At 60.2% G+C, this 56,937-nt stretch carries 56 protein-coding genes and 1 riboswitch (1 of these 57 only partly in view); of the genes, 20 read left to right on the top strand and 36 right to left on the bottom strand.

Annotation, left to right across the window (positions count from 1 at the left end):
- The 3 genes from LC334_RS11335 to hrpB form a co-directional block, all read right to left on the bottom strand.
- A protein-coding gene (locus tag LC334_RS11335) for an inorganic phosphate transporter (RefSeq protein ID WP_085800771.1) crosses the window boundary here: on the bottom strand, window positions 1–1,247 show its 5' portion. Its footprint begins 235 nt before the window's first position; 1,247 of the gene's 1,482 nt are visible here — the first part of the coding sequence; its start codon is at window positions 1,245–1,247; its stop codon lies beyond the left edge, outside the window.
- Window positions 1,248–1,334: 87 nt separating this feature from the next.
- Window positions 1,335–1,793, bottom strand: a complete 459-nt coding sequence (locus LC334_RS11330) for an NUDIX hydrolase (protein WP_085800660.1) — start codon at window positions 1,791–1,793, stop codon at window positions 1,335–1,337.
- A 73-nt stretch (window positions 1,794–1,866) separates the two neighbouring features.
- Window positions 1,867–4,320: an ATP-dependent helicase HrpB gene (gene hrpB, locus LC334_RS11325; protein WP_085800659.1), complete on the bottom strand. Its 2,454-nt coding sequence runs from the start codon at window positions 4,318–4,320 to the stop codon at window positions 1,867–1,869.
- 118 nt (window positions 4,321–4,438) lie between these two features.
- Here hrpB and meaB point away from each other — a divergent pair, with 118 nt between their 5' ends.
- From meaB to LC334_RS11275, 10 genes are all read left to right on the top strand, one after another.
- The gene (gene meaB, locus LC334_RS11320) at window positions 4,439–5,413 is read left to right on the top strand and encodes a methylmalonyl Co-A mutase-associated GTPase MeaB (RefSeq protein ID WP_085800658.1); all 975 of its coding nucleotides are present in this window, start codon (window positions 4,439–4,441) and stop codon (window positions 5,411–5,413) included.
- 44 nt (window positions 5,414–5,457) lie between these two features.
- Window positions 5,458–6,327 carry a tRNA 2-thiocytidine(32) synthetase TtcA gene (ttcA, locus tag LC334_RS11315; RefSeq protein ID WP_085800657.1) on the top strand — a complete coding sequence of 290 codons (870 nt, stop codon included), beginning with the start codon at window positions 5,458–5,460 and terminating at the stop codon, window positions 6,325–6,327.
- A gap of 183 nt (window positions 6,328–6,510) precedes the next feature.
- Window positions 6,511–7,929, top strand: a complete 1,419-nt coding sequence (locus tag LC334_RS11310) for a putative bifunctional diguanylate cyclase/phosphodiesterase (protein WP_223412959.1) — start codon at window positions 6,511–6,513, stop codon at window positions 7,927–7,929.
- A gap of 153 nt (window positions 7,930–8,082) precedes the next feature.
- Window positions 8,083–9,885, top strand: a complete 1,803-nt coding sequence (gene yidC / locus LC334_RS11305; protein ID WP_085800655.1) for a membrane protein insertase YidC — start codon at window positions 8,083–8,085, stop codon at window positions 9,883–9,885.
- Window positions 9,885–10,628, top strand: coding sequence for an MOSC domain-containing protein (locus LC334_RS11300; RefSeq protein ID WP_085800654.1), 744 nt, complete (start codon window positions 9,885–9,887; stop codon window positions 10,626–10,628). Before yidC ends, LC334_RS11300 begins: the two co-directional genes overlap by 1 nt.
- A complete protein-coding gene (yihA, locus tag LC334_RS11295) occupies window positions 10,628–11,278 on the top strand; it encodes a ribosome biogenesis GTP-binding protein YihA/YsxC (RefSeq protein WP_085800653.1) in 651 nt (216 codons plus the stop codon). Before LC334_RS11300 ends, yihA begins: the two co-directional genes overlap by 1 nt.
- Window positions 11,279–11,395: 117 nt before the next feature.
- Complete coding sequence (argB, locus tag LC334_RS11290) at window positions 11,396–12,259, top strand: acetylglutamate kinase (protein WP_085800652.1); 864 nt, start codon at window positions 11,396–11,398, stop codon at window positions 12,257–12,259.
- A gap of 36 nt (window positions 12,260–12,295) precedes the next feature.
- Entirely contained in the window at window positions 12,296–13,087 is a 792-nt protein-coding gene (locus LC334_RS11285; protein ID WP_085800651.1) for a sterol desaturase family protein, read from the top strand.
- Window positions 13,084–13,725, top strand: coding sequence for a ferredoxin (locus LC334_RS11280; RefSeq protein WP_085800650.1), 642 nt, complete (start codon window positions 13,084–13,086; stop codon window positions 13,723–13,725). The genes LC334_RS11285 and LC334_RS11280 overlap by 4 nt, the downstream gene beginning before the upstream one ends.
- Window positions 13,722–14,219 carry a SixA phosphatase family protein gene (locus LC334_RS11275; protein WP_085800649.1) on the top strand — a complete coding sequence of 166 codons (498 nt, stop codon included), beginning with the start codon at window positions 13,722–13,724 and terminating at the stop codon, window positions 14,217–14,219. The genes LC334_RS11280 and LC334_RS11275 overlap by 4 nt, the downstream gene beginning before the upstream one ends.
- A gap of 172 nt (window positions 14,220–14,391) precedes the next feature.
- Here LC334_RS11275 and metK read toward each other — a convergent pair whose 3' ends face one another.
- The 9 genes from metK to miaB all read right to left on the bottom strand — a co-directional run bounded on the left by metK (window position 14,392) and on the right by miaB (window position 22,871).
- Window positions 14,392–15,558, bottom strand: coding sequence for a methionine adenosyltransferase (gene metK / locus LC334_RS11270; protein WP_085800648.1), 1,167 nt, complete (start codon window positions 15,556–15,558; stop codon window positions 14,392–14,394).
- Window positions 15,559–15,563: 5 nt separating this feature from the next.
- Window positions 15,564–15,611, bottom strand: a riboswitch (SAM-SAH riboswitch).
- Window positions 15,612–15,982: 371 nt separating this feature from the next.
- The gene (gene lnt / locus LC334_RS11265) at window positions 15,983–17,494 is read right to left on the bottom strand and encodes an apolipoprotein N-acyltransferase (RefSeq protein ID WP_085800647.1); all 1,512 of its coding nucleotides are present in this window, start codon (window positions 17,492–17,494) and stop codon (window positions 15,983–15,985) included.
- A 1-nt stretch (window position 17,495) separates the two neighbouring features.
- On the bottom strand, window positions 17,496–18,383 hold the full coding sequence (locus tag LC334_RS11260) for a hemolysin family protein (protein ID WP_085800646.1): 888 nt from the start codon (window positions 18,381–18,383) through the stop codon (window positions 17,496–17,498).
- 42 nt (window positions 18,384–18,425) lie between these two features.
- On the bottom strand, window positions 18,426–18,914 hold the full coding sequence (gene ybeY, locus LC334_RS11255) for an rRNA maturation RNase YbeY (RefSeq protein WP_085800645.1): 489 nt from the start codon (window positions 18,912–18,914) through the stop codon (window positions 18,426–18,428).
- A 17-nt stretch (window positions 18,915–18,931) separates the two neighbouring features.
- On the bottom strand, window positions 18,932–19,939 hold the full coding sequence (locus LC334_RS11250; RefSeq protein WP_085800644.1) for a PhoH family protein: 1,008 nt from the start codon (window positions 19,937–19,939) through the stop codon (window positions 18,932–18,934).
- 151 nt (window positions 19,940–20,090) lie between these two features.
- Window positions 20,091–20,405, bottom strand: a complete 315-nt coding sequence (locus LC334_RS11245; protein ID WP_085800643.1) for a hypothetical protein — start codon at window positions 20,403–20,405, stop codon at window positions 20,091–20,093.
- Between the two features lie 10 nt (window positions 20,406–20,415).
- Entirely contained in the window at window positions 20,416–20,991 is a 576-nt protein-coding gene (locus LC334_RS11240; RefSeq protein WP_085800642.1) for an OmpA family protein, read from the bottom strand.
- A gap of 308 nt (window positions 20,992–21,299) precedes the next feature.
- Entirely contained in the window at window positions 21,300–21,422 is a 123-nt protein-coding gene (locus LC334_RS23035; RefSeq protein ID WP_263286433.1) for a hypothetical protein, read from the bottom strand.
- 114 nt (window positions 21,423–21,536) lie between these two features.
- Complete coding sequence (gene miaB, locus LC334_RS11235; RefSeq protein WP_085800641.1) at window positions 21,537–22,871, bottom strand: tRNA (N6-isopentenyl adenosine(37)-C2)-methylthiotransferase MiaB; 1,335 nt, start codon at window positions 22,869–22,871, stop codon at window positions 21,537–21,539.
- Between the two features lie 109 nt (window positions 22,872–22,980).
- Here miaB and LC334_RS11230 point away from each other — a divergent pair, with 109 nt between their 5' ends.
- Window positions 22,981–23,850 carry a hypothetical protein gene (locus LC334_RS11230; protein ID WP_085800770.1) on the top strand — a complete coding sequence of 290 codons (870 nt, stop codon included), beginning with the start codon at window positions 22,981–22,983 and terminating at the stop codon, window positions 23,848–23,850.
- A 150-nt stretch (window positions 23,851–24,000) separates the two neighbouring features.
- Here the strand turns inward: LC334_RS11230 and LC334_RS11225 are convergent, their stop codons facing one another.
- The 4 genes from LC334_RS11225 to LC334_RS11210 all read right to left on the bottom strand — a co-directional run bounded on the left by LC334_RS11225 (window position 24,001) and on the right by LC334_RS11210 (window position 27,349).
- On the bottom strand, window positions 24,001–24,450 hold the full coding sequence (locus LC334_RS11225) for a hypothetical protein (protein WP_085800640.1): 450 nt from the start codon (window positions 24,448–24,450) through the stop codon (window positions 24,001–24,003).
- A 106-nt stretch (window positions 24,451–24,556) separates the two neighbouring features.
- On the bottom strand, window positions 24,557–25,240 hold the full coding sequence (rnc, locus tag LC334_RS11220) for a ribonuclease III (RefSeq protein WP_085800639.1): 684 nt from the start codon (window positions 25,238–25,240) through the stop codon (window positions 24,557–24,559).
- Window positions 25,237–26,073, bottom strand: coding sequence for a signal peptidase I (gene lepB, locus LC334_RS11215; protein ID WP_085800638.1), 837 nt, complete (start codon window positions 26,071–26,073; stop codon window positions 25,237–25,239). The genes rnc and lepB overlap by 4 nt, the downstream gene beginning before the upstream one ends.
- Window positions 26,074–26,293: 220 nt before the next feature.
- The gene (locus tag LC334_RS11210) at window positions 26,294–27,349 is read right to left on the bottom strand and encodes a GlxA family transcriptional regulator (protein WP_085800637.1); all 1,056 of its coding nucleotides are present in this window, start codon (window positions 27,347–27,349) and stop codon (window positions 26,294–26,296) included.
- Window positions 27,350–27,479: 130 nt separating this feature from the next.
- On the opposite strand from LC334_RS11210, the gene LC334_RS11205 reads away from it, so the two are divergent.
- The 3 genes from LC334_RS11205 to LC334_RS11195 are packed head-to-tail and all read left to right on the top strand — an operon-like array spanning window position 27,480 to window position 31,633.
- Window positions 27,480–28,370, top strand: a complete 891-nt coding sequence (locus tag LC334_RS11205) for a BKACE family enzyme (protein ID WP_085800636.1) — start codon at window positions 27,480–27,482, stop codon at window positions 28,368–28,370.
- Between the two features lie 15 nt (window positions 28,371–28,385).
- Window positions 28,386–29,546 (top strand): acyl-CoA dehydrogenase family protein, encoded by a 1,161-nt coding sequence (locus LC334_RS11200; protein WP_217809112.1) that lies wholly within the window; start codon window positions 28,386–28,388, stop codon window positions 29,544–29,546.
- 5 nt (window positions 29,547–29,551) lie between these two features.
- A complete protein-coding gene (locus LC334_RS11195) occupies window positions 29,552–31,633 on the top strand; it encodes an acetate--CoA ligase family protein (RefSeq protein WP_085800634.1) in 2,082 nt (693 codons plus the stop codon).
- A 320-nt stretch (window positions 31,634–31,953) separates the two neighbouring features.
- Here the strand turns inward: LC334_RS11195 and phnE are convergent, their stop codons facing one another.
- From phnE to LC334_RS11175, 4 genes are read right to left on the bottom strand one after another with little or no spacing between them, the layout of a single operon-like run.
- A complete protein-coding gene (gene phnE / locus LC334_RS11190; RefSeq protein WP_085800633.1) occupies window positions 31,954–32,712 on the bottom strand; it encodes a phosphonate ABC transporter, permease protein PhnE in 759 nt (252 codons plus the stop codon).
- Complete coding sequence (locus LC334_RS11185) at window positions 32,712–33,515, bottom strand: phosphonate ABC transporter ATP-binding protein (RefSeq protein WP_085800632.1); 804 nt, start codon at window positions 33,513–33,515, stop codon at window positions 32,712–32,714. Before LC334_RS11185 ends, phnE begins: the two co-directional genes overlap by 1 nt.
- Window positions 33,512–34,378, bottom strand: coding sequence for a phosphate/phosphite/phosphonate ABC transporter substrate-binding protein (locus tag LC334_RS11180; RefSeq protein WP_085800631.1), 867 nt, complete (start codon window positions 34,376–34,378; stop codon window positions 33,512–33,514). Before LC334_RS11180 ends, LC334_RS11185 begins: the two co-directional genes overlap by 4 nt.
- Entirely contained in the window at window positions 34,378–36,264 is a 1,887-nt protein-coding gene (locus LC334_RS11175; protein ID WP_085800630.1) for a cytochrome c peroxidase, read from the bottom strand. The genes LC334_RS11180 and LC334_RS11175 overlap by 1 nt, the downstream gene beginning before the upstream one ends.
- 93 nt (window positions 36,265–36,357) lie before the next feature.
- Here LC334_RS11175 and mntR point away from each other — a divergent pair, with 93 nt between their 5' ends.
- Complete coding sequence (mntR, locus tag LC334_RS11170; RefSeq protein ID WP_085800629.1) at window positions 36,358–36,831, top strand: manganese-binding transcriptional regulator MntR; 474 nt, start codon at window positions 36,358–36,360, stop codon at window positions 36,829–36,831.
- A gap of 39 nt (window positions 36,832–36,870) precedes the next feature.
- Here the strand turns inward: mntR and LC334_RS11165 are convergent, their stop codons facing one another.
- Window positions 36,871–38,070, bottom strand: coding sequence for an NAD(P)/FAD-dependent oxidoreductase (locus tag LC334_RS11165; RefSeq protein ID WP_223412958.1), 1,200 nt, complete (start codon window positions 38,068–38,070; stop codon window positions 36,871–36,873).
- 235 nt (window positions 38,071–38,305) lie between these two features.
- Between LC334_RS11165 and LC334_RS11160 the strand changes: the two genes are divergently transcribed.
- Window positions 38,306–38,578 carry a hypothetical protein gene (locus tag LC334_RS11160; RefSeq protein ID WP_223412957.1) on the top strand — a complete coding sequence of 91 codons (273 nt, stop codon included), beginning with the start codon at window positions 38,306–38,308 and terminating at the stop codon, window positions 38,576–38,578.
- Window positions 38,579–38,673: 95 nt separating this feature from the next.
- Here the strand turns inward: LC334_RS11160 and LC334_RS11155 are convergent, their stop codons facing one another.
- The 12 genes from LC334_RS11155 to LC334_RS11100 all read right to left on the bottom strand — a co-directional run bounded on the left by LC334_RS11155 (window position 38,674) and on the right by LC334_RS11100 (window position 49,085).
- Entirely contained in the window at window positions 38,674–39,267 is a 594-nt protein-coding gene (locus LC334_RS11155) for a CbiX/SirB N-terminal domain-containing protein (protein ID WP_139836388.1), read from the bottom strand.
- A gap of 299 nt (window positions 39,268–39,566) precedes the next feature.
- Entirely contained in the window at window positions 39,567–40,127 is a 561-nt protein-coding gene (locus tag LC334_RS11150) for a DUF4202 domain-containing protein (RefSeq protein ID WP_085800769.1), read from the bottom strand.
- A gap of 48 nt (window positions 40,128–40,175) precedes the next feature.
- A complete protein-coding gene (locus LC334_RS11145) occupies window positions 40,176–40,823 on the bottom strand; it encodes a DUF1523 family protein (RefSeq protein WP_085800625.1) in 648 nt (215 codons plus the stop codon).
- Between the two features lie 9 nt (window positions 40,824–40,832).
- Window positions 40,833–41,099, bottom strand: a complete 267-nt coding sequence (locus LC334_RS11140; protein WP_085800624.1) for a hypothetical protein — start codon at window positions 41,097–41,099, stop codon at window positions 40,833–40,835.
- 3 nt (window positions 41,100–41,102) lie between these two features.
- A complete protein-coding gene (locus LC334_RS11135) occupies window positions 41,103–42,428 on the bottom strand; it encodes a DUF6638 family protein (protein WP_085800623.1) in 1,326 nt (441 codons plus the stop codon).
- The gene (locus LC334_RS11130; protein ID WP_085800622.1) at window positions 42,425–43,036 is read right to left on the bottom strand and encodes a DUF255 domain-containing protein; all 612 of its coding nucleotides are present in this window, start codon (window positions 43,034–43,036) and stop codon (window positions 42,425–42,427) included. Before LC334_RS11130 ends, LC334_RS11135 begins: the two co-directional genes overlap by 4 nt.
- A 77-nt stretch (window positions 43,037–43,113) precedes the next feature.
- Window positions 43,114–43,461 (bottom strand): hypothetical protein, encoded by a 348-nt coding sequence (locus LC334_RS11125; protein ID WP_085800621.1) that lies wholly within the window; start codon window positions 43,459–43,461, stop codon window positions 43,114–43,116.
- A gap of 99 nt (window positions 43,462–43,560) precedes the next feature.
- Complete coding sequence (locus LC334_RS11120) at window positions 43,561–45,495, bottom strand: AAA family ATPase (protein ID WP_085800620.1); 1,935 nt, start codon at window positions 45,493–45,495, stop codon at window positions 43,561–43,563.
- Between the two features lie 66 nt (window positions 45,496–45,561).
- Window positions 45,562–46,692 (bottom strand): hypothetical protein, encoded by a 1,131-nt coding sequence (locus tag LC334_RS11115; RefSeq protein WP_223412956.1) that lies wholly within the window; start codon window positions 46,690–46,692, stop codon window positions 45,562–45,564.
- Window positions 46,682–46,942, bottom strand: a complete 261-nt coding sequence (locus tag LC334_RS11110; protein WP_139836386.1) for a hypothetical protein — start codon at window positions 46,940–46,942, stop codon at window positions 46,682–46,684. Before LC334_RS11110 ends, LC334_RS11115 begins: the two co-directional genes overlap by 11 nt.
- Complete coding sequence (locus LC334_RS11105; protein ID WP_085800619.1) at window positions 46,942–48,018, bottom strand: coiled-coil domain-containing protein; 1,077 nt, start codon at window positions 48,016–48,018, stop codon at window positions 46,942–46,944. The genes LC334_RS11110 and LC334_RS11105 overlap by 1 nt, the downstream gene beginning before the upstream one ends.
- A 182-nt stretch (window positions 48,019–48,200) precedes the next feature.
- On the bottom strand, window positions 48,201–49,085 hold the full coding sequence (locus LC334_RS11100; protein ID WP_085800618.1) for a LysR family transcriptional regulator: 885 nt from the start codon (window positions 49,083–49,085) through the stop codon (window positions 48,201–48,203).
- Between the two features lie 155 nt (window positions 49,086–49,240).
- On the opposite strand from LC334_RS11100, the gene LC334_RS11095 reads away from it, so the two are divergent.
- The 4 genes from LC334_RS11095 to LC334_RS11080 all read left to right on the top strand — a co-directional run bounded on the left by LC334_RS11095 (window position 49,241) and on the right by LC334_RS11080 (window position 53,677).
- The gene (locus tag LC334_RS11095) at window positions 49,241–50,044 is read left to right on the top strand and encodes an alpha/beta fold hydrolase (protein ID WP_085800617.1); all 804 of its coding nucleotides are present in this window, start codon (window positions 49,241–49,243) and stop codon (window positions 50,042–50,044) included.
- 69 nt (window positions 50,045–50,113) lie between these two features.
- Complete coding sequence (locus LC334_RS11090) at window positions 50,114–51,070, top strand: ABC transporter substrate-binding protein (RefSeq protein ID WP_085800616.1); 957 nt, start codon at window positions 50,114–50,116, stop codon at window positions 51,068–51,070.
- Between the two features lie 61 nt (window positions 51,071–51,131).
- On the top strand, window positions 51,132–52,190 hold the full coding sequence (locus LC334_RS11085) for a quaternary amine ABC transporter ATP-binding protein (protein WP_223412955.1): 1,059 nt from the start codon (window positions 51,132–51,134) through the stop codon (window positions 52,188–52,190).
- 2 nt (window positions 52,191–52,192) lie between these two features.
- Entirely contained in the window at window positions 52,193–53,677 is a 1,485-nt protein-coding gene (locus LC334_RS11080) for an ABC transporter permease (protein WP_085800614.1), read from the top strand.
- A gap of 2 nt (window positions 53,678–53,679) precedes the next feature.
- On the opposite strand, the gene LC334_RS11075 is transcribed toward LC334_RS11080, so the two are convergent.
- The 3 genes from LC334_RS11075 to pbfA form a co-directional block, all read right to left on the bottom strand.
- Window positions 53,680–54,516: a DMT family transporter gene (locus LC334_RS11075; RefSeq protein WP_085800613.1), complete on the bottom strand. Its 837-nt coding sequence runs from the start codon at window positions 54,514–54,516 to the stop codon at window positions 53,680–53,682.
- Between the two features lie 33 nt (window positions 54,517–54,549).
- On the bottom strand, window positions 54,550–55,560 hold the full coding sequence (locus LC334_RS11070) for a 2-hydroxyacid dehydrogenase (RefSeq protein ID WP_085800612.1): 1,011 nt from the start codon (window positions 55,558–55,560) through the stop codon (window positions 54,550–54,552).
- A gap of 4 nt (window positions 55,561–55,564) precedes the next feature.
- Window positions 55,565–56,937 (bottom strand): (R)-1-hydroxy-2-aminoethylphosphonate ammonia-lyase (pbfA, locus tag LC334_RS11065; protein WP_317850393.1); only part of this gene is annotated, 1,373 nt, incomplete at its 5' end.

The following is a 56,937-nucleotide window of genomic DNA, read 5'->3' as shown; positions in this document are numbered from 1 at the left end:
ACGGCGATATGGGTCGAGCTGACCGGCAGGCCCAGCCAGCTTGCCACGATCACCGTAATGGCCGCCGACAAAGCCACACAATAGGCCCGCATCGGATTGAGCTTGGTGATCTGGTTTCCGACCATTCGGATCAGCTTGGGGCCAAAAAGAAACAGCCCGAACGAGATTCCGAAGGCGCCGATCACCATGACCCAGCTGGGGATGGCCACCTTGTCGGCAAAGTTGCCCGCATCGGTGGCATGCACGATCGCCGCCAGTGGCCCGACCGCGTTGGCCACGTCATTGGCCCCGTGCGCAAAGGACAGAAGGGCGGCGGAAAAAACCAGTGGCAGGCCAAAAAGCACTTTCAGTGATTTGTTGCGGTTCTCCATCCCCTCGGATTGGCGGCGGATCATCGGGCGGGTGATGAAATAGGTGAGCATGCCGATCACCAGGCCAATAAGCAGCGCCGTGCCGATGTCAATCTTGATGATCCGTTTCAAGCCTTTCAGCGCCAGATAGGCAGCAAAGGCGGCGGCCATGATACCTACCAGGATGGGTACCCATTTGCGCGCGGCGGCGATCTTGTCCTCCTGGTAGATGATCCGGCTTTTGATCAGCGCCAGAAAGGCCGCCGCAATCGCGCCGCCCAGCACTGGCGAAATGACCCAGCTGGCCGCGATCTTGCCCATTGTCGGCCAGTTGACGGCGGCAAAGCCGGCAGCGGCGATGCCCGCGCCCATGACGCCGCCCACCACAGAATGGGTAGTCGACACCGGCGCACCCACTTTCGTGGCCAAATTGACCCACAGCGCCGCCGAGAAAAGCGCCGCCATCATCGCCCAGATGAACACCCGCGTCTCCGCCATGCCCGAGGGATCGATGATGCCCTTGGAGATGGTCGAGACCACATCGCCCCCCGCCAGCAACGCGCCTGCACTTTCGAAAATCGCCGCGATGGCAATCGCCCCGCCCATCGACAGCGCGTTTGCTCCCACCGCCGGGCCCATATTGTTGGCAACGTCATTGGCGCCAATGTTGAGGGCCATGTAGGCCCCGACCACGGCCGCCGCGACCACAACAAAATTCGACGGAAACTGGCCGAAGAAAATCCCCGCCGCCAGACCAGCCAGGACCATGAAAATAAGGGCGATCCCCGGTCCAACCAGCGGACGAGAGACATAGGCAGTGGCATATTCAACCTGGGAAATACGCCCAAGATCCTTGTCCAGTGTCTGCCACTGTTTGCTGCTTGGTCTGTCGGCCACTGTCATCCCCCGGCGATAGCGTTGGCAAACCGCTAATCGGGAAAGTGATTCAGTTCAACAGGGCAGTTCAAGAATCCCCACTGCTCGTCAAATTTGCCGCAGAATTTCCTGCAATCCCGGCTCTTTCACCTTATTTGCAGCTTCATCAGGGGTAAACCAGCTGAGACTACGTTCATCCGCTTCGGGAAACTCGTCGGTCATTTCGACAACTTTGACCTTGTAGACCTGAGCGTGAACCGGCGATTCGTAGCCATCATCCAGCCGTTTTTCATAGTCGAACGCGCCGATCGGGTCTTTATCCAGATCACCGGTTTTCACACCCGCCTCTTCCCAGGCTTCCTTGAGCGCGGCATCGGGCGCATCCATCCCGTCCATCGGCCAACCCTTGGGCAGGATCCAGCGACCGGTGTCACGGCTGGTGATCAACAACACCTCGGTGCGGCCCTCAACCTCGCGATAGCAAAGCGCCGCTACCTGAAATTGCCGGGGGCGCTGCAACAGCGGTTGGACCAGCCCGGTCCAGGCTTTCTTCATCGCATTGGTCATGTCTCTTCTCGTACCTGCTCAGGTTAATTTATTATTATCAGTCGGTTATAACATGAATCTGAAAAAACACAAATCAGGAACCGCCGCGCCGTTTCGCCCGCAAGGTCGGATCGGCCCGGGTCGGATCTTCGGGCCACGGATGCTTTGGGTAGCGCCCGCGCATGTCCTTGCGCACATCGGCATAGGACGAGGACCAGAAACCGGGAATATCCATCGTGGTTTGCAAAGGACGCCCGGCGGGCGACAGAAGTGTCACACGCAGCGGCGTGCGACCCACGCGCGGATGGGTGGTTTGCCCGAACATCTCCTGCAGGCGCAGGCTGATCCCGGGCGCCTCTCCGCTGTAATCTATTGGAATCTTACGCCCCAATGGCGTGATAAAATGCGCCGGTGCCGCCGCATCCAGTGCCTGCATCTGCTCCCATGTCAACCGGCCCCGCAGGGCATCGAGCATGTCGAATTTCTTCCAGTCCTGCGCGGTGGTGACGCCATCGAGAAAGGGTAGCAACCAGTCGTCCAGGCATTCCATCAGCGCCATATCGGACATGTCCGGCAGACCCTGCCCGGCATCGCGCACCAGTTCTACACGCGCGGCGAAACGGCGGGCCGCCTCGGACCAGTTCAGACCAAGTTCACGCACCCCGTCCAGCATCGCGCTGGCAATCGCATCCCCCGGCGCATCCTTCCACTGCCGGTCATCCAGCACCAGCGCGCCGAACCGTTCGTGCCGCCGTGTCGTGACCCGACGGTCGCGTTTGGACCATGCGCAAACCTCGTGCCAAGCGATCTGATCCGCAAAAAGACCGCGCAGCTCGGCCTCGGATATGGCGATAGCCTGCCGGATGCGCGCCTCGCGCAGGTCACCATCCAGATCGGTCACAACGATCAACCGCGTGGCGGACAGGTCGTCACCATCAGGCAGCACAGCGCCTTTCCCACCCGAAAGGACATAGCGCGGCACGTCCCCCTTCCGACGCAAGCCGACACGATCAGGATAGGCAAGCGCGGCCATTTCAGCGTCACTCAGCGCAGTATCCGTGAATTTTGCCCTATCCTGCAGGCGTTTCGCCTCCTGCTTGATACGTTCAGCTGCCGGTCGGTTGGCCTGAAAGGGATACCGATCAGAATAGGCACGAAAATCCCGGATCGCGGCAAGACGCAGCGAAAGGTCCACCGGCGCGCCACGCGAAAGCGGGTCTCGATCCGCCAACAGCGCCGCCAGAGGCGCCGCCTTTGACCCCGCGACCGTAAGCATATGCGCCAGACGCGGGTGCAGTGGCAGGTCGGCCAGCGCGCGGCCATGATCGGTGATCCGGTTCTCGGCATCCAGCGCGCCCAGCATGCTAAGCAGCGCCTGTGCCTCCACATACCCGCCCGGATTGGGCGCTGTCAGAAACGGCAGTGCCTCGGGCGACGCTCCCCATAACGCCAGCTCCAACGCCAGACCGCACAGGTCTGCAACCTCGATCTCGGCGGGTGGATAGGCTTGCAACGCACCCTCTTCACCGCGGGTCCAGAGACGATAGCATACACCTTCAGCCACGCGTCCTGCCCGGCCCGCGCGCTGCGTTGCCTCGGCACGTGTCACCGGTTCGGTCACCAGCCGCGACATGCCGCTGGCAGGATCAAAGCGCGCTCGCCGGGCCCGTCCGCCGTCCACAACCACGCGAATATCCTGAATGGTCAGCGAGGTTTCGGCGATAGATGTCGCCAGCACGATCTTGCGACCGGCCTCACAGGGGGCAATCGCCGCACGCTGGGCCGCGAAATCCATCGCCCCGAATAACGGGCTGATATGGCAATCCTCCTGCAGGCGGGATTTCAAGAGGCTTTCGACCCGGCGGATTTCGCCCTCGCCCGGCAGGAAAACCAGAACGCCGCCTTTCGTTTCGGCAACCGCGCTGGCGACCAGATCGCACGCGGCCTGCTCAAATCGCTGCTGCTTGGGCAGGGGACGTTCGAGCCAGCGGGTTTCGACCGGAAAACTACGCCCTTCCGAAGTGATCATCGGCGCATCGCCCATCAGCGCTGCGACCGGCTCTGCATCTAGCGTGGCAGACATCACCAGGAGGATAAGGTCATCGCGCAACGCGCCTGCGATTTCCAGACACAGCGCCAGTCCCAGATCGGCATTGAGTGATCGTTCGTGAAATTCGTCAAAGATCACCGCCCCGATGCTGGCAAGTTCGGGGTCAGACTGGATCATCCGGGTCAGAATGCCCTCGGTCACAACCTCGATCCGCGTCGCGGAGGACACTTTAGATTGGCCACGTACCCGGTAACCCACAGTCCGGCCCACAGGCTCGCCCAACGTCTCGGCCATCCGCTCTGCCGCCGCGCGGGCCGCCAGCCGGCGGGGCTCCAGCATCAGGATACGTTTCTTGCCCAACCCGGCCTCAAGCATCGCCAGCGGCACCACGGTCGTTTTGCCCGCGCCGGGCGGCGCCTGAAGAACAGCGCGTCCCTGCGTCCGCAACGCCGCGATCAGCGAGTCCAGCGCGTCGTGAATGGGCAAATCGGTTTTCATACCCTGTCTTATCGAACATGTCGCCGCGGGTTTCCACCGCTCCGATGCTCTGGACAATACGGCCCCGGCCAAGGCATGAAGGCCCACAAACCAGACTGATCGGAAGTGCAGCCTCCCCATGAACATCCCCGACCTTGCCGAAAAGATCGTTAAACAGGACCGCCGGGCGCTGGCGCGGGCAATCACGCTGATCGAAAGCACCAAGCCCGAGCATCGCGCGCAGGCCGCCGCGTTGATGGAGGCGCTGCGTCGCGATGATCATCAGGCGGTGCGCATCGGCTTGTCGGGCACGCCGGGTGTGGGCAAATCGACCTTCATCGAAAGTTTCGGCATGATGCTAACGGGCCAGGGGCTGCGCGTGGCCGTTCTGGCGGTCGATCCCAGCTCGGCCCGCTCCGGCGGGTCTATTCTGGGTGACAAGACCCGGATGGAGCGGCTTAGCCGCGATCCGAACGCTTTTATCCGCCCGTCGCCCAGCCAGACCCATCTGGGCGGCGTCGCGCGGCGCACACGCGAGGCGGTGGCCGTATGCGAAGCCGCCGCGTTTGACGCGGTGCTGATCGAAACCGTGGGCGTCGGACAGTCCGAAACGGTCGTGGCCGAAATGTCGGACCTATTCATCCTGCTCCTGGCCCCGGCTGGCGGGGACGAATTACAAGGCGTCAAGCGCGGCATCATGGAGATGGCCGATCTGATCCTGATCAACAAGGCGGATGGCGATCTGAAACCAGCCGCGACGCGCACCTGTTCCGACTATGCTGGTGCGCTGAGATTGCTACGGAAGCGACCGCAAGACCCAGAAGGTTTCCCAAAGGCGCTGATGGTCTCGGCAGTCGAAGAACACGGGCTCGACAAGGCCTGGGAGGAGATGACAGCATTGACCGCCTGGCGACGCGAAAACGGCCATTTCGCCGGGCGGCGGGCAGAACAGGCGCGCTACTGGTTCGAGCAGGAGGTGCGGCGGGGCCTGCTGGCCCGACTGGAAACGCCAGAAGCCAAAGCCGCCATGCAGGAGATTGCCGTCAAGGTGGCCGACGGCGAAATCGTGCCCTCGCTGGCCGCGCAGGAAATGCTGCAACAGATCAAGGGGTGAGCCTCCCCCTTGCCGGGTGCGGGGAAAGCGCCTAAAGCCAGCCCATGCTTGACGATACAGACGATATCCATCCACTTTTTGCCGGCGCACCTTCGAGCACCGAATTCAAGAAGCTGCGCAAACGCATCGTGCGCCAGACGCGCGAGGCGATCGAGCAATACGGCATGGTTGAACGGGATGCGCGCTGGCTTGTCTGCCTCTCGGGCGGCAAGGACAGTTACACGCTGCTGGCGGTGCTGCACGAGCTGAAATGGCGCGGTTTGCTGCCCGTCGATATCGTGGCCTGCAATCTGGATCAGGGCCAACCGGGGTTTCCCGCGACCGTACTTCCGAAGTTCCTGCAGCGCATGCAGGTACCGCACCGGATCGAATATCAGGACACCTATTCCGTCGTGGTCGACAAAGTGCCCGCCGGTCGCACCTATTGCGCGCTCTGCTCGCGGCTCAGGCGCGGCAATCTCTATCGGATCGCCCGCGAAGAAGGCTGTTCGGCCGTCGTGCTGGGCCATCATCGCGACGATATCCTTGAGACCTTCTTCATGAACCTCTTTCACGGCGGACGGCTCGCTACCATGCCGCCGAAGCTGGTGAATGAAGAGGGCGATCTTTTCGTCTACCGCCCGTTGGCGCATGTCGCCGAGGCGGATTGCGAGAAATTCGCCAACGCGATGAACTATCCGATCATCCCCTGCGATCTCTGCGGATCACAGGACGGTCTTCAACGCCAGCAGGTCAAGCAAATTCTCGATGGCTGGGAGGCCAACAGCCCCGGTCGTCGGCAGGTCATGTTCCGGGCGCTGATGAACGCGCGTCCGTCGCATCTGCTGGATCCGAAGTTGTTTGACTTCGCCGGACTTGCAAGGGATTCGGTAAAATTCGACGCAAATGATGAGGCGCCGCCCAAGTTGCGTTAAGATGGTTTTGAGGTCCGAAGATTAGCTTTCACCGGCAATCACGGGAATCCAAAGTCAATGTACCGTCTTTTAAATCGTGTAATCTCTGCAAGCAGGTCCAGCCTGAGAGCAATCCTCAACGGCCCTCAGGTATTGGCATTTCTGCCTACCGCCGTACTACTCGGATATTGGCTTGGGGGTGAGATGGCGCTGATTGTAACGGCCATCGGTTTCCCCGCGATTATGGGCCTTTACGCGGTATTTAGACCGTTTGGCGAAAATCGAGAGTTCGGAGATAATCGCCACAGTAACCCCAAACCGGCGGCATTTCATATCGATCTTGGCAGGGCGTTGCGGCGCGCGCGGAAGAGATCCAAGAAAACGGCCTGCCTGGTTGTAGGCCTGGATGATTTCGAAGCGATTGCCGACCGTTACGGCATTTCGGCCGCGCAAGACGTGGTCGCGGAGCTTGCTGAACGCCTGAACGCCGCGATCCGAAAGCGCGATTGCCTGACGCAGCTTGATGACCGAAAATTCGGCGTTGTGATCGCACCGGTTGGACATCTGAACCTTGATATCGCGCTCCAGGTCGCCACTCGCCTGCAATCCGCGGCTGAAAGTCCGATCAAACTGGGCGGAACAACCATTTACGTCTCCGCATCTATCGGGTTTTGCCTAGATGCGAATTTTAACGATAATAGCGGCACGAAGATGGCCGAAGCCGCTGATCTGGCGCTGACGGTCGCCTGGCGCAGCGGACCATCGTCCATACGCGCCTATTCGCCGGACATGCGCGACTTGAAAGCTGCCTCGCACAAGGTTCCGTCCGATATCGAACAAGCCCTGGAGGCCGGTCAGATCTTGCCTTGGTTTCAACCACAGATTTCCACCGATACCGGACGCGTGACCGGCTTTGAGGCTCTTGCCCGGTGGGACCATCCCGAACGTGGTGTCATGGCACCTGGTGAATTCCTTGATAAGCTGCAAAGCGCGGGGCAGATGCAAAGATTGGGCGAATTGATGCTGACCGGCGCGTTGAAAGCGCTGTCGTCGTGGGACGCGCTTGGTCTGGATATACCGCAGGTTGGCGTGAATTTTTCTCCGGACGAGCTGCGAGATCCGCGCCTCCTGCAAAAAATCGAATGGGAGCTTGATAAACACGAACTGACGGCGGACCGTCTGGCGATTGAGATCCTTGAAACCGTGGTCGCCACATCGCCCGAAGATATGATCGCCCGTAATATCAGCGGCCTGTCGGAACTGGGCTGCCATGTAGATCTTGACGATTTCGGCACCGGGCATGCATCCATTTCGTCAATCCGCCGCTTCGATATCCAGCGTTTGAAAATAGATCGTTCGTTCGTGATGAAAGTTGATCAAGACCCGGAACAGCAACGCATGGTGTCGGCTATCCTGCTTATGGCCGAACGGCTTGAGCTTGATACACTCGCGGAAGGTGTCGAAACCGCTGGCGAACATACCATGCTGGCACAATTGGGCTGCCGCCATGTGCAGGGATTCGGAATCGGACGACCCATGCCGGTCGAAAGCGTACAAGAATGGACGAAGGGACATATTGCCAGACTTTCGGACCCTCCCGAGATCAGGTATAGAACGGGCTGAGGCACTCCACTTCCGCTGACCACGGGCCACACCGCACCGTCTCAGCCTCATGAAACCCACCTGGGATGGCCCGAATCTCCGAAACACCCTTGACCTTTCGCGCTGCACTCTGTTGAACCCCCAAGACCGCAACAGACAGATGGCCATCGGTGCATGGACGACCAGAACAAGAACCTAATCCTAGCGACTGCGCTTAGTTTTCTCGTGATCATGACGTGGTTCGTGCTATTCCCACCGCCCGAACAAACCGTCGACCCGAACGCGCCCGCAACGTCCGAAACAGCAGAATCAACCGAGGCGGTGACGACACCAACCGCCAGCACGACGGGTGGCACGGCATCAACTGTAGCGGCGGATAACGGTGAAACAGAAGTGGCCGATGCGCCCCGCCTGTCCATTGATACGCCCAGCCTCGAAGGCTCGTTATCACTGCAGGGTGGCCGAATTGATCAGCTGTCGCTGAAAAATTATCGCCAAACGCTGAAACCTGGTTCTGACATTGTCGAACTGTTGCAACCTGTCGGCAGCGACGCCCCCTATTATGCGCTCTTCGGCTGGGCGCCCGGTGCAGGGCTGACACCCGACCAAGTGCCAAATGCCAATACCATCTGGACGGTCGAAACCGGTGACACGCTGACGCCTGACACGCCGGTGACACTGATCTGGGATAACGGCGCTGGCCTCAGCTTTCGCCGCCAAATCAGCGTTGATACGGATTTCATGTTCGGTATCACGCAAACGGTTGAGAATAACGGCGAGAACAGCTCCTCGCTGGCGCCCTACGGCATTCTCGTGCGCCACGGCGAACCCGCAGACCTGAAGAATTTCTTCATCCTGCACGAAGGTGGTATCCGCATGGTCGATGGCGAACTGGCGGAAACGGATTATGACGATTTCGAGCCAGCAAATGCGCGAACAACTGAAAACGTCACCGAAACCGGCTGGACCGGGTTTACCGACCACTACTGGATGACCACGCTGATCCCCGACGCCAACTCCGGCGCTCGGTTCAGCACCTACCAGAATAGCCGCAGCGGCATTTATCAGGCAGACGCAGCACTTGGCACACAGACCGTGGCACCAGGCCAAAGCGTGTCCGCTCACACGCGTCTTTTTGCGGGTGCCAAGGAATGGGAAACAATCCGCACTTACCAGAACGAAGAAGGCGTGGAAGGGTTCCTGGATTCAATCGACTGGGGCTGGTTCTTTTTCCTCACCAAGCCGATTTTCTGGCTGCTCCACAATCTCAATGCCCTGATCGGCAACATGGGCTGGTCGATCATTGCGCTGACCCTGATCATCAAGGCCGCTCTGCTGCCACTGGCTTTCAAATCCTACGTCTCAATGGCGAAGATGAAAGAGCTGCAGCCCGAGATGGAGAAGATCAAGGAACGCGCAGGTGATGACCGGCAGGCACTGCAAAAAGAAATGATGGCGCTTTACAAGAAAGAGAAGGTCAACCCGGCTTCGGGCTGCCTGCCAATCCTGCTACAGATCCCTATCTTTTTCTCACTCTATAAAGTGATCTTCGTCACACTTGAGCTGCGCCATGCGCCCTGGATCGGCTGGATCAAGGACCTCTCGGCGCCTGATCCCTCGACGATCTACAACCTCTGGGGCATCTTCCCCTGGGCCGGACCGGAACCGGGCTCGATCCTGGCGCTGATCTTCATTGGCATCCTGCCGCTGATTCTCGGCATCTCGATGTGGCTGCAGCAAAAGCTGAACCCGGCCCCCACCGATCCGACCCAGCAGATGATCTTTGCCTGGATGCCCTGGGTCTTCATGTTCATGCTGGGCAGCTTTGCCAGCGGTCTGGTGGTCTACTGGATCGCCAACAACATGATCACCTTCTCCCAGCAATATCTGATCATGCGCAGCCAGGGTTACAAACCCGACGTCTTCGGCAACATTCTTTCCAGCTTCAAACGCAAGCCCAAATCGGATGACAAGTAATGGCTGAGGTCCGCGCGCTCTGGCGTCATCCGATCAAGGGGCATGGGCGCGAGTCGCTAACTTCCGTCGAACTCAGCGAAGGGCAGACCATGCCATGGGATCGCCGCTGGGCCATAGCCCACGAGATGGCGAAATCCGATGGCACCAAATGGGCCCCCTGCGCCAACTATTCCCGCGGCTCCAAGGTGCCATCGCTGATGGCGATCAGCGCCCGCAGCAATGAAGCTGACGGCACGATTTGCCTGACTCATCCCGAACGGCCAGACTTGGTGATAGATCCCGACAGGGATGAAGCCAGGTTCCTCGATTGGGTACGCCCGCTGATGCCCTCCAACCGCGCGCAATCAGCACGTATCCATCGTGTGCCAGGCCGCGGTATGACCGACACCGATTTCCCGTCGATCAGCCTGATCAATCTCGCCTCAAATGATGATTTGACTGCAAAGATGGATCAGTCGCTCTCGCCGCTCCGCTGGCGCTGCAATATCCATTTCGATGGCTTTGCCCCGTGGGAAGAGTTCAACTGGATCGACAAAACGATGCGCATAGGAGAGGTTGAACTTGAGGTGAAAGAGCCAATCGTCCGGTGCCTGGCAACAACGGCAAACCCTGAAACCGGCGTCCGGGATGCAGATACGCTGGCAGCGCTCAGTAACCATTTGAACCACCAGAATTTCGGCATTTACGCGGTGGTTTCCAAGGGTGGCCAGATCAGCGTCGGCGACGGGGTTGAGGTACGCTGATGCAGCTCTCCTTCCCGGTAGCCGACGAGCCTGACGGGCCGACCACCGAAAAAGGCCGCAAGCTGTTTGCCGGGCAAACCGACTTTCTCAAGGGCGTAGTCGCGATGTCCGGTCTGCCACCGGCCGACCGCACCGAGGTCTGCTTCGCCGGACGCTCCAATGTAGGAAAATCCACGCTTATCAATGCGCTGACAGGCCGCAAAGGTCTGGCTCGGGCCTCGAACACCCCTGGGCGAACCCAGGAAATCAACTATTTCACGCTAGGTGACAGCCACTATCTGGTTGACCTGCCCGGCTATGGCTATGCCAATGCACCATTGCCGATCGTCGAGAAATGGCAGAAACTGCTGAAATCCTATCTGGCCGGGCGCCAGACGCTACGCCGTGCCTTCGTGCTGGTGGATGCCCGCCATGGGATCAAACCAGTGGACGATGAAATCATGACCCTGCTCGACAGCGCGGCCGTGACATTCCAATGCGTCCTGACCAAAATCGACAAGGTGAAATCAACGCAGATCGACAACGTGCTCGACCAGGTACGTTCAAAGCTCAGCCCACATCCTGCAGCCTTTCCCGAACTCATCCTGACCTCCAGCGAAAAAGGTGACGGCATCGCCACGTTGCGCGCCACGATCGCCACGCTGAAGTAAAAGGGGTAGGCCGGACACATGGCTTCCCTCCCCCCTTGGGGAGGGCCAGGGAGGGGGTCAGGTAAAGTATTGCGCGTTCTCGCTCATCCGGGGATAACGCGGAGAACGAGGAACCAGATGAAGAAACGTGATATGAACCGCGACTGGATTGCCACTGCCCGAACCCTCAGCGAGGCGCTACCCTATCTGCAGCGCTATGACGGCGCCATCGTGGTAATCAAGTTCGGCGGCCATGCGATGGGCAGTGATGAGGCGATGGAAACTTTCGCCCGTGATGTCGTGCTGATGCAGCAGGTCGGAGTGAACCCCGTCATCGTGCATGGCGGCGGCCCGATGATCAACGAGATGCTGGAAAAACTCCAAATCAAATCCGACTTTGTGAATGGCAAGCGGGTAACAGATGAGGCCACGATGGAAGTGGTCGAGATGGTGCTCTCGGGCCGGGTCAACAAGCGCATCGTGCAGGCGATCAACCGGCAAGGCGGCAAAGCGGTGGGGCTGTCGGGCAAGGACGCTAGCCTTATCACCTGCGATCCCGCGGACCCCGCGCTTGGACTGGTCGGCGACCCCACTGACATCAAGCCAGATATCCTGCACACCCTCTTTGCCGATGATGCCATACCGGTAATTGCCCCGCTGGGCGCCGGGCGAAATGGTGAAACCTTCAATATCAACGGCGACACCGCGGCCGGAGCCATTGCTGCCGCGCTGACCGCCGACCGGCTGCTGTTGCTGACGGATGTCGATGGCGTGCGCGATGCCACCGGTGCGGTTGTGACCGAACTGACCGCGGGTCAGATTCGCCAGATGACAGCCGACGGCACCATCGCGGGCGGCATGATCCCCAAAACAGAAACCGCCCTGACGGCCATCGACGGTGGCGTACGGGCGGTCGTTATCCTTGACGGGCGCGCGCCTAATGCCACGTTGCTGGAGCTTTATACCGAACACGGTGCCGGCTCACTGATCCGCGCGAACTAGCTTGCACGAAAGGCGATTTGCCTTAGGTTTCCCCGCATGGAAAACGAAAGCCTTATTCGCCTTGGCATTTTCGCGGGGCTGTTCACGCTTCTGGCGCTCATCGAGGCGGCGCTTCCCCGCCGTCAACGTCGCCAGCCACGCGGCACCAGGTGGGTGACGAACTGGGCCATCGTGATTCTCGATATGCTCACCCTGCGACTGTTGGCCTTTGCTCTGCCGTTGCTGGCCGTCGGTGCCGCACTGCATGCTGAGGCGCAGGGTTGGGGCGCGATGAATGCGCTTCAACTGCCAATGTGGCTTGCCATTATGCTGACCCTGCTGATCTTTGATCTAGCCATATGGGCGCAACACCTTATCACCCATAAGATACCGGTTTTATGGCGTTTTCACCGCGTGCATCACGCCGACAGGGACATAGATGTAACAACTGCCATCCGATTCCACCCGGTGGAAATCGCCCTCTCAATGCTGCTGAAAATCGGGCTTGTCTACCTCTTGGGCCCACCCGCTATAGGTATCATCGCGTTCGAGATCATGCTGAACGGAACAGCGATGTTCAATCACGCGAATATCAGATTACCGAAGGCGCTGGATACGATCATAAGACAGACACTGGTGACGCCCGATATGCACCGGGTGCATCACTCGGTGCACAGGCATGAACATGACAGCAATTACGGCTTTGCACTTTCGATCTGGGACCGGATGTTCGGCACCTACATCGCGCAACCGGAACAGGGGCATGACGAGATGACGACCGGGCTGCAATGGCAAGATGAAAAACCTTCAAAACTGGGGTGGTCATTGATGCTGCCGTTTCGCAAATGAACTTTCAGGAGATTGGAATAGCTGCTGAAAAGCACCAGCTTGCCATCTATGGCGTGCTTCATCCGGCCCCCGAGGACGTGCCGGAGGATGTACAGACACTGGTACTGCTAGGTCCAGATGAGCCGGGTTTCTGGGCGTATTTCACCACCTCGCCCGAATATCAGGACGGGCAGCCCGATCCGATAGATCGATGGTCAGCGCGAGTAATCGGTGACCTTGCTAACAAATTGACCGCAAAGGCGCTTTTTCCCTTCGGCGGACCACCCCATCAGCCGTTCATCAGCTGGGCCAGGCAAAGCGGCCGGGCACATGTGTCGCCGGTGGGAATGCTGGTGCATGACGTGGCCGGGCTCTGGACGTCGTATCGTGGCGCATTGGGCTTGTCTGAATGGCTGGAATTGCCCGAAACCGCTCCAAACCCCTGTTTATCCTGTGAAGCTCAGCCCTGCCGTACCGCCTGTCCGGTCGGGGCGCTACAGCCGGAGTTTTATGATGTCCCGGCCTGCAAGGCTGATCTGGACCGGCCAGAAAATGATTGTATGGCAAAAGGTTGCGCAGCGCGTCGGGCCTGTCCGGTCGGACAAGGCTTTCAACGGACCGAAGCACAGTCGGCCTTTCACATGGAGGCGTTCAGATGACGCGGCGATTGATCCTGATGCGACATGCGAAATCAAGCTGGGCCAACCCGGCGCAGGAGGACAAGATACGCCCCTTGAACGGGCGCGGACAACGCTCGGCAGAGGCCTTGGGGAATTGGCTGAGGGAGAATAATTATATTCCTGATCAGATACTTACGTCATCCTCAACCCGCACAAGAGAAACCTGCGAAAGACTGGGTCTGGACGCTGAGCGGAGCTTTCTGGACACGCTTTACCATGCCGGGTCGGGCCAGATGATGAGCATATTGAATCAGGCCACCGGTCAATGCGTACTGATGCTGGGGCACAATCCCGGCATCGCGTGGTTCGCACATGATCTGGTGACGTCGCCGCCCGAACACCCCAGATTTGGCGACTATCCAACCTGTGCCACCCTGGTTGTGGACTTTTCGGTAGAGGCGTGGAACGACCTGAAACCCGGTACTGGCAAAGTACTGGATTTCGTCATCCCAAGAGAGCTGATGCCGAGCTGAAAAACGTACGGAACGTACAGGATGTACGCATAAAACGTACGCAGATCGACCCTGCCTCGAAAAATGCCCTACAGGGTTCACGTAAATCCGACCGCACGCCCGCCGCCAACGAAAAACGGCGTAGAAGTACTACGCCGTTTCCCGATAGGTTTCTGATCTTTTAGCGAACCGGTCAGACCGCCTTTTTCAGCGCGTCGACCAGATCGGTCTTTTCCCAGCTAAAGCCGCCATCGGCCTCGGGCTCGCGCCCGAAATGGCCATAAGCCGCGGTCCGCTGATAGATCGGCCGGTTCAGCTGCAAGTGCTCGCGAATGCCGCGCGGGCTGAGATCCATACATTGACCGATGGCCTTTTCGATCTCGGCGGGATCAGCCTCGCCGGTGCCGTGGGTATCGGCATAGATTGACAGCGGTTTGGACACACCGATCGCATAGCTAAGCTGGATGGTGCAGCGTTCGGCCATGCCCGCAGCTACGACGTTCTTGGCCAGATAGCGTGCCGCATAGGCTGCCGAACGGTCGACCTTGGTCGGATCCTTGCCAGAAAACGCGCCACCACCATGAGGCGCGGCACCACCATAGGTATCGACAATGATCTTGCGCCCGGTCAGGCCGGCATCGCCATCGGGGCCGCCGATCACGAAAGTGCCGGTGGGGTTGACCCACCATTCGGTCTTATCGTTGAGCCAGCCCGCGGGCAGGACTTCGCGGATATAGGGCTCGACAATGGCGCGGATATCATCGCTTTTCTGGCTCTCGTCGGCATGCTGCGTCGACAGCACGACAGAGGTCACCTCGACCGGTTTGCCATCGACATAGCGCAGCGAGAGTTGGCTTTTGGCATCAGGGCGCAGTGTCGGCTCGGCGCCGGATTTGCGCGCCTCGGCCAGCCGGCGCAGGATCGCGTGGCTGTACTGAATCGGCGCAGGCATCAGCGCGTCGGTCTCAGTCGTGGCATACCCGAACATGATGCCCTGGTCGCCGGCCCCGTCCTTGTCGACGCCTTGCGCGATATGCGCCGATTGTTCGTGCAGGAAGTTCAGCACATGGCAGGTGTTCCAGTGAAACTTGTCCTGCTCGTAACCGATATCCTTGATGCAGTCGCGGGCGATCTGGCCGATGCTGCCCATGAAGCTTTTGAGGCGCTCCTGATCTGAAAGTCCAACTTCGCCGCCGATGACGACCATTGAACTGGTGGCAAAAGTTTCGCACGCGACCCGGGCTTCGGGTTCTTCGGCGATAAAGGCATCCAAAATGGCATCCGAAATGCGGTCGCACACCTTATCGGGGTGACCCTCCGATACGGACTCCGAGGTAAAAACATAGTTATTGCGGGACATGAAAACGCTCCATTAAAGTTAACCGTCACGCCAGGAAGCCGTTGTGACGGGGTTCGGAACTGGTTAAGGCCGGGTCGCTGTCACGTCAATCGTTAAAGCGTCCTGGCGGTAACCGCGATGAAATTGTTCGCAATTAGGCACCAATCTTTGCGCCACAGCGGGATTACCCTGTTTCGGGAAACCATGCCGGGATCATACGAGAGTTAGATGGAAAGGTCGCGGTTGGTGTCGACGGCGAGCAGACATTGAAATGAAGCCGCAGATCGCCCAACTGCGGGATGGCTGCCCAATTGCACTGGTGGGCGCTTTATCCTCCAAATCGCCGGTCCTTACGGACAGACCCGCGACGCGCGGCGGCCTTGTTTTCGCGCGGCGCGAAACCTGAACTGCGGCTTCCGGGCTAGTTGATACAGCATGACACCATCTAACGCGGGGGTCGCTGTGCACGGTTCCGCAGGACCGTGCCTCCCAGGATCAGCAAAAGCACTGCCAGCACCGGCAGGTCCCCGATCCGCGCATATAGCGTTGGCGGACGCGGCAGTGGCAACGGCGCGTCGATCCATCCGGCCTGTCCCAAAGGCAGGCTATGCGTGATCCGGCCCGCCGGGTCGATCATCGCCGAGATGCCGGTATTGGCGGCCCGGATCATCGGCAGCCCCTGTTCGACGCTGCGCAGCCGCGCCTGTGCGAGATGCTGATACGGGCCAGATATCTTGCCGAACCAGGCATCATTGGTAATGAGCAGGATGAAATCCGCGCGTTCCGGCGCCGCGCGCAGATCACGGGCAAAAACGCTTTCGTAGCAGATCAGAGGAAGCGCCTTGCCGATGTCCCCCAGCTCGATCACCCGCCCACGCGGACCGGCGCTGAAACCGTGACCATCCTGCGCGGCAATCCCGGCAATACCGAAACGAGCCATGAAATTGCCGAAGGGGACGAATTCGCCGAAGGGCACGAGGTGATGTTTGTCGTAAAGCGATGTCACCGTACCATCCGCACCCAATGCCACCAGTGAGTTGTAGATCTGTGATCCGTCAAGCCGCTGCAACCCGGCCACCACAGGCACCTCGCCTGCGGCATCCGAGATCGCCTCAAGCGCCGGTTCAGCATTGTTCAACAGCACCGGGATGGATGTTTCCGGCCAGACGATCAGATCGGGACGGGTGTCGCCAGCGGCGGAAAATTCCAGCTGGCGGTCGAAAAAGATCGGGATCATCGCCGGATCCCATTTTTCGTGCTGCGGCGCGTTGGGCTGGACAAGACGCACCTTGGGCGCGTCGGTCGCGGTTGCGGTGGCAGGCGCGATCAGGGCGCCGGTCAGGTAAAGCGCAGCGATGCCTGCCAGTACGCCGCCGCCAATAACCTGACGGCGCGCCACCAGATGCCAGAGCGCGGTGGCTGCTGCCCATGTTACCGCGATCAGGCCGAGCGGCCCGGCAAAGGCGGCCCATTGCAGCATCGGCGTGTCGATCCAGACATGGCCGATCTGCGCCCAGGGAAAGCCGGTAAAGAGATAACCGCGCAGCGATTCGCCTACGGTGAAGGCAACGATCAGCGCAACACTGCCGCCGCCAAGCGCACGGGCTACGGCAAAACCCGCCGCCCAGTAGAATGCGAGATACGCGGAAAGCCCGATCAACGCGAAGGGCGCCATCCAGCCGTGGCGGGCGACATCAACCAGGAACGGCTCGACAATCCAGCTGAGTGCCAGCATGAAATAACCAGTCCCGGCGACCCAGCCCATCAGCAAGGCGCGACGCATGTCCGGAGCCTGCCTGAACAGCGCGATGATCAGGGCCAGCGCAGCGATCGTCAGCGGCCAGAGCCCCCAGGGCGCCTGCCCCAGCGCCGCCAGCGCCCCCAGACCCAGCCAGATCGAAATCCGATAGACCCCGCGCAACCCGTTCACGCGGCTGGCAAATCCGGGCTGCGCCATGTCAGTCATTCTTGTGGCCGGGCAGGCAAACCTTCAGTCGTTTGATGCGGCGGGGATCGGCATCGACAACCTCAATCATCACGCCGGTGGGATGTTCGACCACTTCGCCGCGTACCGGGACGCGACCGAGCAGCATGAAAACCAGACCGCCCAGCGTGTCGATCTCTTCTTCATCAACCTCGTCCGCCTCAGTCAGCGACAGGCCAATCTCATCCTCGAACTCTTTCAGCGGTGTCTTGGCCACCGCCAGGTAATCGCCCGAGGTTTCCTGTGTCCAATACCCGTCCTCGGCAATGTCATGTTCATCCTCGATCTCGCCCACGACCTGTTCGATCAGGTCCTCGATCGTGATCAGCCCGTCGACACCGCCATATTCGTCGATCACCAGCGCCATGTGGCGCCGCTCGCTCTGCATTTTCTGCAAAAGCACGCCTATTGGCATCGAGGGCGGCACAAAGAGCAGCGGACGCAGCATGCGTTTGAGCGAGAATCGCCCGCCCGCACCGTTAAAGCCGTGTTTGAGCGCCAGATCCTTGAGGTGGACCATGCCGATAGGCGTATCCAGCGTGCCCTTGTAGACCGGCAAACGGGTCAACCCGCTGTCGCGGAAAACCTGCACCAGTTCTTCCTTGCCGATGGTGGACGGCACAGACACGATATCGGCCTTGGGAATCGCCGCATCCTCGACCGCCATACGGCGCAGGTTGCCGATACCCGGCTGACCCTCGGCCTTGGGGCCGGTCAACTGTTCATCATCATCCGTCTGATCTTCGCCGGGACTGAACGCCCCGAATATGCGGCGTAAAAATCCGCCCTGTTCCTCATCATCCTGGCTTGACGCCTGCGCGCGATGCGCTGCGTTAGAGGATCCGTCTATCGTGTCGCCCATTCTCTCTTTCCAAAATTGCAGTGCTAAAACGCCCCACGTCGCCTAATATGGGTCAGCAAGACCCAGTTTGCCAAGTACCTCGACCTCGATTGTCTGCATCACGGTGGCATCTTCGTCACGGATATGGTCATAGCCCAAAAGATGTAACACCGCATGAACGATTAAGTGAGTTATATGGTCGCTGAGCGGTTTTCCGGCCTCGCTGGCCTCGCGCGTGCAGGTGTCAAAGGCGATGGCGATGTCACCAAGCTCCGGATCAGGGCCCGGTTCGGGCGCTTTCGGCGTGGCACCGGGTGCTTCGGGCGCGCGATCCTCACTGGGCCAGCTAAGCACATTAGTGGGCTGGGGCTTGTCACGAAAATCTTCGTTGAGCGTGGCGATCCGTGCGTCGTCGCAGCCGAGTACGCTGACCTCCCACTGGGCCGGGTCCAGCCCCAGATGAGCGAGCGTAGCCGTGGCGGCGCGCTCGGACAGCGCGGCCAGATTAGCCGTTTTCCAACGGTCATCTTCGATCATGGTTTCGGTCAGCATGCGGGGCCGTTCGCGGTTCAGGTATCGGCCTCATACGCCTCGATGATGGCGGCGACAAGCGGATGGCGCACGACATCCTTCGAGGTGAAATAGCTGAAACTGATGTCCTTGATGGTTTTCAGGAGGCGCTCAGCATCATGCAGGCCCGACGTGACGCCGCGTGGCAGGTCGATCTGGGAGCGGTCGCCGGTGATGACCATGCGCGAACCCTCGCCCAGGCGGGTCAGGAACATCTTCATCTGCATCGAAGTGGCGTTTTGCGCCTCGTCGAGCACCACGAAGGCGTTGGCTAGCGTCCGCCCACGCATGAAGGCCAGCGGTGCGATTTCGATGCGCTTTTCCTCGATCAGTTTGGCGAGTTGCTTGCCGGGCAGGAAATCGTTCAGCGCGTCGTAAAGCGGCTGCATGTAAGGATCGACCTTGTCCTTCATGTCGCCGGGCAGATAGCCCAGCTTCTCGCCCGCCTCGACCGCCGGACGGGACAGGATGATCCGGTCGACATGACCCTCGATAAACATCGACACGCCCGCGGCGACGGCCAGATAGGTCTTGCCGGTGCCCGCCGGGCCGATGCCGAAGGCCAGTTCCTTGGAAAACAATGCCCGTACATAGGCTTTTTGCGCCTCGGTACGTGGCTCAACCAGTTTCTTGCGGGTCTTGATCTCGACCGCGCCGCCCTTGAACATTTCAAGCTGGTCGCCCGCGCGACTGCCGGTGCCCTTGTCCGAGCCACCCATGCGCAATTCGCGGTCAATGTCACCCGGTTCGACCTCTTTGCCGGTTTCCAGCCGTTGGTAGAGCGCCTGAAGCACAGAAATGGCCTCTTTCGCCGGCACCTCTTCGCCCACGGCAACCAGTTGATTGCCCCGGCGCATGATCTGCACGTTTAGCTTCTGTTCGATATCAGCCAGGTTTCGGTCGAATTCGCCGCAAAGGTCGATCAGCAGGCGGTTATCGGGGAATTCCACGACCTCTTCATGCTGCAGGGCCGGGTCCAGGGCTTGAGGCAACTCGCTGCTGATCAATCAAATCTCCGCGCTAAAAGGATTCATTTTTCTCAAACCGTGCCAAGTTGCGCCCGCAGGCGCAAGGGCAAGTGGGCATTTGTTGATGGATGTTAACGAAAAAACCGCGGACCCGGCGGGCCCGCGGCTGATTTCGACCTGTACGCCCTGTTCAGAAAGTGTCGCCCACCGTCTGACGGCCCTGGAACGGGCCGGTGACATGGGTCGGCGGCGCAATGCCTGAGCAGACCGGTTTACCGTTGCGGTCCAGGCGTTGCGAAAGATATCCCTCGATCCCGTCGTCGATGATCCAGTGATCGCAGCCATTAGGATCGACCCAGACGCCCGCCTGCAATTGGCTGAGGTGCTTTTTCTTGAAGCCGTAGTCGATGGATTTGTCCTGACCTACCTGGCCGCCGCCGCCTTCACCGCAGGCGCTTAGCATTCCGATCGCGGAAAGGCACAATATCACTTTTGTAATTGTCATAGCCTGCCCCCTACCGGATACACATGATTTCGACGCGGCGGTTCTGGGCCATACCCGCCGCCGACGCGTTGGACGCCTTGGGCTGCCGCTCACCATAGCCACGAATACCGTTGATGCGCGCGCCCGATGCCTTGGCGATGCGCGCCACCGCGTTGGCGCGGCGCAGCGACAGGTTCATGTTATAGGCGTCTGAGGCCCGGCTGTCGGTATGGCCGGTGATCACGAAGCCGCGCGCGCTGGTCTGCCGGAAGAATTGCCGCAGCCGCGCCTTGCCCGCGGCGCTGATCCGGGCGCTGTCGGTGGCGAACAGCTGGTCCGAACTGACCACCCCGCAGAGGTTACCTCGGCGGCAGACAGGTTTGCCGTCGCGGGTGACATGCGGCGTCATGAACCCTTCGAACCCGTCATCCATCACCCAGTGTTCACAGCCATCCGGGTCAACCCAGATGGTTGGAATATATCGTTCACCCTTGGCAGAATTTCCGCTGCTTTGCGCCCAGCCGGCGCTTGCGTTCAACGCTATGCTGATGGCGGCAATTGCCAGACCTTTCAGCCATCCGTGCGCTGTTCGTGACCTGACACCCATCACAGCCCCCCGTTTTTATCACATACTTCAACACGAAGGGTCAAATGCCGTGCCCCCGCACAGCATGAGCCCCCAACTCATAATTCGGAAAAGTCTAACAAGTATTGGGCATATGGGAAGAAAAATATCCAGATATTGTGTATTCACGCGCAACAATCCACAAGAAAACGGGGAATTGATCACGAATTGTACATTCCAGGGTTGAAGGTCAACGTGGCGTGTCGCCGTTTGCGCGATGCTTGCAGGCGACGGTTCGGGACAGGCCACGACGTTAGCTAAGCCAATAAATCCGCGCGCCCGCACAGAGCTTAGGGTTCGGATTTTTCGGTGATCCTGGTCAGGTAGCAGCCATCTTTGCCTGGCGCCCAAAGCTCGACACTGTAGTCGAAACCGGCGGTTTCCAGAGCGGCGCAATGATAGGCGAAGCACAATGCGGTAGGGTACAGATTTCTTCGTCGCTACAGCCGGCCTCGACCCAGGCATCCTTGATCGGACAGGCCATCGTGACAGAGCACAGGCAATCCGCGGGCGCGGCGGCTGGCCGGTTACTCCGCTGCCCGCCGCAGCACCTCGCCCGAGAGCGAATTCGTACCGCTGTCGATGATCTTCACGGGAAGGATATCGCCCGGCTGAATGGAGGCATCGGTCACATGCACGGCGTGCAGATAGTCGGACTTTCCCACCATCTGGCCCGGCAACCGACCGGGCTTTTCAAAAAGCACGTTGACGCTGCGGCCCACCATCGCCTCTTGCGCGGCGCGCTGCTGGCGGGTGATCAGGGCCTGCAGGCGTTGCAGCCGGTCGGATTTCACCTCCTCGTCCACCTGCGGACGCTCGGCCGCCGGGGTTCCGGGGCGGGTCGAGTACTTGAACGAATAAGCATAGCCGTAATTCACCTCTTCGATCAGATCCATTGTGGCCTGGAAATCCTCTTCCGTCTCTTCCGGGAAGCCGACGATGAAATCCCCTGACATCAGGATATCGGGACGCGCTTCGCGGATACGTTCGATCAGGCGCAAGTAGCTTTCCGCCGTGTGACTGCGGTTCATCCGTTTCAGGATCTTATCACTGCCCGACTGCACCGGCAGATGCAGGTAGGGCATCAGCTTGGCACAGGTGCCATGGGCCTCGATCAGATCATCGGCCATGTCGTTGGGGTGGCTGGTGGTGAAGCGGATGCGCGCCAGCCCGTCGATTTTGTCTAGCTCCCAGATGAGCCCGGCCAGGGTCATATCCCCATCCGGTCCGGCGCCGTGATAGGCATTCACGTTTTGGCCCAGCAGGGTAATCTCACGCACGCCGCGATCCACCAGTTCGCGCGCCTCTTCGATGATCCGGTCCGCCGGGCGGCTGACCTCGGCCCCGCGCGTATAGGGCACAACGCAGAAGGCGCAGAACTTGTCGCAGCCTTCCTGTACAGTCAGGAACGCCGTTGGCCCGCGTTTCGCCTTGGCGCGTTTGCGCAGCGTGTCGAACTTGTCGTCCAGCGGAAAATCGGTGTCGAGCGCCTTGGCGCCGTCGCGCACCTTTGCCTCCATCTGCGGCAGGCGGTGATAGCTTTGCGGACCGACCACCAGATCGACCAACGGCTGGCGGCGCATGATCTCTTCGCCCTCGGCCTGGGCGACGCAGCCCGCGACACCGATCTTGAGATCGGGTTTCGCATCTTTCAACTCACGGAACCGGCCCAGCTCGGAATAAACTTTTTCTGCAGCTTTTTCGCGTATGTGGCAGGTGTTGAGCAGGATCATGTCAGCGTCATCAGGCGTCTGCGTTTCGACATAGCCTGCCCCACCCATGGCCTCGGCCATGCGTTCGCTGTCATAGACGTTCATCTGGCATCCGTAGGTCTTGATGAACAGTTTCTTTGGCTCGGCCATCCGTCGCAGTCCCCTGGCGTTTCAGGGGGCCTGACTACATCAACTCAAGGGTCACTTGCAATGCGTGACGATTTCCATGATTCTGGGCGCAAAAGAACCGGGGATACCGATGCAGTTTTCCAGCCTTGATCAGTTTCTGAGCAAAGCGGGTGCGCTTCTGGCCAAGGGGCCGGTGGCGATGATCTTCATTGAGGACGAGGTCGAGATCGACACCACGCTGCGTCACCACATCGATGCCGGATTTCGCGAGATACTGGCGCTGATGCCACCGGCATTTGCCTTACCGAATGATGTCGCGCGCCGGGTGCACCGGATCAACTTCGATATCGTGGCGGGAGATGATTTCACCAAAGCGGTGAACGCGGTGATCGCCAAGGCGCCGGGGACCTGGCTCTACTATTGTTTCAACGCCGAATACCTGTTCTTCCCGTTCTGCGAAACCCGCACGGTGGGCGAGATGCTGACCTTTCACGGCGAGGAACGCCGCGGCGCGATGCTGACCTACGTGATCGATCTCTACGCTGGTGATCTTTATCAGCACAAGAACGCGGTCTCGCTGGAGGACGCGCATATGGACAAGTCGGGCTATTACGCACTGGCACGCAATGATCCGGACAATCACAACCACCCGAAGGAACGGCAACTGGATTTCTTCGGCGGGCTGCGCTGGCGCTACGAGGAACATGTCCCCGCGCCGAAGCGAAACATCGACCGGATCGCACTCTTCCGCGCCAAGCCGGAGCTGATGCTGGACGCGAACCATCGTTTCAACGACGAGGAGTACAACACCTATGCCTGCCCCTGGCATCACAATCTGACGGCGGCGATCGTCTCGTTCCGCACCGCCAAGGCGCTGAAGCGCAATCCCGGTTCCACCTTCGACATCGAGACATTCAAATGGCACAATTCCACGCCGTTCGAGTGGCATTCCCGTCAGTTACTGGACCTCGGGCTGATGGAGCCGGGGCAGTGGTTTTAGGGCCGGGTTGATTGCCTCCGCCTTGTCCGGAAAACAGGTGATTAGTCTGGAGGGCAACGTGTATTTAGGCGGCTTGAATAATCTCGTCCGGTGTGCGGGACAGAGCGGTCATTGATCGTGCGAGGGCCAAGGTCGGCATTCTTGCTGCAACTAGTGAGTTGCGATCTGCCAGCTTCGTTTTTGGAACGAGTAAACTAGCAAGGCTTCTTCAGGACTGCTTTCTTCTGTGATTGCCATGTCGCGTTCTAGTGCCAAGCTAAGCTTACTGCAGAAACCCAGAACCTTATTGAGCGCCGCCTGAGACGCTATCTCGCTTGGGTCGAGGTCCAGTTCGATTTCCTCTGAGGTATAAAAGTGGGCGTTTGCGACGGGTCCACCAAGATCAACCTTCATACAGTGCGAATGTTCTGGATCACCTAGCATCCGAGCGGCTGACGCTGGGAGTACGGCGTTCTCGCCGTCGCGCTCATAGAAAACGTTGCCAAGCGACAATGAAAGGCTGAGCAGCCGGTCCCAGTCCGAAACAGATGTCTCATGGACAATAACGTCACGAAGCGAACCATCGGCTTCAAATATCTGGCATACATCCTTCCATAGCATTGTATTACTGTAGTTGATCGTTCGAGACCTTTGCACGCAGAAAAGCTGACGTTCACGCGTTTTGCAGCATTCGATACTTTGGGCTCAAAGCTGACCTTGCCCGAGGTCAGCCGTTCTCGATCCGTGCCAGTAATGCCTTGGCAACCGCTTGTTCGGCCTGGCGTTTTGATCCGGCGGTGGCTTGTGTCGGGGTCTGTCCGTCGAGCTGCGCCTCAATGGTGAATTGCGGGGCGTGGTCCGGGCCGCTGCGGGCAACTTCGACGTAGCGCGGTGGCTGCAGGCCGCGCGCCTGCGCCCATTCCTGCAGCGCGGTTTTGGCGTCGCGGGCATCGGCCTCGACCCGGCGCACGCGCTCGCCCCAGAGCCGCAGGATCATAGCCTTTGCTGCGTCGAAACCGGCATCGAGGTAGACCGCAGCGATCACCGCCTCCATCGCATCCCCCAGGAGCGCCTGTTTGCGGCGCCCGCCCGAGACCATCTCGGACCGGCCCAGTTTCAGTACCGCGCCGATATCGACCTGCCGGGCCACATCAGCGCAGGTCTCCTTGCGCACCAGTGCGTTGAAACGCGGTGCCAACTGGCCTTCGGTGGCCGCCCTGTCATGGTCAAGCACCGCCTGCGCCATCACCAGGCCAAGCACCCGGTCGCCCAGAAACTCCAGCCGTTGATTATCGTCGCGCGTGGCCGAGGACATCGAGGAATGGGTGACCGCGCGCACCAGCAGCCCGGGGTCGGAAAATTCATGCCCCAGCCGCGCCTCAAGCGCCTTCAGCTCGGCGGAAAGCTTCAATCCAGCCTCTTGAAGAAACGGTCCCCGCGCCAGGTCCAAAAATAGAACATCCGGCTGCCGGCGGAGGAAAAGACCACCCGGCCAGCGCGACCAATCAGGTTTTCGTAAGGCACGAAACCGACGCCCGCCACCTGCTGCGCGAAACGCGAGTCGGTCGAGTTGTCGCGATTGTCACCCATGAAGAAGTAATGCCCTGCCGGCACCCGGAATATGCCGGTATTGTCCGATCTCTGCGAGGTGATGTTCAGGATCGAATGGGATTCGCCGTTCGGCAGGGTCTCGATCTGACGGGATTTTTTGCACATCGCGCCTTCACCCACCACGCCGTTTTCACAACGCGGCGTGTTACGCAGCGGCCCCTGAGCTTCGAATTTCTCTTCGAACACGCCGCCATCTTCCAGTTTAACTGCCTCGCCATTGATATGCAGTACACTGTTTTTCATCTGGATCTCGTCGCCCGGCAGGCCGATCAGCCGTTTGATGAAATCCGCGCCGGTCACCGGATGGCGAAAGACGATAATATCGCCGCGCTCAGGCTCGGACCCCAATATCCTGCTGTTATCACCGTCGAGAAAACCACAGATATCGGCCGCGTCTACATTGATCCCCAACCGCTGAATACGGATCGACGGACACGACGCATAGGAATAGCCATAGGCCATCTTGTTGACAAAGAGGAAATCGCCAATCAGCAGCGTATCTTTCATCGACCCGGACGGAATCCAGAAAGGCTGAAAGAAAATCGTGCGGAAGATGCCAGCGATCAGCAGGGCGTAGACCACCGTCTTGATCGTCTCGACGATGGAATTCTTCTCTTTGGCATCCGAGGCCATGGGGCATCTCCGGGTTTGAGGTCTGAGGCGCTACATGAGCAGCAACGTCCCGGGTGTCAAGCAACATGCCAGAAAGCGCAGAATACCTCTGTGATCAGGCCACACCCTCGGGTCCGGTTGTCAGTGCGCGCAATCTATGCGCTGGCTGGACCCGCCCTTCATACCGATACACGGGACACAGCGTTGACGTTCGAAGGGCATCCCCTCAGTGCCGGGCCTATCATTCCGACGTCTTGCCGCGCATCCGCTGGTTAAGCTGCAGTGTTTCGAGATATTTCGACAGTGTGCCGGGCCAGCTGGGCGTATCATTCTGATCCGGCCAGGCCTGACGGTACTCACTGGGACGACGGCCAAAGCAGTTGCGGAACGCATATGCGAAATGCGACAGCGAGTTAAAGCCCGAGGCGGCGGCGATTTCTCTTACCCCCAGACCAGTTGAAATCAGCAGCACGCGAGCGTGTTGCAGCCTGAGGATCAGCCCAAACTGCACGACGCTGCAGCCCATCGCGCGGTGAAACTGGCGTTCCAACTGGCGCTGCGAAATACCGACCTGCCGGGCGATCTCCGGCACGGTTAGCGGCTCGGGGATGTTAGCATCCATCAGGTCCACGGCAGCGCGTACAGAGGACGGCAGGCGCTCAAGCCCCATCCCGTGGGCCTGCCGCTGCGGCGCCGCCTCGGGTCGGATCGGGTGGTGGACGATATTGTCGGCAATCTCGGCCACAAGCGCATCGCCGTGATCCTGCCGGATAAGGTGCTGCATCAGGTCCAGCCCGGCGGTGGATCCTGCACAGGTCAGGATGCGGCCATCGATTGTATAAAGTTGCTCGGCCGCCAGAACATCGGGGAAAAGTTCCTGAAAACCCGGCAGGTAAGCCCAGTGCGTCGTGGCGCGGCGCCCGCCCAGCAGGCCCGCGCGGGCAAAAACATAGCTGGCCATCTCGACCGCACAAAGCCGCAGACCGGCCCGTTCCTGCCGCCTGAGCCAGCCGGTCAGTTTCGGGTTTGCATAATGCTCGGCACCCCAACTGCCAAGCACCAGCACCAGATCATCACGGCCAAGTTTTTCGGGCAAGACATCGGTCTCAACGCTCATGCCGTTGCTGGCGGGCACGCCGCCACCTTCGGCCGAGGCGTAGGTATGCGTGTAAAGCGGATCGGTCGAGAGGTAGTTGGCAATACGCAGCGGCTCCAGCAGGCTGAGCAGGCTCATCATGTTGAACCGCGGTAGCAGGACGCAGACGATTCGGGCAGGGATTAAGCTTGCATCCGTCATAGGCAGGGTCGGTTCCGGTCACTGGTTCTGAAATACGATTATTCGCCACAGCTAACAGTATGATGGCGAATTATCGACACTTTTTTGCACCTGTTTTCGCACACTGCGCCTAAATAAGGGAGGTGTGCAGATGAATTTCGATGTGGTGGTGACCTGCGCTGTGACCGGGGCAGGCGATACGACGGGGCGGAGCAAACATGTGCCCGTGACCCCCAAGGAGGTGGCAGACGCAGCGATCGAGGCCGCCAAGGCGGGCGCGGCGATTGCGCATCTGCATGTGCGCGATCCCGAGACCGGTCAGGGCTCTCGCGATCCGGTGCTGTTCAAAGAAGCGGTGGACCGGGTGCGCGACAGTGGCACCGACGTGGTGATCAACCTTACGGCGGGCATGGGCGGCGATTGGGTGCCTTCTGCCGAAAACCCCGCCCTGCCCGGACCTGGCACCGATATGATCGGCGCGGAAGAGCGGCTTGTTCATATCAAGGAGTGTCTGCCCGAAATCTGCTCGCTTGATTGCGGGACGCTGAATTTCGGCGATGGCGACAACATCTATATCTCGACCCCACCGACACTGCGGCGCATGGCCGAACTGGTCAAGGAATGGGGCGTGAAGCCCGAGCTGGAAGTATTCGAGCTGGGCCATATCCGTTTTGCCAAGGCAATGGTCGAGGAAGGGCTGATCGCCGATCCACCGATGTTTCAGATCTGCCTGGGCATTCCGTGGGGCGCCGATCAGACGGTGGAGACGATGGCAGCGATGAAGGCACAACTGCCTGCGGGAGCAAGCTGGGCCAGCTTCGGTATCAGCCGGATGCAGATGCCGATGGCGGCGGCCGCAGTGGCGATGGGCGGCAATGTGCGCGTGGGTCTCGAGGATAACATTTTCCTGGATCGCGGCGTGCTGGCAACCAACGGGCAGTTGGTTGAACGGGTTATCGAGATCATCGAACGCATGGGCGGTCGCGCCGTGACCCCGCAGGAGGCCCGCAACAAGCTGAACCTGCGCGGCGCTGACAGCTAGAACAGGAGACGACCGGTGAGCCTTATTCTCTCTCACGAAGACGAAATGCTGCGCGACACGGTGCGCGGATTTTTCAACGATGCGGTCATTCCGCATGAAGAGGAGGTCGACCGGCTGGGCGAGGTCCCCGAGGAAATCGGCCGTGAGATCGAGGCCAAAGGCAAAGAACTAGGTCTGTATGCGGCGAACCTGCCTGAGAGCATCGGTGGTGGCGGATTGAATCACACCCAGATGTCGGTGATCGAGCGCGAGTTTGGCCGCACCAGCCATGCGCTGCACTCCTGGATCGCCCGGCCTACCGAATTGCTGCTGGCCTGTCAGGGGGATCAGATCGAGACCTACCTGAAACCCTGCGTCACAGGCGAGAAACGCGAGCTTTTTGCCCTGACCGAGCCCGAGGCCGGATCGGATGCGATGGGGATGAAATGCAATGCGAAACGCGAGGGCGACGACTGGGTATTGAACGGGATGAAACATTTCATCTCGGCTCCCACGATGGCGGATTTCGCGATTGTGTTTGCCGCGACTGGCATAGATGAGACCAAACGTGGCCCGCGCAAGCGGGTGACGGCGTTCCTGGTCGACCGCGACATGCCGGGCGTGACCTTTCGCGAGGGCAACAAGTGTGTGTCAAACCGCGGCTACAAGACCTATGAGCTGATTTTCGAGGATGTACGGCTGGGGCCGGGGCAGGTTCTGGGAGACGAGGGCAAGGGGTTCGATCTGGCCGGGCAATGGCTGGGCATGGGCCGGATCTGGGTCGGCGCCACCTGCTGCGGCAAGGCCGAGCGGATGCTGGAACTGGCCACCGACTGGGCCGCGAACCGCAAGCAATTCGGCAAGCCGATTGGTGCCTTTCAGGCCACCGGGTTCCTGCTGGCCGACATGACCATCGGGCTGCGCACGGCGGACCTGCTGGTGGCGGACGCGGTGCGGCGCGCCGATGCGGGCGTGATGCAGGATGAAGATGCAGCGATGGTCAAAGTCTACTGCTCGGAGATGCTGAACAAGGTGGCGGATGACACCGTGCAGATTTTCGGCGGCATGGGGTTGATGGAGGAGCTGCCGATCCAACGGCTCTGGCGGGACAGCCGGATCGAGCGGATCTGGGACGGCACCAGCGAGATCCAGCGTCATATCATCACCCGATCCATATTGCGGCCTCTGGGGGCCTGAACGCCATGACCCCGGCCAAGCGCGCAAATTTCGAACGCTTGCTGAACCCGCGCCACATTGCGTTCATTGGCGGGGCTGACGCCGCGGTGGCAATCGGCGAGGCGCGGCGGGCCGGATTCGACGGCGACATGTGGGTGGTAAACCCGAAACGCGAGCAGTTGGCGGGCCTGCCCTGTGTCGCCAGTATAGTCGATTTGCCCGAGGCCCCTGATGCGGTCTTTCTGGCGATCCCCGCAGCGCGGGTGCCTGACACCATTCGCGACTTGTCGGCGATAGGCGCGGGCGGGATCGTCTGTTATTCCGCCGGGTTCGGCGAGGCGCATGACGATGGTCGCGCGTTAGAAGATGATCTGCGTAGCGCACTGGGCGATATGGTGATGGTGGGACCCAATTGCTACGGCGTGATCAATTATCTCGATCGCTCGGCACTCTGGCCGTTTGCGCATGGCGGCTCTTGCCCTGGTTATGGCGCGGCTATCCTGACGCAATCGGGAATGTTTTCCTCGGACATCACCATGAGCCAGCGGTCTCTGCCGCTGACGCATATGATCTCGGTCGGCAACCAGGCAGATCTGGGTCTGTCTGAATTTATTGACCTGCTGTGCGAAAAGCCCGAGGTGCGCGCCATCGGCCTTCATATCGAAGGGCTGGCGGATGTGCCAGCTTTCGAGCGCGCCGCATTGAAGGCACTGCATGCAGGTAAACCGATCGTGGCCCTGAAAACCGGGTCGTCGGCCATCGGTGGCGCACTGACACTGAGCCATACTGGGTCTCTTTCCGGCGCGAACGAACTTTATCAGGCGCTCTTCGATCGGATCGGCGTGATCAGCGTGACCAATCCGTCGCAACTGCTGGAAACGCTTAAATTCATCTGCGTCGCGGGGGTGCCCGACGGGCATGACGTGATGGGCTTTACCTGCTCAGGCGGGGGCGCGACGATGCTCGCGGATCATGCCGAGAAGATCGGGTTGGAGTTTCCCACGCCGGATTCGGAAACCCGCGCAACACTCACGGAACTTTTACCGCCCATCGCCACGGTGTCGAACCCGCTGGATTACACCACGCCGATCTGGGGCCAGGCCGAGCGAACCGGACCGGTCTTTGAGGCAGCATTGGCAGGTGTTCCGGCGCAGGCCGCGCTGTTGGTGCAGGATTATCCCGCGCCGGGGCTGGACGAGACCGAGCAGCTTTACCTCAACGACGGGATGGCCTTTGCCAAGGCGGCGCGCGAGGCAGGCCTTCCGGCGGCGATCTGCACCACCATCCCTGAAAATATCGGCGCATCGGTGCGAGAGGCCTTCATCGCCGAAGGCGTGGCGCCGATGCAGGGCATCCACGAGGCATTAAACGCTGTCGGCCATGCCGCCTGGTGGCACAGCGCGCGGGCGCGGATCACTTCAACCCCTCCTGCCCCGCTGATGACGGTGCACCCCCGCAACAGTGCTTTCGTGGCCGAGGCCGAAGGCAAGGCCCGGCTGGCGGATGTGGTGCGCGTGCCCGAGGGCCGCGTGGTATCAGGCGACGGGCTGACCGCGGCGGCGCAGGCGGTGGGCTATCCGGTCGCCCTTAAAATGATGAGCGACAAGCTTGCCCATAAGACCGAGGCCGGGGCCGTGGCAATCGGCATTGAAGCGCCCGAGGCGCTGGCGCGCGCATCCGAGAAGATGTGCGCCGATGTCACGATCTATGACCCACAGGCCGTGCGCGACAAATTTCTGGTAGAGGCGATGGCCCCACCGCCCATCGCCGAACTGGTGGTGGGCATCCGGCAGGATGCGCAATTTGGACTGGCGATGACGCTGGGCAGCGGCGGCGTGCTGGTGGAACTGGTGGGGGATGCGGACACCCTGCTTTTGCCCGCCAGCGCATCCGAGATCGAAGCCGCACTGAGGCGGCTGCGCGTCGCCCGCCTGATGCAGGGTTTTCGCGGCGGGCGCGTCGTGGATATGGCCGCGCTGGCGGATCGCCTTGCGGCGCTGGCCGATTTCGCCGTGGCACAAGCGGAAGAGATCGCCGAGATCGAAATCAACCCACTTTTTGTCTACGAAGACGACGTGCTTGCGGTGGATGTGTTGATGCGCATTTAAAGTGGTTGGGCTTAGGATTTAACACATGCGTCTGTTGGCCTGAAGCTGCCGTTCAATCTTAGTCTCCGCGCGGAATCAAGGCCCGCAGGGCCGCCGCGCGATCGCCAGACCGCCCGCAAGGGCTGGCGATCAGGAGAGCTTGCGCAACGTTCTTAGCTCTCATTGACTTGGCTGGGGTAAAGCGCGTTCCACAAAGGCCTGCTCGCCACCCCGCGGTCTGGCAATCGCGCGGCTCAGTGTTTCAAAGGCGCAAGGTCCGCTTCAGGCCAAATCGGTTTGTACATTCGATCCCTGACTGACCTGCCCGCATCGGTTCAGTGTCACGAAAACCGTCGTCTCAATGCGACGTTGAAACCTTCGATCACCACCACCATCAGGATGACGGCAAGGGTAACGCTGGCGGCCTTGTCGTATTGGAAGCTGCGCACGTAGGTCTGGATGTAAAAGCCGATGCCGCCCGCACCGACGACGCCCAGAACGAGGGATTCGCGCAGGTTCAGTTCGAACCGGAAGATCGTGTCGCGCGCTACCACCGGGGCCATTTGCGGCCAGATGGCGTAGCGTAGGCGCAAGAGAGGGTTGGCCCCGGCGCTTTCCAGAGCGTCGATGGGCGCGCGGGCGACGCCGTCGATCGCCTCGGCGTAAAATTTCGCCAGCATGCCGGTGGCGTGGAAGGCCACGGCGATGATGCCCGGCAACGGACCCAGCCCCACGGCACCCACCATCAGCATCGCCACGAGGATCAGCGGAATGGCACGGATCAGCGCCAGCACGGTGCGGACGGGGCGGTGAATGAACCCCGGCGTCATGGTCTCGGAGGCGAGAATACCGAGCGGCACCGAGATCAGCACCGCGCCCAGCGTACCAAGGATGGCGATGCGCAGGGTCTCGGCAGAGCCTTTAAGTATCTCGGACATGATCTCGGGCGATGGCGGCCACATCCGGCCAAGAAACTCAGCGATGCGTGGGCCAGAACTGAAAAGACGCGCCAAATCGACCTCGGTCGAGACGAACGCCCAGAGGACCGCGCCTGCAATAAGGAGCGTCAGGGTGAAACCGCTAGCCTCGCGCGGGCGCATCAGGTGACAACCCTCAGGCCGGGTTTCTGCGGCGGCAGCGGCGCGTCGGAACCTGCCTCATGATAGATGCGGGCGATATCCTGCGGCGACACCTCGGCAGCGGTACGGTCAAATTGCAATTTACCATCGCGCAGACCGATCACGCGATCGGCATAGCGCATCGCCAGATCGGGCTGGTGCGAGCTGAAAATGGCGGTAACGCCCCGGGCGCGCGCGGCCCCGGTAATCAAGCCAAGAATATCGTCGGCACGGGCCGGGTCGAGATTGCTGACCGGTTCATCGGCAAGAATCAGTTTTGGTTCCTGTGCCAGACAGCGGGCGATGGCGACGCGCTGGCGCTGGCCACCACTAAGGCTGTCAACGCGGCGATGGGCCAGATCGGCGATGCCGGCCTCGCTCATCGCCTTATAGGCAACGGCGCGATCGGCAGCGGAATGGTGGCCGAAAAACGCGGCAAGACCCGGCATCCGGCCCAGACGGCCATTGAGCACGTTGCGCTCGACCGTGCTGCGTTCCACCAGGGCGAATTCCTGAAAGATAAAACCGGTATCGACGCGGGCAGACAGGGCTGGAGGCTTGTCTGGGGACAGGGGATGATCCAGCACGCTGACCTGCCCGCGCCAACCACGCAGGCGCCCGTCGCAGAGCGCCAGAAGCGTTGTCTTGCCCGCGCCCGACGCCCCCAGAAGCGCCACGGATTCGCCCGGTTGCACGGTCAGTGTGATCCCCGACAGCGCCGGGCTGCCGCCTTCGGCACCCGGGTGGTGCAGGGTCAGGTCGGCGATGTCGATGGCGGTGGTCAATTGGCCAGTCCAAAGCTGTGCGCCATCGCGCGCACGCCGTCATAGGCGGCGCTGTCGGCGCGGACATAACCATCGGGGCCGTAGAGATAGGCCAGCTTGGCCTGATGTTTGGGCTGGTTCAGCTTCAGCATCGCGGCAGTGAAGCGTTCGGACAGGCCGGCATCAAGGCCGGGCCGCGCGATCACCACGTGGCTGGGAATGGCCGGGCTTTCGGCGATCCAGGTGATCTCGGCCTGCTGTTCGGGGGTGAGCAGCAGGTCGGCATACTGGCTGGCGCCCGCCGCATCGACCAGACCGGCGGCCATTGCTTGCATCGCCTGTTGATAACCGCCGGCAAAGAAGACCCGGCCAAAGAAATCCTCGGCCGCATCCGGCCCGGTGATCAGTCCGGCCTTTTCAAACTCGGCCAGCGGAAACATGTAACCGGATTCCGAAATCGGATCGGCGAAGGCGATATCGCGATCCTTGAGGTCCGCCAGCGTTTCGATGCCGCTGTCCTTGCGCACGAAAACGCGACCCGTATAGGTGGGGGCGCCGCGATAAACCTCGGACAAAAGCGGCACGGCGCCGATTTCCTTTTCGGCCAGCACGAAAGGCAACCCACCCATGAACGAGATATCGGCATCGCCATTGCGCAGCGCCTCGACCGCGGCGGCGTGATCGAAGGTCACGAAACCTTCGACCGGAACGCCAATTTCACCCGAAAGCCAAGCGGTGATGACCTCGATATCGCCCAGCAGCTTGTCGGGGTTTTCCTGCGGGATGAAGGCCAGTTTCAGTGACTGGTCCTGCGCGAGGGCGGGCGTGCTGGCCAGCGCACAGGCGGCGACAAGGCTCAGGAAATCGCGGCGGCGGATTTTCATCAGTAGACCCTTTCGTCGATCTCGGTGGCGGTGGCCTTGAAGTCAGCCCAGTGGGTGTTTGCGGCCTGCCAGTCCTCGGCGCGCACCGCCTCACCCACCTGATCCAGAAGCTCGGCCATACGGTAGATGCCGGGGCGTTCGGCGAGGTTCGACATGGTGCTGGCATCCGCCGCCAGATCGGCGGCCACCGTATCCGTCAAGATCAGGATGTGATGGCTGTCGCGCGCGGGCAGCAGCGTGTCGAGGGTGGAGGCAAAGGTCGTAAGCTCGTCAAAGGCCAGGCGGAACGGGGTGTTACGCTCGTCAAATGCCTCGAAAGGGTCATCGCCCGCGCCCACGGTTTCCAGATAGGCGGTCAGATCGGCGCGTTCCGCATCGGTCAGGCCAAGGCCCTTGGTGCTGTCGAACCAGTCGACAACCGAGGCCAGTGTCGGCAGGGAGCCGTCATGGAAATAGGGCGCGTTATAGGCGATGGAAAGCAGCGTCGGCGTGTCGAAGGCACCGGTGCGGGCACCGTCATAGGCAGGAGCGGCCGAGCCGATGTCATGCGCCTTGCGATCCAGGAAATTGGCCGAGGGGATGTGGCAGGAGGCGCAGGATTTGCCATCCATCTGGGCGAAGGGGCGGTTGAAAATCTCTTCGCCGCGAAAGGCGGCCTCGGGGGCCTTGTCGGTCAGTTCACCCTGTGCGGTCAGCATCGAATTGGGCAAGAAATCGAACTCCTGCATATAGGCCACAAGTGCGTCGAGCATGAAGGGCGTGGGTTCGGCCCCGCCGAATTCGTTGACGATCACGTTGCGGGTGAAATCATGCAGGCTGCCGAAGCGGCCATCGCGCCCGTAGGGCCCGGTGAAACGCAGGCCCCGCAGCGAGGGCGTATCAATCGCATCATCGCGGCGGTCGTTGAAGATCGGGTTGAAAAACGCGCCGTCCACGTCGATGGCGCCGGGCTGGTGGCTGGCACCGGGGATAAAGAGGCGGTTGTTGATGTCCGAACGGTTGTGACAGGTCGAACAGGCGATGCCGAGGTCACTGGCCGGGCTGCCGAAGATCTGCGCGCTGTCGAACAGCATGTCGCCATAGGCAATCAGCGGCAGGTCTTTTTCGTCGATGCCCTGTTCCTCGAATTTCAGCACAAGGCGCGGCAGCGGATCCTGATCGAAGATGTCGCTGCCGGGCGGCAGCGTGGGCCGCAGGGCGACGTCCGCGCCGCTCAGGTGGACGGTTTCGGGAATGGCGGTCAGCTTTGCGCGCGGGACAAAGCTGTCGGGCAGGTAATTGGCGGTCAGGTAGTCGGAAATCACCGCGCGGGCGGCTGTCATCGCGTCGCGGTCAGCGTCCTGCGTTCCGGCCCCCAGCACACCGGCGGAGCCCGTGGCGCTGGTCAGTTCCAGCCAGGCGCGGCCGATTTCACGCGCGGCCCCGGGGTCGGCGGCTTTGAGGTGATCGCCGAAGGCGCGGTAAAGCTCCTGCGCCTCGGCCACGGCGGCCTGCGCGCCCGCCGATGTTTCGGCGGCAAGGGCGCGGTCAAGCTCTTCGTTGATGCGCGCGGCGATCAGGCGGGTGGCGGCGGCATAAACGGCGGCGCGATCTTCAGTGGCAATCGCTTGTTCAAGGGCGCTGGTATCCACGGCGCTGCCGTCTTCAAGCCGCGCCAATGCCCCTTTCGGGAATTGCGAGCCGCGATAGGGGTTTTCCCACGCGTCTTGCAGCGCCTCCCAAGGGACCGGGGCAAGGTTGCCCAGAAAAAGTGTCAGACGGTAAGCGGCGGCCTCGGGCAGCCACGGGGCTTCTTTCGCGGCGGTCGCATGAGCCGCCTGCCCCGCAAGCAGAACCAGTGCAAACCCGAAAGACAGGATGATCTGCAATTGCCGCAGCCTCTTCATGTGAGTCGCCTCTTGTAAAGTTAGCCCTGGCTAATATATCTAGCATCAGGTAATCAGTTGTCAATCGGTATAAAAAGTTAATAGGGTACGAATATGAGCGAAAATGCATCTGATTCACCTGATCTTGCCCCATCCGACACCGCAAGCGACGATCGCACCGCCGACGCGCAGGCGGACGGGTTCGCCCGTGTGCGCGCGGCCCATGAAAACGAAATGGCCGAGGATTACGTCGAGTTGATCGCCGAGCTGATCGAGGCCACCGGCGAAGCGCGACCCGTCGACATGGCCGAAAGGCTGGGCGTCAAACCTCCGACGGTGACAAAGAACCTGTCACGACTGACCCGTGATGGCCTGGTGAAACGTGAACGATATCGCTCGATCTTCCTGACAGAGGAAGGTGAGAACCTCGCCCGTGCCTGCCGCGAGCGGCATCGCACGGTTGTGTCGTTTCTGATGGCCCTCGGCATCGAGGAAGAGGTTGCCCAGCGCGACGCTGAGGGGATCGAACACCATGTAAGCGGTGACACCTTGCGCGCATTCGAGGTATTTCTTCAGAAAAACAGCTAACGCGGCACGAATTGCAGCGCGCCCGCGCTCTAGGCCCACCTAGATCACAGCTTTTTCCATGATCGGATTGCCGGCGGGAATACGTGCATAGTTGAACGCCGAAAGGTCCAGCGCACGGTATTCGCCATAGGTCAGCCATTCGGCGGTGCCGCGCCCCATGGCCGGGGCCTGCTGCAACCCGTGACCGGAAAAGCCGTTCAGGAAGATGAAGTTTTCAACAAGGTCATGCGGTCCCATGATGGCATTGTGGTCAAACGTATTCATCGCATAATGCCCGGCCCAGGTGCTTTGCAGCCGTATAGCCTCGAATTGTGGGATACGGGTGGCTATGATCGGCCAGGCCTCGGACTCCCACAGGCTATGGTCGAGCGTGAAATCGTCATAGTCGACCCGCGGATCAGGACCGAAATGTGCGCCCACCTGGTAGGTACCACCCCCGTTTTCGCGCACATGCAGCCCACTTGGATCGATAGTCAGCGGCAAATCCACTTCCAACGGTTTCTCAGCTTTGAATATCCAAGAATATCGCTTGCGCGGCTCGACCGGCAGCTCAATCCCGGCCATGCGCGCGGTGCGATCCGCCCGTGGCCCCGAGGCGTTCACGACCTGACCGCAGGCGATGATCTCGCCGCTTTTCAGAGTGACGCTTTCGACCTTTGCGCCGGTGGGGTTACAGCTCATCGCCACGACCTCGTTGGACACGTATTCAACACCACGATCCCGTGACGCGCGGCGCAGGGCATCAAAAACCGCCGTAGCATCAAAAAACCCTTCGTCTACCGTATTGATCGACCCCAGCACAATATCGTCCAGCGCATAGAAGGGATACTCCTGCGCAATCTCCGGTGGGGTCATCAATCGCGTAGCCGCCCCTGCCTGCTGCTGGACCGCGTGGCTGGCGCGCAGCGTTTCGGCGAATTCTTCGGTATCGGCCAGATACATGTATCCGAAGGAGCGGATCGAGAGATCCGGTACGTATTCGGCGCCGTGCAAATGCCTGCGCAGGTTCTTCACGAAATCCGCCGCGAATTGGGAGATGCGCACATTCAGACCGGTCGAAAACTGCTGGCGCATGCAGGATGTGGTCGTCATGGTCGACGTGTTTTCGTAGCTCGGATCACGCTCGACCACCAACACTCGGCCCTGAAAATCCGGATTGTCAGCCAGGAACCATGCCGTGGCGGCGCCCATGATCGCACCGCCAACGATGACAACGTCATAAGAGCTTCTGGCAGGCACGTTGGCAAACACCGGTTTTATCGCCCCCACCTTATTTTTGTCACCTGGCCAGGTATGGAAACAAATGTCCGTTTGGCTGTCAATCACGCTCACATAGCCTGCCTGCCGATTACGCTTAAACGTTGCTTCATCAATATGTGTTTCTATCTCGGCGAAGCGTTTCAAGCCACAGACGCAGCAAGGTCGCCGGAAACCAGAGCGACAACAGGCAGGCCCGGACACAACAGATATCGAGGTGACTGACATGGTGAATGTCGCAGGAACTGGGCAATCTTCGGACGATGACCCTCATGGCACGCCGCCTGCCCGTCAGAGCGACGCAGGACAAGGCGTGGACGACGACTGGCTGCAATGCGGTGGAGGGGTCGATATTTTCATTTTCACGGAAGTGAAGAAGGCCGCGAAGCAAGAAGGGCCGTATTTTCAAAGCAGAAGGCGGCCCCGAAAGACGATGGTGAGCAATCCTGACTGTATTAACAAAGGCGACGACACGCGCGACGCACCATAGCCCGCGCGTTTTTTGAATGAGTCGGGCCCACGCATCATCAGACCTGACCTGAAGGGCAAGCTAAACGAGGTAGCGTCGGCACATGCCAGTCGGCATCACGCCGGCGCCAGAGATTGCCACGCTTTGCTAAGGCTCGCCGCGATGAAGGACGGGATCATGGGAAACGTGCCGATTGGGTCAAGCAACACCCCCTTGAAATCAACCTCATGCAGCGCCTCGGTGATGTCTTCTTTGACATGACCACCATAGGCCGCGAAGAACGGCAGACACAGGGTTTGATCCGGGCAACCCGCAGCACTGCCTGCGAAGAACGGGTCTTGTTCGACATAACCGGTGGGTATCCCGGCGAAACCGATCAATGAGCCAAGGCTTTGAACAAACGCCTCGGTGGCCTGTTTCGATTTTTCGCTGCGCCCCGAACCGTGCGAGGCAACCAGAAGCGTTGACATGGCCGGATCCCAGCCCCGTTCCGTCAACGCGGCGTTCAGCGTCTCTGCCACAAGCCTGGGCAGGCCAGGCTCAACTCCAAGCGGTGACAGCATGTGCACCGGGGCGTCGCCCAGACGTTTTGGCAGGGCCGAGCGGACAAACCAGCCATCGGTCATGAACAGCGGATAGATCAGGGGTGCGCCGGTAGCATCCGTCAGGGCCCGCTCCAACGCGCCGGGATGGGCCAGCGTAGCGCTCAAGACTTCGCACTCCGACAGGGAGTCGGCCACCTTCTGCGCGAGAGCGGCAAGATCAGCCTCTGCCGGGAGCGGGTCTGACGGCTGACCGTGGCTGACGATGATTGCAGAACGTTTGATGGTGTTGCACCTTCCGAAAGCTGGCCTTGCTATGAACGTTACATCGACAGGTTAGAGTTGATGTCACTTTGGTATTCTATCATGATCGCCAGATCGCCTGAGACCGACAGAAGGTGGTCCCGCGCGCTATGCGATGGCTTTGTCGGAAGACATAGCGCAGCCGAAACCATCGACAATATCTCTCATGTCCCGAATGCCTGTGCAAACTCGCTGGGCAGATCGAATTCCTTCAACACCCGCGCGCGCCCTTCTGCCGACATCTTACGCGCGGTTTTCTGCACGATCCGTAATACTTTTTCCGGCGAGTGCTTTACGGCGAAGGGTTCGAAGTACCATTTCAGAAAGGTGAAGCAGATCACATCCTCAAGCGCCTGAACCTCTGCATCACGCTTGATCCCTTCCTTGCGCAGCATCCGGCCAGCGGCCTCGATCTGTCCGGCATCATACCCGGCATCCTGCATGATCGTCCCGACACGTTTCGCATGATGCTCTGCCAGATCACGCCGCCATGTCAGATACCCTTCGCGGCCCTCGGGATAATCCACCCTTTTCAGCACCCAGCGCTCGATATGCTGACCTCGTGATGCGATTTTCAGCGCGTCGCTTGCCTGCGGGAAAAGCCGCTCCAGCTCGCGGCTCATCCGCTGCCCGTAAAGGGCCGCATCGGGTGTGCCCTCGACCACGTTTGGGTCTTTGGCATTGGCCTCGTCAATTGCGGCAAGGGCTGTTTCAAGTTTTGTCATGCAGGCTTCTTCCATGTTCCAAAACGACAGGGCTGTCTGACCCGATCTTTACTTCGCACGCCATGTGTCCAGCCACTTTCTGACCCGGGACCGCCGGTCTGACAGGCTGTCGCCCGCCGATTCCACGCCCTGCTGAATGCCATCCATCACCGGATCCAGACGCGCCGCGCGAAATCGGTGCCACATCCGCCAGATGAAAAAGCAGAGGGCGAGAAACAAGGCGATAATCACAATATTCAGCCACGGAATGCCGGTGCTGACATCCGGCCCCGACACGGCGCGCACGCCCACCGCATTGGGAAAGATGGACAGGAATTCGTTACGCCAGCCGTAATGCTTGATCGCCACCCATTTCGGTGCTTCGGAGGCCGATTTCAGATCAGCCGCCTCGGCCTGAAGATTTGAGGTATCGAACTTGAAGTAGGGCGGCCAGCTCCAGCCCGTATCTTCGTTGCGATAGACCATGACCCGGCCATTGGCGCGTCTGGTCTGGATGAAGAACACATCGCGATTGATTGTTTGCTGATCCGCGCCCACATCCGGACTGGCCCAGAAGATCGAGTTCTCGCCAAAATCAATGCGCTTTTCGTAGGTATCGGTTACCCGCGCGATATCGGTCTGCGGCAGCGTATAGTGGAAAACCACCGCAACCAGGACCCAGAAGATCGTCCAGAACGCCCATTTGAGGTATCTCATTGCAATCCCTCAGTAAAAATTCGTCAAGTAGATGATCAGCGCGATCAGACAGATCGGGATGATATAAACCCCCAGGATCAGCTTGCGCCGGAGCGAGCCGTCATATTCCGCCAGACCCTTTTCCACGTAATCATCAAGATCGCCCGGTCTGCCCTCTTCCTCCCACCAGGTCTTCAGCTTGCTGCGGCGCACCGAGCGAGAATAGAACGACAGGCAGATATAGACCACGCTCAAGGCGATGAAGCCGAAGAACATCAAACGTCCGAACGCCAGCATATCTTACCTCCTTACCGCGCCCCAGGGGCCGACGCGGGTGATCAAGTCATCCTCCTGCATCGGAGGCTCAAAGCCAAACAGCGCCCTGCGGGTGCCCACCTTATCTATCTGGTACTCATTCACCAGAAATTCGACCACAAAATCCTTCTTTTCCGCGCTCCACGTGGCGTATCGGTCATAAAACAGCGGTTTGTGGCAGATAAAGAGCTGCCGGATATCTTTTGGGCTCAGCTCGCTCAGCAGCATGTTCACAAGGTCCGCATCCGGGTGATCGGCCGCCCTCAGCGTATAGAAATAAGCCGGACTGTCCGAGGCGACACGCGGCCAGGGTCCACCGTTTTCGGCCCAGTTGACCAGCGCGGCCAGAACGTGGAACTCCTCAGGCAGATGCCGGGCGTGCTGCCGTGCCAGACGGCGCATGTCGACACGCGACCGGCCGCTCAGCGCGACGCCCTGCCCGGCCAGCGCGTCGACCAGAATGAAATCCATTTTCTGCCGCAGGATCGCCCCCGCATCGATACCCCGCGCCTTGGCAATGGGCTCGGCCAGCCCGTTCAGCTCCAGAAACTTGGCGATCTGGTTGCGCTGACGCAAATCGAAAGCATATCGGATCGGCAGGTCGTCAAAGTGGTCACGATCGGCGCCCGAGATCAGGGCCGGATGGTCGACATCCTGAAACAGATAGGTGCCGCCAAAATGCGCGGTCCAGAAATTGCGCTGGTCAAAACTCATTTCGCGCAAATCAATCGGGTTGCGCACCACATCCCCGGTCTCGCCCGCCAACCCGATCATCTCGGCAATCAGCACATCGTCAAACCAGGCGTCTTCCTCGTTCATGAAACGGCTGACCTTCTCGTCCAGCGCATCCGCCTGTTTCAGCGCCCCGCCCACGGTGTCGGCCTCTACGCGCACCCGGCGGATGTCAAAAAGCCGCGCGGGCGTCGACATGTCATAAACCGAATTCACCAGCTCCCCCGCCACCGCATCGCGCGCGGTCAGGGCAAAAAGCGCAGGTTCGTTTTCCTCAATGAACTGCCGCAGGATGCCGCGAGAGGTCGAGAATTTCATGTCCAGAAGCGGCGCCCGCTTCTGCTCGGTCGTCAGCAGGATAAACTGCCGGTTGACGCCCGCATGATTGAGGTAGAGCGGATCGTCCAATTCATGGCCGACTTCCGGCGAATAGCCTGAAATATCGACATAAAAATCGCTGAGCGACGTCGTTTTTCCCGTCAGATGTTTCAGCGCCCGGTTATAGCGCTCCACCAGTGCGGGCGAGGCCACATGCACCAGATTGCCAAACATAAGGCCGGATTTGATCAGGCGTCTCATTGCGCAGCCTCTTTCATGCGGGATAGCTCAGCCGTCAGCCTATCGCGGTCATAGCCGCGGAACCAGTCATCGGTGTCGCGGCGGATCTCGACGCGCTCAGAGACCAGCGCGGCGGCGAATTGCCCCTCGGCATCGGTGGTGAAGATATAGGGGAGCCAGTTGCCGTAGCCATCGGTGGCCCCGGCAGCGTCGAGCACGTCCCAGCCATCTGTCGCATAGCGGCTGTCGATATGCACCAGTACGAAGTTTTGGGCCACGAACGCGGCCAGATCGGCAGCGGGGCCAGAGGGGTCGCTTTCGGCGCGCTCATGGATGGTGGCGTTGTAGCGTTCCTTGTCTTCCTCGTCGGAATAGGGATGGATGAAACGGCTGTGTTCACCCTTTACGTATGCGTCAAACACATGACACCAGATGCACCACTCAGCCCCATAGGAGACCAGAAGGACCTTCCCCTGCTCCCGCGCGGTGCGCAGGGCCTTGTCGAAGATCGGCGCCTGTGCGTGACACTCATCATAGAGCTTAGCCTTCCCCCCCCGGCAGCCGTGGATGGGGGTTTGGGGAATGGTTGTGAGGGGCTCGGCGGCGACAACCACAGATGCCGTCAACATGAGAGTTACCGTCACCAATCTTGGCAACGCAACACTCATTGGGTTTTGAGGCTTCACATCAGATTCTCTAAAGCGCTTCACAACTGCTTCCTCGCGCGTAGATAGCCAACAGCTACCGAAGCCATTGCAATAAATACAAACAACGCTCCCAGAACAAAAAAGCCGTTCTCTACGAATTCGGCACGCGATTCTTCATCGGACCATTTGCTATCTTTGCTCAAGGCAATAATAGATGCGGTGCTGATTGGGAGTGTGAGGAACAATACCACAACCAATAATCCCAAGAGAAATAACATAGCAACCAACACATGCTCGCCGGTTGCAAACTTGCTGCCAAGTCTAACGCCTGCAGACCAGGTTATGAGTATTGGTAGTATCCCCAGGAAATACACCAAGGTCACACTAAGCGCATCACCACCGCCCATTGTAACCTACTTTCCAATTATCGCTGCCGGGTATCTTACATTCGGTCGGAAATGCACGACATCCCCAACCCGAAAGTGTCCCACATTCGAGGGTACTCATTAATCCTTCCCCTCCAGATACCGCCGCTTCGCCTCTTCCATCCGGCCCATCTCGCGCACCGCAGTCTCAATCGCCACCTCGTCGGATTTGTCCGCATAGCGGAATTCTGAATCGGCGTAGCGGTTGATTTCCTGGATCACCATCTCGACCGTGATCGGCTGGCGAAGGTCTTCGATCATCGCCTTTTTCTCATCGTAGGGTTTGAACAGGAACAACTCGGGCTTTTCCATCCATTCATCCGGCAGCTCGAAATCCATCGCGCGGACTTTTACCGCGTCGGTGATGTTCTTGATGGCGCGGCCGGTGAAACGCGCATCGGCCTCCTGAATGCCTTTCAGATAGGTGCCCAGCTTGGCGATGGTATCGAGCTTGCCGATTTTCCTGTCGACCTCCTCGTAAACCCGCAAGAGGCCGTCTTCGTGGGGTCTCGAATGCGACTCAAAAGACGCGGCGACGGCCTTCTTGATCTCCTGCGCGGCGTAAACCTCGTGCTCGCCCAGCGGGATATCGTGGTTCTTACCCATCAGCAGGTAGAGGATGTCGATATAGTCATCGCGGGTGATCGGGCCATCGACGAGGAACCGCGCGCCAGCGCGCTGGCGCAGGGCATCGTCGACATTCTCGGGGTAGTTCGAGAACATCCCAAAAGTGCAGTTGCCGCGCACGACGGTGTTAGCGCCCGCGAAGCTTTCCATCAGCACCGCGGTGATTTCCAGCTGCCCGGCGGAGGACTGACGGTCGCCGCGCTTGCCCGCCAGCTGGTCGATATCGTCGATAGTGCCGAAGCCGATCACCCCCGGGTCAAGCACGTTGTTGATGAAGGCCTTGGCGTTCTGGGCGGATTTACCCTGATAGCTGTCGATGCTTTCCGTGCTCAGATTCTGGTAACGGAAGGGGTAGCCCGCGTTCTGGCAATAGCCCTGAATCAGCCCCGCCATCATCTGGATCAGCGTCGTCTTGCCGGTGCCGGGTTTGCCATCGCCCATGAAGGTAAAGATGAAGCCGCCGAGTTCGGCGAAAGGGTTGAGGCGGCGGTCGAAATCATAGGCCATCAGCATCTTGGCCAGCTTCATCGCCTGGTATTTGGCGATATGGTTGCCGACCACCTCATGCGGCTGTTTGAACGTCATCGTCAGGGTCGAGGATTTGCCCTTGGCGCTGGCGTCGAAGCCACGGATCGTCAGGTCATCGGCCTCAATGCGCCAACTGGCATTGGTGAACGGCTCCAGATGCGCGGCGTTCTGGGCACGCAGGGTGATCTTTTCCATCAGTTGCTCGGCAAAGGCGGTCACCGTCGCCACAAGGCGCACATCGTCCGACGCGTGCCGGGCAATATCCTGATCCATTTCCCACAGCGCACCGTGCAGGGCCAGTTGCGCATTGTCGGTCAGCACCTCTTCGACCTCGCCCACCTCGACACTGACTTCCGAGCCATGTGGGCCAAGCAGGAAGGCGGTGGCATTGGCAAAGACATGCGCTACGGCCAGCGCCTCGGCTCCCATCAGTTCCGAGAATTCGGTCTTGCGGTCGGCGGGCAGAGATCCGGCCAGGTTGCTGCGCCTGAGATCGGCAAGCCCGGTCGCGTCCGCATAGTTTTCACCCACGGCCAGCGCGATGGCGAGCGCGCGGCGCAGGTTGTGCATTACCGTGGCCTGCGGCGGAGAGGTCAGCGGGTCATCACCGTCCGCCGCACTGATGCGGTCGATCAGGTGCACCCCCTCGGGCCGCGCGGTGGAGCGGGTGACAAGCCCCGGCGTGGTGGTGCGGAAGCGGCGGCGGGTGCCGATGCCACTTGAGCGCTCTTTCGGGGCGTCATGCTCGGGCTTGGCGATCCGCGGGGTATGGTCGAATCCATCCAGCATCGCCACCGCCGCATCGTAATGCTTGGCGATATCCTCCTCACGCAGTTCCATCGTGTCAGCCGTCAAACTCATCGCTCAGACCCTTGTTTCATCTTGCTTCAAATACTCTTGCCGAAGGCGTAGCCCGGTATGCGTCATCTAATATCTAAGCACCCGCCCGCTGGGGTTAACCACGTATTTCGTCACGCTGGTAAAGCCGGGCGGGTTGCGCTCTGCCAATACCTGATAGGGGCGTTCGGGCAGAATGACGGCGCGCTCGGTGCGGGTCGCGCCGGTATCAGCACCGCGACCCGAAAAAGGATCAAGCGCAAAAACCTCGCGTTCAACAGTCCCGAACCAGCCGGAGCGTTCTTCCTTCACCCGCTCGCTTTCCAGCACCTCGTCGGTCCAGGCAAGCGCCCAATCCTGCCCCTCGGGCGCGCGGGCATCGGCCAGGACGTCGCGCATGGGGCCCGTCTGGCGGGTGTAGGCATGGCTGTACATCGGGCCCAGATGCAGACGGCGCAAGCGTTTGGGGTGGAGGTCGTCAAACGCCTCGTCAAAGCCCCTGGCGATGGTCAGAAGCTTCAGCCCACCAAGCGCCTGCCCCATCAGATGGGCCTGGCATTCGGGCCAGCGGCGCTGATCACGGGCGAGCGGCGTGCGACCGTCGTCCTCGACCTCCATCAGATAGACCGTGGGCAGGTTGACCTGGCTGTCATAGACCGCCCAGTGCACCAGATAGCGGCGGCGCTCGTCCAGCCCCTCGAGCCAGAGGATTTGCGGATCATTCTGTGCCCAGAAGAGATGGCCGCGCTGCAGCTCCTGATAATAGAGCCGTTGCGACAGCGCGAATTGCAGACGGGTGGGGATTTCACGCGCGCTGATTATCTGCTCGACCATCTGTTTTTTAAGAGCGTCGGGGCCGGGCATGGTGGAAAGATGCCTGTCGGCCTGTTGTGCGTCATTAGCCATGACCAGCAATTCGTTGAAGACAGGAAACCCGCTTTCAAGCGTATCCATGGTCAGCGTCGTGGTTGCATGCCCGGCATCCCGCCCGGTGAGCAGGTATTTCATGCTGAGCGCGCGGAACGTATAACTGAGCCCCTGCACATAGGTGGTGAGAATTTCCACCTCGTCCTTACTTAGCTCGCCCGAGGCATGCATGACCGCTGCGACACGGGTCAGGTGGCCGGTAATCCCCTCGAACTTCCGGAAATAGCGCCGGCTGGCGAAGAGGTCGGTCAGACCGGCGTGATCCTTTTGCAGATCGACATGTTCAGCTGCCACTGCTGTCCCCTCCGCCACTGCCATCATACTGGTTGCCTTCGTAGAGCCCTGGCTGTGCCGCACGGGCTGTTTCATCGCGCGTCTGTGGCATCACCTTATCCCATGAAGCCCAGATCAGGCCCGCCAGACCCAGCCCCCACAGCCCCGCGACAACGGACCAGTGCCAGTCCATCTTGGAAGATAGCAGAGCGCATATCAGACAAAGAGCTGTGGCTGCTCCCAAAAGCTTCTTGAGCAAGCGTCGCTGCATCAGGCCCCATAAAGGTTCTTGTCGTGCTTCTCGATGATCTGCGCAAAGCGGCGGGCGAAGCGTTCGTCGGCCTTGGCCTTGGCTTCGAGGACGTCGCGGGCGAAGACCATGTGATCCTCATGCGCTTCCAGCATGTCGGCCATCTTCTTGTTGGTGGCAGCCCCGATGCCGGCCATGGCGGTCTGCGCCTCCTGATCGGTCTCGACCCCGATCTCGTTGATCCGGTGGGCCACGTCCTGCTGCTGCGCGGTTTTCAGCGATTTGGTCAGGGCATCATAAAGCACCACACGCTGCTTGGTGTCGGTCTGCAGCTTGTTGATCAACACCATCTGCGTCGCCGCCTGATTCTGCAGGCTGTCGATCCAGGTCTTGCCCTTCTCGATATAGCGCTCCAGCGTCTGGGATTTGGCCAGCTTGACCTGCTCGTCCTGCACCATCGCGTTATATCTGGTGTTCAGGTCTGCCAGTTCGGTTTCCAGCTTGGTCCGCGCGGCGGCGTCGGTCTCGTTGGCGATCTTGTTTTCCAGCGTGATGATCTGCGGGTCCATCGCCTGAATGTCGCTGCGCAGGGTTTCCAACTCGCCAACGGTGAACTCGCGTTCGTCCAGCGTTTCGGTCAGGTTCTCTTCAACCTTGACCTTCTGCTCTTCCAGCATGGCAAGCTGACCTTCAAGCAGCTTGACGATCACGTCGGATTTCGAGATCAGATCCTGCAGCTTGTCGTCGATCGTGGCCTCACGCACCCGATCCTGCCGCATACTGTCGGATTTGGCGCTGCTGAAGATGCCGACAAAGCTCTCCCAGCCGGTCTTGCTGCGCATCTCGTCGAAATCCTTGGAGAACGCGGCGGTGATATCATCCAGCCCCATGATCAGCTCGGCGATATTGGCGTTCATCACCTCGGTATGGGCATGAACATCCTCAAGCGAGGCGTTCTCGATATCCAGTATGGCATCTTCACCACCCTTAATCTTGGCCCGCGCGGTTTCAATTTTGCTGGTCAGTTCGGCGATTTTGCTTTGTGCCTCGCTTACCTGTGCCTGAGATTCCCGCACCTGTGCATCAAGATCGGCCATGTTACTCCCCTCGTGGTAATATCGGTTTATGTGACCCCTATATATGGGTTTTTCGCCTGAGTTTAAGCGATTTTCGCGGAAAGATTGCGACGAAAGCGCGGTTTTCACACCAAATCGGTGCATATTTTTCGCTTCGATTTCAAAATCTTGAAAGCTCAGCGGCGATCAGTAAAGAATGGCAATCAAAACCGCGCCCAGACTTCTTTTGCGATCGTATCAAGCTGGTCGGGGGCCGCGTAGACGGAGAGCGCCATTGGCGTTTCCCATTCCGATCCACCAACCGCAACGACACTGCCTGTCTCAAGCTCTTGGCGGATCGCGGTTTCGGGCAGCCAGGCGACACCGCTGCCGGCCAGCAGGCGGCGTTTGATCGCCTCGACCAGCCCGTCCACATAGATCATGTCCAGATGAAGCTGCCGGTTGCCGATCAGATGTTCGGTGACAATCCCCAGAAACGTGCTGCGTTCATAGGCCAGATAGGGGATGTCCCGCACCTCCTGTCCCGGCAGCGCCCATTGGTTTCGTTCCGCCGCCTGCCGTTCGGCCACCGGGATCAGCCGGTCGGTCATGATGTCCTTGCGGGCAAATTCGGCCTCGTCGATCTGCGGGGCGATATCGGCATGGCGGTAACAAAGCAGGAATTCGACCGCGCCATCGAGCAGAAGCTGGCAGCAGGCTGAAAGCGAGTCCGAGATCACGCGCGTGCGGAGTTGCGGGATTTCACGTTCCAGCGCATCGATGCGGTTGGCAAGGTAATGCACTGAAATCGTGTGCAGAACCGAGAACCTGACCTGTTGACGATCGCCCCTGTCCTGATCGCGGATCAACTGGCGGCTTTCTGAAAGGTCCGTGATGGCGGATTTGGCCACGGGCAGGAATTGCGTTCCAGCCTCGGACAGACGCACCGGGTATGTCGCGCGGTCCACCAGCGGCAAACCAACCCAGCTTTCCAACGCCTTGATCCGGCGGCTGAAGGCGGATTGGGTGATGTTCCGCTCTTCTGCCGCGCGCGTGAAATTCAGCGTACGGCCCAGGCATTCGAAATCGCGCAGCCAGTTCAGATCCATCGTTTTCTCCGTCAGGTGAGAATAATTACCACAAACTATGCAAATTCAGAATAGTTTCATGAAATCTTTGAATTGGCGATTTCAAAACGAACTGTTCTACACTTCCGAAGCGCGGCAAAGGATGTGCCGCCCGTGGGAGGGAATGCCAGAAACGCATGTCGGACGCTGCATCAACAGTCGAGCTGTCAAAACCGGCCTATCTGCGTCAGGGCCGCGGGTATCCTTTGGTTCTGGTGCATGGCTATCTGGGTGGCGCAGCGATGTGGCGGCGGCAGTTGGAGGCACTCAGCGCTGATTTCGACGTGATCGCGCCTGAATTGCCGGGTTACGGGGACAGCCACGCCGCGCTGGCCGAAGCTTCGATCGAGGATTATGCGCGGCAGGTTCTGGCATTGCTCGACGATCTGGGCGTATACCGGTTTCATCTTCTTGGACATTCGATGGGCGGTATGATTGTTCAGCAGATGGCCGCGGTCGCGCCGGACCGGGTGACACTGCTTATTTGCTATGGCACCGGCCCATTGGGCGCGCTGCCCAACCGTTTCGAGACGATTGACCAATCACGCGAACGCCTGAGCCAGGAAGGCGTGAAACCCACTGCTCGGCGCATTGCCGCCACATGGTTTACCGCAGGCGAGACGGCCCGCGACTATGACGCCTGCGTAGCTCTTGGCGAAAGCGTTTCGACCGCATCGGCGATGGCGGGTCTGACGGCGATGGAAAACTGGGACGGGCGCGCAGCGCTGGCCGGTATCGCCCAACCCACATTGATCGTTTGGGGTGACAAGGATCGCTCTTACGGCTGGCAACAACCCGAAGCGCTGTGGAAGGGCATCGCCAACAGCAATCTGGCGGTGATGCCAGGCTGTGGACATAATGCGCATATGGAAAACCCGGAGCTATTTAATACGATAGTTCACGACTTTCTGACGGAAGAGACTGACAACGCCTTATCGTAACGCGATTAGATGCAATCATAAAGAGAACCAACTCCGATCAACGGAATGGAACAACAGAGGAGAAGAAGAATGAAACTGAAACTCATGGGAACAGCCCTTGCGGGCTTTATGGCGACCGCCTCTCTCAGCCACGCTGAAAGCGTGAATATCGGCGCGCCGGCCTGGACAGGGGCACAAGCGATTGCGCATTTGATCGCCGAAGTGGTCGAGACGCGCATCGGCGGCGAGGCCAATCTGGTGCCCGGCAACAATGCTTCGATCTTCCAGGCAATGGATCAGGGCAAGGGTGACATTGACGTGCACCCCGATGTCTGGCTGCCCAATCAGGAGAGCTTTACCAAGAAATACGTCGATGAGGCAGGCACCGTTGTGCTGTCGGACAAGCCCTATGAGGGCAAGCAGAGCTTTTGCGTCAGCAAAGCGTTTTCCGAGGCCAATAACGTGACCTCCATCTTCGATCTGGCCCGCCCGGAAGTGGCCGAGAAGATGGACAGCGACGGCAATGGCAAGGGTGAGATCTGGATTGGCGCCCCCGGCTGGGCATCGGCCAACGTGAACGAGATCAAGGTGCGCGACTACGGTTTAATGCCCTTCATGGAGCCAATCCGCGCGGATCAGGCGGTGATGACCGCAACCGTGGGTGACAGCATCAAGAAAGACATGGGCTATGCCTTCTACTGCTACAGCCCGCATGCGATCTGGTTCCAGTATGACATCGTGCGTCTGGAAGAACCCGCATTCGACCCGGAAAAATACATCGCCATCCAGCCCTCGGACGATCCGGACTGGTTTGAAAAGTCTTCGGTCATGACCGAGGATGCGCTGAAGAAGGTGCAAATTGCCTATTCCAAATCACTGATCGACCGCTCGCCTGCGATTGCCGATCTGCTGGCAAATATCCAGCTCGATGGCGAAACGGTTTCGGATTTCGCCTTCCAGATCGAAGGCGGCAAAGACCCGGCGGATGTCGCCAAGGAATGGGTTGCAGCCAATTCCGACCGCGTGGACGGTTGGTTGGGCCTCTGATCCAACAAAACCAATGGGCCGCGCCTTTTCGCGCGGCCCATCACAGAACAGGGGACGTGATGTGCCGCAGGATGTAGCAATCGAACTTGCCGGTGTCTGGAAGATTTTCGGCAACCGTGCCGAGGAGGCACTGGCCGAGATCCGCGCCAGTGACATTTCGAAAAAGGAAGTTCTGGACCGGTTCAACTGCGTTGTCGGCGTCGCCGATGCGACGATGGACATCCGCCCCGGTGAGATCTTCTGCATCATGGGGCTTTCAGGGTCGGGCAAGTCGACACTGGTCCGACACATCAACCGGTTGCTGGAGCCGACGGCTGGAAAGATCGTCGTCAATGGCGAGGATATCATGGCGATGGCACCCGATGCGCTGCGTCAGTATCGCAACGAACACATCTCGATGGTGTTTCAGAATTTCGCGCTGATGCCACACCGGTCGGTGCTGGATAACGTGGCAATGCCGCTGGAAATCCGGGGTATCAACAAGAACCAGCGCATGGATGCTGCTGAAAAAGCCATCGACATGGTGGATCTGTCCGCCTGGGGCAACAAGTTTGCCCATGAATTGTCAGGCGGGATGCAGCAGCGCGTCGGCCTTGCCCGCGCCCTGGCGGCGGACCCTGAAATCCTGCTGATGGATGAGCCTTTCAGCGCGCTCGATCCGCTGATCCGGCGGCAGTTGCAGAATGAATTCATGAAGCTTGCTGCCAACATGAACAAAACAACTGTGTTCATCACCCACGATCTGGACGAGGCCGTGCGCATCGGCGACCGGATCGCGATTATGCGCGATGGCCGCGTGGTGCAGATCGGCACGCCCGAGGATATCGTGATGCACCCGGCGGATGACTATGTGGCCGATTTCGTCGCCGGTATCTCGCGCCTCAAGGTGGTGCGTGCCCATGCGGTGATGCAGCCGCTGGCCGAGTTTGAAAGCGCCAATGGCAGCCTTGCGGAAACCGCCCAGGAATTTGACGAAAACGCCCATCTGGGCGAGTTGATCACCGCCGCCATCGGCACCGAACAACCCGCCGCCATCATCGACGCCAGCGGCAACCGCATTGGCGCCATCACCCGCGCCGATCTGTTGCGCACGGTGATCGAAGGAACGGAGACCTCGTAATCATGGCCGATGAAACCAAAGAAGAGCTGCTTGCCCAATTCGTCGCCACCAATCCGGGTTATTACAGCAGGCAATTCCAGACAATCGGAGCCAAGGCCGGGTTTGCCTGGACGTTCAACCTGATCGCCGCCCTGCTGGGGCCGATCTGGTACGGGATGCGGGGCCTGTGGAACTGGGGCCTGCCCTTCGTCATTCTGGAAACCTTCGCCTTTATCCAGATCGGCCGGGGATTGTTCGGCGATCTGGGCGCCGAGGTGCGCGAGCGGATCAAGCAGATCGAAGGCACGCTGGCCCTGCGCTATGAACAATTGCAGGCAGCCATCGACAAGGGCGATGACGGGGCGGCGTTCCAACGCAATATCGACTCGCTTGAGGGCGCCATCGACGGCATCCGGGCCGAAGCGGAGAGGGCCGATGCCACGGCGATCTGGGTCGCGCTTTTTGGCGTTGCCTTCCTGATACTGGTCAAGATCGCCGAAGGCGTGATGGCCAACCCGGTGCTGGAACGGCGCTATTCCGACTGGCTGTCGGATCGCAGCATCAAGTCAGGGCTGGAGCCGATGCGCACCGGGGTGAGCGTGGTGTTCGTGCTAGTGGTTTTTGCCGTCAGCGTCGTGCATTTCGCCTTTCCCGGCGCGGTCGCCTGGCTGACGGACTTTCCGACCGACCCCGCCATCCGCCTGACCGCGATCGACTGGGTCGAGGCGTTTTTCGATTTTATCATCGCCACCGGGCAATGGCTCTTTGACATCATCACTTTCGGCATTCGCACCGTTCTGGATGCGCTTGAGGTTCTGTTTGTTGACACCCCTTGGCCGGTGATCGCGGCGATGATCATCCTGCTGACCTGGCTGTCGGCAGGCACCGGAGCAGCCTTCGCGGCGGCAGGGTTCTTGGCCTATATGGGTTTCCTCGGTTTCTGGGAAAAAGCGATGACAACGCTGGCGTTGCTGGGCACGGCAGCCTGTATTTCAATCGCCCTGGGCATTCCTATAGGCATGTTCTGCGCACGGCGGCCCCGGCTTTATGCCTTCATCCGCCCGATCATGGATTTCATGCAGACCATGCCCGCCTTTGTTTTCATGATCCCGGTGATCGCGTTTTTCGGCACCGGCAAACCGGCGGCGGTCGTGACAACGATGATCTTCGGGGGCACCCCTGTCGTGCGGTTGACGGTACTGGGTTTGCGTGGCGTGCCCGAAAGCATCCGCGAGGCCGCCATCGCCTATGGCGCCTCTAAGTGGTACCTGCTGACCAAGGTCGATCTGCCGCTGGCCGCGCCGTCCATTCTAGCCGGTGTGAACCAGACGATCATGCTGTCGCTCGCCATGGTCGTGGTCGCCTCGCTGATCGGGGCCAAGGGGCTGGGTGAGGACGTGCTGGAAGCGCTGCAATACGCATCCGTGGGCCAAGGTATTCTGGCCGGGTTCGCCATCCTCTTCTGCGCGATGATCCTGGACCGGGTGGTGCAGGGCAAACGCGAATAACCTCAGGCAAGGCCAATCAGGATGATGCCCGCCGCGACGATGACCGACGCCACGAGCCGGTTACCCTTGGGCCCTTCGCCAAACCACAAGACGCCGATCATCGCGGCAAAGATGACGGATGTTTCGCGTAACGCGCTGACCACGCCAAGCGGCGCCAGCGTCTTGGCATAAAGCACCAGCCCGTAGGCCGTGCCTGAAATCACCCCGCCCGCAAGACCCAGCCACAGGGCTTTGGCGGACATGGCGCGCAGGCGGTCCATCCGACCATAAAATATATAGGCGGCCACCAGGATCTCGGCCGCGAAAAGCCAGCCGATGTAGCCAAGTGCGTTGCCCGACAGGCGGATGCCGACCCCGTCGACCAGCGAATAGGCGGCGATCATCACCGCCGTGCCCATCGCTGCCATCAGGCCGGTCATCGGCAATGCGCCGCTAAACGCGCCACGCGTCAGCACCATGATCCCGGCCGAGACGCTTAGCACCCCGGCCCAGGCGATGCCGGGCAAAGTCTCGCCAATCCAGAACTGCGCACCGACTGCCACCAGAACAGGAGCAAGCCCACGGGCGATGGGATAAATCACGCTGAGATCACCAAACCGGTAGGCAACGTTCAGCAGGTAATAATAGGCCCAGTGGATGACTGTCGACGCCAGCACATACGGCCAGACAGACCATCCCGGGGATGGCGCAAATGCGACGATGACCAGCCCGGGGATCACATGGCCAAGCGCAATCAGCCCCAGCATCATGGTCTTGTCGCCCGCGCCTTTGACAACCGCATTCCAGAGCGCGTGCAGAAAAGCCGCGAACAGGACCAGGAGGGTGATGGCGATGCTCATGCTGGCCCTGATGACCCGGCGGCGGCGTGGCGGTCAGTCAAAAACCACACCGGCGGTCTGGGCGCGCAACCTGGGGTCCTGCGATGTCACCCGTACCGGTTGACCCGCAAGCGCTTCGTGGCAACGCTCCAGCGTTTCCGCTTCAAGCCGGTGCATGGCGTCATGGGTGTAGAAAGTCAGATGCGGTGACAGGATCACCTGCTCATGGTCGAAAAGCGGGCTGAGCTGGTGGCCCCGGCGGCGGAGCGGCTCGTTGGCAAAAACATCAAGGCCCGCCCCGGCGATCCACCCTTCGTCCAGCGCCCTGAGCAGCGCGTCCTGATCCACCAGCGCGCCGCGCGAGGTGTTGATCAGATAGGCGCCCAGCTTCATCGCCCTGAGTTCGTCCGCACCGATGATCCCGCGGGTGTTGTCATTCAGCACGCAATGCAGCGAGACGAAATCGCTTTCCGTCAGAAGCTGGTGCAGATCGTCACGCTTTTCAACGCCAACCGCTTCCATATCCCCTGCCGACATGCCGGGGCTGAAGGCGATGACCTTGGCGCGAAACCCCGCCCCGGCCATGCGTGCCATGCTTTTGCCGATCTTGCCCAGCCCAACAATACCCAAGGTCTTGCCGGCAATGTCCGAACCCAGCCAGTGCTGTTCGGGCCACGCCCAGCCGTCACGCTGCATCGCGCGGCCCAGCGGTTGTAGTTTTTTCGCCAGCGCGATCATCAGGGCAAAGGCACCCTCGGCGACGGTTTCCTCGGCATATTCGGGGATATTGACGACCGGGATGCCACGCGCAATGGCCGCCGGTATGTCAATGGCATCAATGCCGACACCGTATTTCACGATGCCTTTGAGATTTGCCGCAGCAGTGATGACGGCGGCGGTGATCGGCCTATAGCACATCAGGATGAGATCGGCGTCAGCCACGGCAGCAATCAGATCAGCCTCGCTTACGCCATCAGGCAAAAGGATCAACTCGTGCCCCTGATCGCGCAGCGTGGCATCGACTAGGGGCACCTGCAGCTCACTGTCTGTCCGGACGATCTTCATTGCGTCATCCCGCCTCTGCCCGGATCGCTCCGACAACGACTTGCAATGCCGCCTCCAGATCCTCCCTGGAAATCGTCAGCGGCGGTGAAAGGGTCAGCACGCAACCCTGAGAAATCTTAAAACTGACGCCCCCGTCGAGACAGCGATAGTAAATCCGCTCGGCGCGAGCATTGCCCGGCGTCTTGTCGGCGCGGTCCTCGACGATCTCGACCCCGAACATCAGGCCCCTGCCCCGGATATCACCGACAACCGGAACATCCGTGAGCTGATCGCGCATATACTCCATCGCAAAGCGCCCCAACTCATCCGAGCGCTGAACCAGTCCTTCATCCTCAATGATCTCAATCGTGGTCAATGCGGCGCGGGCGGTTACCGGGTTTTTCTCGTGCGTGTAGTGACCGATGGCAAAATCACCGCAAACATCGAGATCGCGCCGGGCGATACAGGCGGCGATCGGCAGGATACCCCCGCCGAGAGCTTTGCCGAGCGTCACGATATCGGGAATGATCTCGTCATGTTCAAAGGCGAACATCCGGCCGGTCTTGCCCAGCCCCGTTGGGATTTCATCAAGGATCAGGAGCGCGCCACTACGGTTACACGCCTCGCGCACGGCCTTCCAGAACCCGGGCGGCGGCACGTAGGGCACGGCGCGCATCGGTTCGGCAATGACGGCGGCCACATCGCCTTCGCGCTCCAGCACGTAATCAACCATCTGCGCGCAGGCCAGACCGCAGACATCGGGGCCCGCGTGATTGTAAGGGCAGCGGTAGCAGGCGAATGGGGCCACATGTTCGGTGCCCGGCATCAGCGGCCCGGCGATATGGCTGCGGAAAGTTGCCTCACCGCCGACGCTGGCCGCACCCAGCCCGGCACCGTGAAACGCATCCCAGAAGCTGACGGTCTTGAACCGTCCCGTGGCGGCGCGGGCGATTTTCAGGGCGACCTCATTGGCATCCGAGCCGCCGGTGGTAAATAGTGTCTTGCCCAGATCACCGGGCGCGATCTCTGCCAGTTTTTCGGCCAGCTCGACCGCCGGATCGTTGGTGAAGCGGCGCGGGGCGAAGGGCAGATCATCAAGTTGTTGTTTGATCGCCGCCACCAGCCTTGGGTGACCGTAGCCGATGTGATGCACCGAATTGCCGTGAAAATCCATGTAGCGGCGGCCATCCATATCCTCGATCCAGATGTCTTCGGCCCTGGCGATGGTGCTGACACAGGGGCTGGACAGGCTCTGGTGCAGAAAGGCATCCGCATCACGTTCCAGAAGCGGCGCAGACTGCGGGCCAATCGATTTTTTCAGCCAAGCCTTACGCGCGTCGGAGGTGTTGGATTCGCCTTCGGTGTGGATGATTTTTTCGGGCAATTGCTCACCTGTGG

Origin of the sequence: Roseovarius aestuarii (assembly GCF_019966515.1) — a bacterium.
GTDB lineage: Bacteria > Pseudomonadota > Alphaproteobacteria > Rhodobacterales > Rhodobacteraceae > Roseovarius > Roseovarius aestuarii.
The sequence above is the reverse complement of the archived record's forward strand: the minus strand, read 5'-3'. Positions and strand labels throughout refer to the sequence as shown.

What these genes read in the sequence shown, in the direction of transcription:
- LC334_RS11330 (WP_085800660.1), bottom strand. Translation starts at nt 1,793, where the DNA reads ATGACCAATGCGATGAAGAAAGCCTGGACCGGGCTGGTCCAACCGCTG.
- hrpB (WP_085800659.1), bottom strand. Translation starts at nt 4,320, where the DNA reads ATGAAAACCGATTTGCCCATTCACGACGCGCTGGACTCGCTGATCGCG.
- meaB (WP_085800658.1), top strand. Translation starts at nt 4,439, where the DNA reads ATGAACATCCCCGACCTTGCCGAAAAGATCGTTAAACAGGACCGCCGG.
- ttcA (WP_085800657.1), top strand. Translation starts at nt 5,458, where the DNA reads ATGCTTGACGATACAGACGATATCCATCCACTTTTTGCCGGCGCACCT.
- LC334_RS11310 (WP_223412959.1), top strand. Translation starts at nt 6,511, where the DNA reads ATGGCGCTGATTGTAACGGCCATCGGTTTCCCCGCGATTATGGGCCTT.
- yidC (WP_085800655.1), top strand. Translation starts at nt 8,083, where the DNA reads ATGGACGACCAGAACAAGAACCTAATCCTAGCGACTGCGCTTAGTTTT.
- LC334_RS11300 (WP_085800654.1), top strand. Translation starts at nt 9,885, where the DNA reads ATGGCTGAGGTCCGCGCGCTCTGGCGTCATCCGATCAAGGGGCATGGG.
- yihA (WP_085800653.1), top strand. Translation starts at nt 10,628, where the DNA reads ATGCAGCTCTCCTTCCCGGTAGCCGACGAGCCTGACGGGCCGACCACC.
- argB (WP_085800652.1), top strand. Translation starts at nt 11,396, where the DNA reads ATGAAGAAACGTGATATGAACCGCGACTGGATTGCCACTGCCCGAACC.
- LC334_RS11285 (WP_085800651.1), top strand. Translation starts at nt 12,296, where the DNA reads ATGGAAAACGAAAGCCTTATTCGCCTTGGCATTTTCGCGGGGCTGTTC.
- LC334_RS11280 (WP_085800650.1), top strand. Translation starts at nt 13,084, where the DNA reads ATGAACTTTCAGGAGATTGGAATAGCTGCTGAAAAGCACCAGCTTGCC.
- LC334_RS11275 (WP_085800649.1), top strand. Translation starts at nt 13,722, where the DNA reads ATGACGCGGCGATTGATCCTGATGCGACATGCGAAATCAAGCTGGGCC.
- metK (WP_085800648.1), bottom strand. Translation starts at nt 15,558, where the DNA reads ATGTCCCGCAATAACTATGTTTTTACCTCGGAGTCCGTATCGGAGGGT.
- lnt (WP_085800647.1), bottom strand. Translation starts at nt 17,494, where the DNA reads ATGGCGCAGCCCGGATTTGCCAGCCGCGTGAACGGGTTGCGCGGGGTC.
- LC334_RS11260 (WP_085800646.1), bottom strand. Translation starts at nt 18,383, where the DNA reads ATGGGCGACACGATAGACGGATCCTCTAACGCAGCGCATCGCGCGCAG.
- ybeY (WP_085800645.1), bottom strand. Translation starts at nt 18,914, where the DNA reads ATGCTGACCGAAACCATGATCGAAGATGACCGTTGGAAAACGGCTAAT.
- LC334_RS11245 (WP_085800643.1), bottom strand. Translation starts at nt 20,405, where the DNA reads ATGACAATTACAAAAGTGATATTGTGCCTTTCCGCGATCGGAATGCTA.
- LC334_RS11240 (WP_085800642.1), bottom strand. Translation starts at nt 20,991, where the DNA reads ATGGGTGTCAGGTCACGAACAGCGCACGGATGGCTGAAAGGTCTGGCA.
- miaB (WP_085800641.1), bottom strand. Translation starts at nt 22,871, where the DNA reads ATGGCCGAGCCAAAGAAACTGTTCATCAAGACCTACGGATGCCAGATG.
- LC334_RS11230 (WP_085800770.1), top strand. Translation starts at nt 22,981, where the DNA reads ATGCAGTTTTCCAGCCTTGATCAGTTTCTGAGCAAAGCGGGTGCGCTT.
- LC334_RS11225 (WP_085800640.1), bottom strand. Translation starts at nt 24,450, where the DNA reads ATGCTATGGAAGGATGTATGCCAGATATTTGAAGCCGATGGTTCGCTT.
- lepB (WP_085800638.1), bottom strand. Translation starts at nt 26,073, where the DNA reads ATGGCCTCGGATGCCAAAGAGAAGAATTCCATCGTCGAGACGATCAAG.
- LC334_RS11210 (WP_085800637.1), bottom strand. Translation starts at nt 27,349, where the DNA reads ATGACGGATGCAAGCTTAATCCCTGCCCGAATCGTCTGCGTCCTGCTA.
- LC334_RS11205 (WP_085800636.1), top strand. Translation starts at nt 27,480, where the DNA reads ATGAATTTCGATGTGGTGGTGACCTGCGCTGTGACCGGGGCAGGCGAT.
- LC334_RS11195 (WP_085800634.1), top strand. Translation starts at nt 29,552, where the DNA reads ATGACCCCGGCCAAGCGCGCAAATTTCGAACGCTTGCTGAACCCGCGC.
- phnE (WP_085800633.1), bottom strand. Translation starts at nt 32,712, where the DNA reads ATGCGCCCGCGCGAGGCTAGCGGTTTCACCCTGACGCTCCTTATTGCA.
- LC334_RS11180 (WP_085800631.1), bottom strand. Translation starts at nt 34,378, where the DNA reads ATGAAAATCCGCCGCCGCGATTTCCTGAGCCTTGTCGCCGCCTGTGCG.
- LC334_RS11175 (WP_085800630.1), bottom strand. Translation starts at nt 36,264, where the DNA reads ATGAAGAGGCTGCGGCAATTGCAGATCATCCTGTCTTTCGGGTTTGCA.
- mntR (WP_085800629.1), top strand. Translation starts at nt 36,358, where the DNA reads ATGAGCGAAAATGCATCTGATTCACCTGATCTTGCCCCATCCGACACC.
- LC334_RS11150 (WP_085800769.1), bottom strand. Translation starts at nt 40,127, where the DNA reads ATGACAAAACTTGAAACAGCCCTTGCCGCAATTGACGAGGCCAATGCC.
- LC334_RS11145 (WP_085800625.1), bottom strand. Translation starts at nt 40,823, where the DNA reads ATGAGATACCTCAAATGGGCGTTCTGGACGATCTTCTGGGTCCTGGTT.
- LC334_RS11140 (WP_085800624.1), bottom strand. Translation starts at nt 41,099, where the DNA reads ATGCTGGCGTTCGGACGTTTGATGTTCTTCGGCTTCATCGCCTTGAGC.
- LC334_RS11135 (WP_085800623.1), bottom strand. Translation starts at nt 42,428, where the DNA reads ATGAGACGCCTGATCAAATCCGGCCTTATGTTTGGCAATCTGGTGCAT.
- LC334_RS11130 (WP_085800622.1), bottom strand. Translation starts at nt 43,036, where the DNA reads ATGTTGACGGCATCTGTGGTTGTCGCCGCCGAGCCCCTCACAACCATT.
- LC334_RS11125 (WP_085800621.1), bottom strand. Translation starts at nt 43,461, where the DNA reads ATGGGCGGTGGTGATGCGCTTAGTGTGACCTTGGTGTATTTCCTGGGG.
- LC334_RS11120 (WP_085800620.1), bottom strand. Translation starts at nt 45,495, where the DNA reads ATGAGTTTGACGGCTGACACGATGGAACTGCGTGAGGAGGATATCGCC.
- LC334_RS11110 (WP_139836386.1), bottom strand. Translation starts at nt 46,942, where the DNA reads ATGCAGCGACGCTTGCTCAAGAAGCTTTTGGGAGCAGCCACAGCTCTT.
- LC334_RS11105 (WP_085800619.1), bottom strand. Translation starts at nt 48,018, where the DNA reads ATGGCCGATCTTGATGCACAGGTGCGGGAATCTCAGGCACAGGTAAGC.
- LC334_RS11100 (WP_085800618.1), bottom strand. Translation starts at nt 49,085, where the DNA reads ATGGATCTGAACTGGCTGCGCGATTTCGAATGCCTGGGCCGTACGCTG.
- LC334_RS11095 (WP_085800617.1), top strand. Translation starts at nt 49,241, where the DNA reads ATGTCGGACGCTGCATCAACAGTCGAGCTGTCAAAACCGGCCTATCTG.
- LC334_RS11090 (WP_085800616.1), top strand. Translation starts at nt 50,114, where the DNA reads ATGAAACTGAAACTCATGGGAACAGCCCTTGCGGGCTTTATGGCGACC.
- LC334_RS11080 (WP_085800614.1), top strand. Translation starts at nt 52,193, where the DNA reads ATGGCCGATGAAACCAAAGAAGAGCTGCTTGCCCAATTCGTCGCCACC.
- LC334_RS11075 (WP_085800613.1), bottom strand. Translation starts at nt 54,516, where the DNA reads ATGAGCATCGCCATCACCCTCCTGGTCCTGTTCGCGGCTTTTCTGCAC.
- LC334_RS11070 (WP_085800612.1), bottom strand. Translation starts at nt 55,560, where the DNA reads ATGAAGATCGTCCGGACAGACAGTGAGCTGCAGGTGCCCCTAGTCGAT.